This is a genomic window from Algibacter pacificus (assembly GCF_008033385.1).
Classification (GTDB): Bacteria; Bacteroidota; Bacteroidia; order Flavobacteriales; family Flavobacteriaceae; genus Algibacter; species Algibacter pacificus.
On record NZ_VOGY01000014.1, the window covers coordinates 57,488 to 105,852 of the forward strand.

31 protein-coding genes and 1 tRNA gene (1 of these 32 cut by a window edge) are annotated in these 48,365 nt (G+C 32.9%); 21 read left to right on the forward strand and 11 right to left on the reverse strand.

Translation table 11 applies throughout. The annotated features are described in order from the left end of the window. The 4 genes from rpoB to FQU21_RS15790 form a co-directional block, all read left to right on the forward strand. Nucleotides 1-3,677: the 3' portion of a DNA-directed RNA polymerase subunit beta gene (gene rpoB / locus FQU21_RS15775; protein WP_147678974.1), read on the forward strand. The gene continues 136 nt to the left of window position 1, outside the view; only the last 3,677 of its 3,813 coding nucleotides appear in the window; its start codon lies beyond the left edge, outside the window; its stop codon occupies nt 3,675-3,677. 83 nt (nt 3,678-3,760) lie between these two features. Next, on the forward strand, nt 3,761-8,062 hold the full coding sequence (gene rpoC, locus FQU21_RS15780) for a DNA-directed RNA polymerase subunit beta' (RefSeq protein WP_147678975.1): 4,302 nt from the start codon (nt 3,761-3,763) through the stop codon (nt 8,060-8,062). A 133-nt stretch (nt 8,063-8,195) separates the two neighbouring features. After that, nucleotides 8,196-8,513, forward strand: a complete 318-nt coding sequence (locus FQU21_RS15785; RefSeq protein WP_147678976.1) for a DUF3467 domain-containing protein — start codon at nt 8,196-8,198, stop codon at nt 8,511-8,513. A gap of 214 nt (nt 8,514-8,727) precedes the next feature. Further along, entirely contained in the window at nt 8,728-9,174 is a 447-nt protein-coding gene (locus tag FQU21_RS15790; protein ID WP_147678977.1) for a protein-disulfide reductase DsbD domain-containing protein, read from the forward strand. Between the two features lie 157 nt (nt 9,175-9,331). Here the strand turns inward: FQU21_RS15790 and metK are convergent, their stop codons facing one another. Beyond that, nucleotides 9,332-10,585 (reverse strand): methionine adenosyltransferase, encoded by a 1,254-nt coding sequence (gene metK / locus FQU21_RS15795; protein ID WP_147678978.1) that lies wholly within the window; start codon nt 10,583-10,585, stop codon nt 9,332-9,334. Between the two features lie 674 nt (nt 10,586-11,259). On the opposite strand from metK, the gene ilvD reads away from it, so the two are divergent. The 8 genes from ilvD to FQU21_RS15835 all read left to right on the forward strand — a co-directional run bounded on the left by ilvD (nt 11,260) and on the right by FQU21_RS15835 (nt 23,071). Next, nucleotides 11,260-12,945, forward strand: coding sequence for a dihydroxy-acid dehydratase (gene ilvD / locus FQU21_RS15800; protein WP_147678979.1), 1,686 nt, complete (start codon nt 11,260-11,262; stop codon nt 12,943-12,945). Nucleotides 12,946-12,981: 36 nt separating this feature from the next. Continuing rightward, on the forward strand, nt 12,982-14,718 hold the full coding sequence (gene ilvB / locus FQU21_RS15805; RefSeq protein WP_147678980.1) for a biosynthetic-type acetolactate synthase large subunit: 1,737 nt from the start codon (nt 12,982-12,984) through the stop codon (nt 14,716-14,718). A gap of 20 nt (nt 14,719-14,738) precedes the next feature. Continuing rightward, complete coding sequence (gene ilvN, locus FQU21_RS15810) at nt 14,739-15,281, forward strand: acetolactate synthase small subunit (protein WP_147678981.1); 543 nt, start codon at nt 14,739-14,741, stop codon at nt 15,279-15,281. Nucleotides 15,282-15,293: 12 nt separating this feature from the next. Then, nucleotides 15,294-16,769 carry a ketol-acid reductoisomerase gene (gene ilvC / locus FQU21_RS15815; protein ID WP_147678982.1) on the forward strand — a complete coding sequence of 492 codons (1,476 nt, stop codon included), beginning with the start codon at nt 15,294-15,296 and terminating at the stop codon, nt 16,767-16,769. A gap of 113 nt (nt 16,770-16,882) precedes the next feature. After that, nucleotides 16,883-18,142 (forward strand): threonine ammonia-lyase, encoded by a 1,260-nt coding sequence (ilvA, locus tag FQU21_RS15820; RefSeq protein WP_147678983.1) that lies wholly within the window; start codon nt 16,883-16,885, stop codon nt 18,140-18,142. 274 nt (nt 18,143-18,416) lie between these two features. After that, nucleotides 18,417-20,009 (forward strand): NADP-dependent glyceraldehyde-3-phosphate dehydrogenase, encoded by a 1,593-nt coding sequence (locus tag FQU21_RS15825; RefSeq protein WP_147678984.1) that lies wholly within the window; start codon nt 18,417-18,419, stop codon nt 20,007-20,009. Nucleotides 20,010-20,167: 158 nt separating this feature from the next. Further along, the gene (locus FQU21_RS15830) at nt 20,168-20,572 is read left to right on the forward strand and encodes a c-type cytochrome (protein ID WP_147678985.1); all 405 of its coding nucleotides are present in this window, start codon (nt 20,168-20,170) and stop codon (nt 20,570-20,572) included. A gap of 264 nt (nt 20,573-20,836) precedes the next feature. Continuing rightward, the gene (locus FQU21_RS15835) at nt 20,837-23,071 is read left to right on the forward strand and encodes a DUF7133 domain-containing protein (RefSeq protein ID WP_147678986.1); all 2,235 of its coding nucleotides are present in this window, start codon (nt 20,837-20,839) and stop codon (nt 23,069-23,071) included. A 99-nt stretch (nt 23,072-23,170) separates the two neighbouring features. On the opposite strand, the gene FQU21_RS15840 is transcribed toward FQU21_RS15835, so the two are convergent. The 5 genes from FQU21_RS15840 to FQU21_RS15860 all read right to left on the reverse strand — a co-directional run bounded on the left by FQU21_RS15840 (nt 23,171) and on the right by FQU21_RS15860 (nt 27,602). Then, nucleotides 23,171-24,583 (reverse strand): MBL fold metallo-hydrolase, encoded by a 1,413-nt coding sequence (locus tag FQU21_RS15840; protein WP_147678987.1) that lies wholly within the window; start codon nt 24,581-24,583, stop codon nt 23,171-23,173. Nucleotides 24,584-24,697: 114 nt separating this feature from the next. Next, on the reverse strand, nt 24,698-25,492 hold the full coding sequence (locus FQU21_RS15845; protein WP_147678988.1) for a sulfite exporter TauE/SafE family protein: 795 nt from the start codon (nt 25,490-25,492) through the stop codon (nt 24,698-24,700). Further along, complete coding sequence (locus FQU21_RS15850; protein ID WP_147678989.1) at nt 25,493-25,906, reverse strand: DUF6691 family protein; 414 nt, start codon at nt 25,904-25,906, stop codon at nt 25,493-25,495. It abuts the gene before it with no gap. Between the two features lie 2 nt (nt 25,907-25,908). Next, on the reverse strand, nt 25,909-26,466 hold the full coding sequence (locus tag FQU21_RS15855) for a YeeE/YedE family protein (protein ID WP_147678990.1): 558 nt from the start codon (nt 26,464-26,466) through the stop codon (nt 25,909-25,911). A gap of 506 nt (nt 26,467-26,972) precedes the next feature. After that, nucleotides 26,973-27,602, reverse strand: coding sequence for a Crp/Fnr family transcriptional regulator (locus FQU21_RS15860; RefSeq protein WP_147678991.1), 630 nt, complete (start codon nt 27,600-27,602; stop codon nt 26,973-26,975). Between the two features lie 80 nt (nt 27,603-27,682). Here FQU21_RS15860 and FQU21_RS15865 point away from each other — a divergent pair. From FQU21_RS15865 to FQU21_RS15900, 8 genes are all read left to right on the forward strand, one after another. After that, a tRNA-Arg gene (locus tag FQU21_RS15865) sits at nt 27,683-27,756 on the forward strand. A gap of 371 nt (nt 27,757-28,127) precedes the next feature. Then, entirely contained in the window at nt 28,128-28,724 is a 597-nt protein-coding gene (locus FQU21_RS15870; RefSeq protein WP_147678992.1) for an RNA polymerase sigma-70 factor, read from the forward strand. A gap of 129 nt (nt 28,725-28,853) precedes the next feature. Beyond that, the gene (locus tag FQU21_RS15875; protein WP_147678993.1) at nt 28,854-30,005 is read left to right on the forward strand and encodes a FecR family protein; all 1,152 of its coding nucleotides are present in this window, start codon (nt 28,854-28,856) and stop codon (nt 30,003-30,005) included. Between the two features lie 157 nt (nt 30,006-30,162). After that, nucleotides 30,163-33,384: a SusC/RagA family TonB-linked outer membrane protein gene (locus FQU21_RS15880; protein ID WP_246124853.1), complete on the forward strand. Its 3,222-nt coding sequence runs from the start codon at nt 30,163-30,165 to the stop codon at nt 33,382-33,384. Between the two features lie 10 nt (nt 33,385-33,394). After that, nucleotides 33,395-34,789, forward strand: a complete 1,395-nt coding sequence (locus FQU21_RS15885; RefSeq protein WP_246124854.1) for a RagB/SusD family nutrient uptake outer membrane protein — start codon at nt 33,395-33,397, stop codon at nt 34,787-34,789. Nucleotides 34,790-34,946: 157 nt separating this feature from the next. Then, the gene (locus FQU21_RS15890) at nt 34,947-36,224 is read left to right on the forward strand and encodes an amidohydrolase family protein (protein ID WP_147678995.1); all 1,278 of its coding nucleotides are present in this window, start codon (nt 34,947-34,949) and stop codon (nt 36,222-36,224) included. Then, nucleotides 36,221-37,312, forward strand: coding sequence for a TlpA family protein disulfide reductase (locus FQU21_RS15895; RefSeq protein WP_147678996.1), 1,092 nt, complete (start codon nt 36,221-36,223; stop codon nt 37,310-37,312). The genes FQU21_RS15890 and FQU21_RS15895 overlap by 4 nt, the downstream gene beginning before the upstream one ends. A gap of 30 nt (nt 37,313-37,342) precedes the next feature. Beyond that, nucleotides 37,343-38,506, forward strand: coding sequence for a TlpA disulfide reductase family protein (locus tag FQU21_RS15900; RefSeq protein WP_187269405.1), 1,164 nt, complete (start codon nt 37,343-37,345; stop codon nt 38,504-38,506). Between the two features lie 361 nt (nt 38,507-38,867). Here FQU21_RS15900 and FQU21_RS15905 read toward each other — a convergent pair whose 3' ends face one another. The 5 genes from FQU21_RS15905 to FQU21_RS15925 all read right to left on the reverse strand — a co-directional run bounded on the left by FQU21_RS15905 (nt 38,868) and on the right by FQU21_RS15925 (nt 47,551). Continuing rightward, nucleotides 38,868-40,034: a TlpA disulfide reductase family protein gene (locus FQU21_RS15905; protein ID WP_147678998.1), complete on the reverse strand. Its 1,167-nt coding sequence runs from the start codon at nt 40,032-40,034 to the stop codon at nt 38,868-38,870. A 108-nt stretch (nt 40,035-40,142) separates the two neighbouring features. Next, nucleotides 40,143-41,492: a TlpA family protein disulfide reductase gene (locus FQU21_RS15910; RefSeq protein ID WP_147678999.1), complete on the reverse strand. Its 1,350-nt coding sequence runs from the start codon at nt 41,490-41,492 to the stop codon at nt 40,143-40,145. 57 nt (nt 41,493-41,549) lie between these two features. After that, entirely contained in the window at nt 41,550-42,920 is a 1,371-nt protein-coding gene (locus FQU21_RS15915; RefSeq protein ID WP_147679000.1) for a RagB/SusD family nutrient uptake outer membrane protein, read from the reverse strand. 11 nt (nt 42,921-42,931) lie between these two features. Continuing rightward, nucleotides 42,932-46,231, reverse strand: coding sequence for a SusC/RagA family TonB-linked outer membrane protein (locus tag FQU21_RS15920; protein WP_187269406.1), 3,300 nt, complete (start codon nt 46,229-46,231; stop codon nt 42,932-42,934). A 168-nt stretch (nt 46,232-46,399) separates the two neighbouring features. Beyond that, nucleotides 46,400-47,551: a FecR family protein gene (locus FQU21_RS15925; RefSeq protein WP_147679002.1), complete on the reverse strand. Its 1,152-nt coding sequence runs from the start codon at nt 47,549-47,551 to the stop codon at nt 46,400-46,402. Nucleotides 47,552-47,656: 105 nt separating this feature from the next. Here FQU21_RS15925 and FQU21_RS15930 point away from each other — a divergent pair, with 105 nt between their 5' ends. Continuing rightward, nucleotides 47,657-48,193 (forward strand): RNA polymerase sigma factor, encoded by a 537-nt coding sequence (locus FQU21_RS15930; RefSeq protein ID WP_246124855.1) that lies wholly within the window; start codon nt 47,657-47,659, stop codon nt 48,191-48,193. Nucleotides 48,194-48,365 lie beyond the last annotated feature (172 nt).

Consider the following 48,365-nt stretch of genomic DNA (forward strand, 5'->3'; position numbering starts at 1 on the left):
ACGAAGGTTTATATAATACCTTCATGGAAAATTTTCCAATTACCGATTCTCGTAATCAATTCGTATTAGAATTTTTAGATTACTTCGTCGATCCACCAAGATATGCTATTGAAGAGTGTATTGAGCGTGGTTTAACATATAGCGTTCCGCTTAAAGCTAGGCTAAAGTTATATTGTACCGATCCTGAACATGAAGATTTTGAAACTATTGTTCAAGATGTATATTTAGGAACCATTCCTTACATGACACCTTCTGGTACTTTTTGTATCAATGGTGCTGAGCGTGTTGTTGTTTCTCAATTACACCGTTCACCAGGGGTTTTCTTCGGACAATCTTTCCATGCTAATGGAACAAAATTATATTCAGCAAGAGTTATTCCTTTCAAAGGATCTTGGATTGAGTTTGCTACGGACATCAATCAAGTGATGTATGCATACATTGATAGAAAGAAAAAATTACCAGTTACAACGCTTTTCCGTGCTATCGGTTTTGAGCGTGATAAAGATATTTTAGAGATTTTCGATTTAGCTGAAGAAGTTAAAGTATCGAAGACTGGCTTAAAAAAGTACTTAGGAAGAAAATTAGCAGCCCGTGTATTAAATACATGGCATGAGGATTTTGTGGATGAAGATACGGGTGAAGTGGTATCTATCGAGCGGAATGAAATTGTGCTGGACCGTGATACTATTTTAGATAAAGATAACATAGAAGAAATTCTTGAAGTTGATGTTAAAACGGTTCTTTTACATAAAGAATCTAATGAACAAGGCGATTACGCTATTATTCATAACACCCTTCAAAAAGATCCAACAAACTCTGAAAAAGAGGCTGTTGAACATATATATAGACAATTACGTAATGCTGAGCCGCCAGATGAGGAAACGGCTCGTGGAATAATTGATAAATTATTCTTCTCAGATCAACGTTACTCTTTAGGAGAAGTTGGGCGTTACAGAATGAACAAAAAATTACAGTTGGATATCGGTATGGATAAGCAAGTGCTTACCAAAGAAGATATCATAACTATTATAAAATACTTAATCGAGCTTATTAACTCTAAAGCAGAGATTGATGATATTGATCACTTATCTAACCGTCGTGTTCGTACAGTTGGTGAGCAATTATCTTCTCAGTTTGGTGTTGGTTTAGCACGTATGGCACGTACTATTCGTGAGCGTATGAACGTTCGTGATAACGAGGTGTTTACTCCAATCGATTTAATTAATGCAAAGACTTTATCGTCTGTAATTAATTCTTTCTTTGGAACTAACCAGTTATCTCAGTTTATGGATCAAACCAATCCATTAGGAGAGATAACGCATAAGCGTCGTTTATCGGCTCTTGGACCAGGAGGTCTTTCGAGAGAAAGAGCAGGGTTCGAGGTTCGTGATGTGCACTATACACACTACGGTCGATTATGTCCAATTGAAACTCCGGAGGGACCCAATATTGGTTTGATTTCTTCACTTTCAGTATTTGCTAAAGTGAATTCCATGGGGTTCATCGAAACGCCATATAGAAAAGTAACTGATGGTGTTGTTGATATTCAAAACCCACCTACATATTTAAGTGCAGAAGAAGAGGAAGATAAGTTAATTGCTCAAGCAACGGTTAATGTAGATGAAAGTGGAAAAATTTTACATGATAAAGTTATTGCACGTATGGAAGGTGATTTCCCTGTAATCGAACCTTCAAAGTTAGATTATACCGATGTAGCGCCAAACCAAATTTCATCTATATCGGCATCATTAATTCCTTTTTTAGAACATGATGATGCGAATAGAGCCTTAATGGGATCGAACATGATGCGTCAAGCAGTACCTTTATTAAGAGTAGATGCGCCAATTGTTGGAACAGGGTTAGAACGTCAAGTAGCATCAGATTCTCGGGTTTTAATTAATGCAGAAGGTACGGGAGAAGTACTTTATGTGGATGCTAACGAGATTAAAATTAGATACGATCGTACTGAGGACGAAGCTAAAGTAAGTTTTGATAGCGATGTAAAAACATATAAATTAGTAAAATTCCGTAAAACTAACCAAGGGACATCTATCAACCTAAAACCAATTGTGGTAAAAGGAGATATGGTTACCAAAGGGCAAGTATTATGTGAAGGTTACGCTACTCAAAAAGGTGAATTAGCGCTTGGTAGAAATATGAAAGTAGCTTTTATGCCTTGGAAAGGATATAATTTTGAGGATGCGATTGTAATTTCTGAAAAAGTAGTTCGAGAGGATATCTTTACATCAATCCATATCGATGAGTATTCTTTAGATGTTAGAGATACAAAATTAGGTAACGAAGAGTTAACCAATGATATTCCTAATGTTTCTGAAGAAGCTACTAAAGATTTGGATGAAAACGGTATGATTCGTATTGGAGCCGAGGTTAAACCTGGCGATATTCTTATTGGTAAAATTACACCAAAAGGAGAGTCAGACCCTACGCCAGAAGAAAAATTATTACGTGCTATCTTTGGTGATAAAGCTGGTGATGTTAAAGATGCCTCTTTAAAAGCATCTCCTTCATTACATGGTGTGGTTATCGAAAAGAAATTGTTTGCAAGAGCAGTAAAAGATAAGCGTAAAAGAGCTCAAGATAAAGATGATATTTTAGCTTTAGAAGCGCAATTTGACAGAAAGTTTGACGATTTAAAAGATGTTTTAATCGAAAAACTTTTTAATATCGTAAACGGAAAAACAGCACAAGGTATTTATAATGATTTAGGTGAAGAAGTTTTACCAAAAGGTAAAAAGTTTACTCTTAAAATGTTAAACGCTGTTGATGATTATGCCCATTTAGTATCAGGAAAATGGACTACAGATGAGCATACAAATAGATTAGTAGCCGATTTAATTCATAACTATAAAATTAAAGAGAACGATTTACAAGGTGCTTTGCGTCGTGAGAAATTTACCATTTCTGTGGGTGATGAATTACCAGCAGGAATTATTAAACTAGCTAAAGTTTATATTGCTAAAAAACGTAAACTTAAGGTTGGAGATAAAATGGCAGGACGTCACGGTAATAAGGGTATTGTAGCGCGTATTGTTCGCCAAGAAGATATGCCTTTCCTTGAAGATGGAACGCCTGTAGATATTGTGCTAAATCCACTTGGTGTACCATCTCGTATGAATATTGGTCAAATTTATGAAACAGTTCTTGGGTGGGCTGGTCAAAAATTAGGCCGTACGTTTGCAACACCAATCTTTGATGGTGCGAGTATAGAACAAATTAACGAATTTACAGATGAAGCTGGGATTCCTAGATATGGACATACTTATTTATACGATGGTGGAACAGGACAGCGTTTCGATCAGCCGGCAACCGTTGGTGTGATTTATATGTTGAAACTTGGTCACATGGTTGATGATAAAATGCACGCGCGTTCTATTGGACCTTACTCATTAATTACGCAACAGCCTCTTGGTGGTAAAGCACAATTTGGTGGTCAACGTTTTGGTGAGATGGAAGTATGGGCACTTGAAGCTTATGGCGCATCAAGTACGTTACGAGAAATTTTAACTGTAAAATCTGATGATGTAATTGGTAGAGCTAAAACTTACGAAGCTATTGTTAAAGGTGAACCAATGCCAGATCCAGGGTTGCCAGAATCATTCAATGTATTGATGCATGAATTGAAAGGGTTAGCGTTGGATATTAGATTAGAGGATTAATAAAAATAGTATGCGGTCCCAGTATCCAGTGAGTTGTAAATTACGAAACTGAATACTGAGGCTGAGACTGAATACTAAAAGAAATGGCAAGAAAACAAGATAAGAATACAGTAAAGAGATTTAATAAAATCTCAATTGGTCTAGCATCACCAGAGTCTATTTTAGCAGCCTCTAGAGGTGAAGTTTTAAAACCAGAAACTATCAATTATCGAACACACAAACCGGAACGTGATGGTTTGTTCTGCGAGCGTATTTTTGGTCCTGTAAAGGATTATGAGTGTGCTTGTGGCAAATATAAAAGAATACGTTATAAAGGCATTGTTTGTGATCGTTGTGGCGTAGAAGTAACAGAAAAGAAAGTACGTCGTGATCGCGTAGGGCACATTAATTTAGTGGTTCCTGTTGCTCACATTTGGTACTTCCGTTCTTTACCAAACAAAATTGGTTATTTATTAGGTTTACCATCTAAGAAATTAGATATGATTATTTACTACGAGCGTTATGTAGTAATTCAACCTGGTATTGCCAAAAATGAAGAAGGAGAACCATTACAAAAAATGGATTTCCTTACCGAAGAGGAATACTTAAATGTATTAGAGTCGCTTCCTCAAGATAATCAATATTTAGATGATGAGGACCCTAATAAGTTTTTAGCTAAAATGGGTGCAGAGTGCTTAATAGAGTTATTAGCACGTATTGATTTGAAAGAATTGTCTTATGAATTAAGGCATAAAGCAAATACTGAAACCTCTAAACAGCGCAAAACAGAAGCGTTAAAACGTTTACAAGTTGTTGGGGCTTTACGTGATTCTAACGAAAATAGAGAAAATCGTCCAGAATGGATGATTTTAAAAGTTATACCAATTATTCCGCCGGAATTAAGACCTTTAGTGCCTTTAGATGGTGGACGTTTTGCTACTTCAGATTTAAATGATTTATACCGTCGTGTTATTATCCGTAACAACCGTCTTAAACGATTAGTTGAGATAAAAGCACCAGAAGTTATTTTACGTAATGAAAAACGTATGTTGCAAGAATCTGTAGATTCATTGTTAGATAACACACGTAAATCTTCTGCTGTAAAAACAGATTCTAATCGTCCATTGAAATCATTATCCGATTCATTAAAAGGTAAACAAGGACGTTTCCGTCAAAATTTACTTGGTAAACGTGTGGATTATTCAGCACGTTCGGTAATTGTTGTAGGACCAGAATTGAGATTACACGAATGTGGAATCCCTAAAAATATGGCTGCAGAGCTTTACAAGCCTTTCGTAATTAGAAAACTAATTGAAAGAGGTATTGTAAAAACTGTAAAATCTGCAAAGAAAATTATAGATAAAAAAGAACCAGTAGTTTGGGATATTTTGGAAAACGTTCTTAAAGGACATCCAATATTACTAAACCGTGCGCCTACCTTACACCGTTTGGGTATTCAAGCGTTTCAACCGCAGTTAATTGAAGGTAAAGCGATTCAATTACACCCCTTAGTTTGTACGGCATTTAACGCCGATTTCGATGGGGATCAAATGGCGGTACACTTACCTCTTGGGCCAGAAGCTATTTTGGAATGTCAACTGTTAATGTTGGCTTCTCATAATATCTTAAATCCAGCAAATGGTTCTCCGGTAACGGTACCTTCTCAGGATATGGTACTTGGTCTGTATTATATGACTAAGCTTAGAACTTCTACGCCTGAAGTGCCAATTCAAGGTGAAGGTTTAACGTTTTATTCTCCAGAGGAAGTGGAAATCGCTTTTAATGAAGGTAGAATTGATTTAAATGCGGGTATTAAAGTAAGAACTTATGATATTAATGAAGAAGGAAAATCTGCATTAAGAATTATTGATACTACAGTAGGGCGTGTATTATTTAATCAACATGTTCCTGAAGCGGCAGGATATATCAATAAAGTATTAACCAAAAAATCTTTACGAGATATTATTGGTGATGTTTTAAAAGCGACATCAGTTCCGGAAACGGCTGATTTCTTAGATGCTATTAGAACTTTAGGATTTAAGTTTGCATTTCAAGGTGGATTATCATTTAGTTTAGGTGATATTATTATTCCACCAGAAAAACAAGGAATGATTGATAAAGCCAATGGTTTAGTTGATGGTATTACGGGTAACTATAATATGGGACTTATTACCAACAACGAACGTTATAATCAGGTTATTGATATTTGGACTTCAACAAATGCGGAATTGACAGAGTTGTCAATGAAACGTATTCGCGAAGATCAACAAGGATTTAACTCGGTGTTTATGATGCTTGATTCTGGAGCTCGTGGATCTAAAGAACAAATTCGTCAGCTTACAGGTATGCGTGGATTAATGGCAAAACCTAAAAAATCTAACGCTGGTGGTGGTGAAATTATTGAAAATCCAATTCTTTCTAACTTTAAAGAAGGACTTTCAATTTTAGAATACTTTATATCTACGCACGGTGCACGTAAAGGTCTTGCGGATACAGCCCTTAAAACAGCAGATGCTGGATACTTAACTCGTCGTTTAGTTGATGTTTCTCAAGATGTTATTGTTAACTCTGAGGATTGTGGTACGTTACGTGGTGTAGAAGTAGAACCATTGAAGAAAAATGATGAAGTTGTTGAAACTTTAGAAGAAAGAATTGTTGGTCGTGTATCATTAAATGATGTGTTTGATCCTATAACCGATGTGTTATTGGTTTCTGCAGGTCAATTAATTGATGATGAGATAGCTAAAAATATAGAGGCCTCGCCAATAGAATCTGTAGAAGTGCGTTCAGCATTAACTTGCGAAGCTTTACATGGTATTTGTGCTAAATGTTACGGTCGTAATTTAGCAACTGGTAAAATGGTACAGCGTGGTGAAGCAGTTGGTGTTGTGGCTGCGCAATCTATTGGAGAACCAGGAACACAATTAACACTTCGTACATTCCACGTAGGTGGTATTGCAGGTAACATTTCAGAAGACAATAAATTAATTGTTAAGTTTGATGGTATTGCTGAAATTGAAGATTTAAAAACAGTTAAAGGTCAAGATGCCGAAGGAAATGATGTCGATATCGTTATTTCTCGTACATCTGAACTTAAACTTGTAGATAAGAAAACAGGTATTGTATTAAGTACAAATAACATTCCTTACGGATCTACTATTCTAATTAAGAATGGGGATAAACTATCTAAAGGAGATGAAGTTTGTTCTTGGGATCCTTATAACGGTGTTATTATTTCAGAATTTGCTGGTAAAGTGAAGTATGAAAACATCGAACAAGGGGTTACATACCAAGTAGAAATTGATGAACAAACAGGTTTCCAAGAGAAAGTAATTTCAGAATCTAGAAACAAAAAACTTATTCCAACACTTCATATTGAAGATGGAAAAGGTGAAATTATGCGTTCATACAACTTACCAGTTGGAGCTCACTTGATGATCGACGATGGTGAGAAAATTATTGTTGGTAAGATTTTAGTGAAAATCCCTCGTAAATCTGCTAAGGCTGGTGATATTACTGGTGGTCTTCCTCGTGTAACAGAATTGTTCGAAGCACGTAACCCATCGAATCCAGCAGTAGTGAGTGCTATTGATGGTGTGGTTTCTTTCGGAAAAATTAAACGTGGTAACCGTGAGATTATTATAGAATCTAAAACAGGTGATGTTAGAAAATACTTAGTAAAATTATCTAGTCAAATTCTTGTTCAAGAAAATGATTATGTAAAAGCAGGTATGGCTTTATCTGATGGTTCTATAACACCAAATGATATTTTAAATATCAAAGGCCCATCAGCAGTGCAACAATACTTAGTAAATGAAGTACAAGAAGTATATCGATTACAAGGTGTGAAAATTAACGATAAGCACTTTGAGGTTGTCGTACGTCAAATGATGCGTAAAGTTAGAATTATCGATTCTGGTGATACTATTTTCTTAGAAGATCAACTAGCGCATAAAGCTGATTTTATATTAGAAAATGATGCTATTTTTGGAATGAAAGTTATTGAAGATGCAGGTGATTCTGTAAACTTAAGAGCTGGACAAATTGTTTCGCCTCGTGAGTTAAGAGATGAAAACTCTATCTTACGTCGTGAAGATAAAGCATTAGTTTCTGCAAGAGATGCACAGCCAGCAACGGCTACTCCAATACTACAAGGTATTACCAGAGCATCGCTTCAAACGAAATCGTTTATCTCGGCAGCATCTTTCCAAGAAACTACTAAAGTACTTAACGAAGCGGCAGTAGCTGGTAAAGTTGATTCTTTAGAAGGCTTGAAAGAAAATGTTATTGTTGGACATAGAATTCCAGCAGGAACCGGTATGAGAAGTTATGCCAATATCAATGTAGGCTCTAAAGAAGAGTTCGATGAAATGATGCAAGTAAAACAAGAATTAAATTATAATTAATAATTTTTGTTATTCCCGCGAAGGCGGGAATCTATAAAATAAAAGCCTTCACGCATTAAGTTGTTTGAAGGCTTTTTTTATTAATAAAATTAATAACGCTTCTTTTTAAAAAGAAGTATAAAACAAGATTTCCATGGCAAACGAAAAAGAAAGTCCAAAAGAGGGGCAAATAAATATAGAGTTAGATGAAAAAGTAGCGGAAGGTACTTATTCAAATTTGGCTATTATCAATCATTCTATTTCTGAATTTGTAGTAGATTTTGTAAACATTATGCCTGGTGTTCCAAAAAGTAAAGTAAAATCACGAATTATATTAACACCGCAACATGCAAAGCGTTTATTAAAAGCATTAAGCGAAAATGTTAATCGTTTTGAAAAGGCTCACGGTGAAATTAAAGATTACGAGCAACCTCCAATACCATTAAATTTTGGTCCAACAGGTCAGGCTTAAAATATTAAAACCCCATTGGTATAAGTCTAATGGGGTTTTTGTATCATTAATTTGTTGTTTTAATTTATAAACAGCGTGTATTTTAATGAGGATGTATTATTGGGTGTTTTTAAAATGTTCACAGGTTAAAATCATTATAACATCATCTTGGCTTAATTATTGATTTCGCTTTGTGGTACATATTTTTTAAAATACATATTCAAATTTATAATTTATGAAAAAAATAATTTTAATGGTCTCGATATTTGTGGTAAGCTTAAGTCAGGCACAAATAGTAAATCCTGTAAAGTGGGAAACTTCAGTTTTAAAAATATCAGACACGGAAGCCGATTTAATTGCCACGGCAACTATTGATTCTACTTGGCATTTATACTCTCAAATAATTCCAGAAGACGGACCAGTTCCAACAAGTTTTACCTTTGAAAATAATGGTAAGTTTTTAAAAAAAGGTAATACAATTGAAGAAGAAGGTCATATAGTAAGTGATCCTGTTTTTGAAATGAAAATTAAATATTTTGAAAATAAAACTAGCTTTAAACAACGAATTAAATTAAAAAGTCAAGAAGTTTTTACTGTTAATGCTACGGTAGAATTTATGGCTTGTAATGATATTCAGTGTACACCGCCCTCTGAAGTTGAGTTGTCTTTTAACGTAAATTAAGGCCAATAGCCAATAATTAATAATAACGTTTAGCTTTTGTTTATTAAACGTTTTACAATAAAATTAAGTTCTTTTAGAACTTTATAATGGGTAATAAAAAAGCGAATCCAAAATCGGATTCGCTTTTTTATATTTTATAAAAGTTACAGTTAGATTTCTATAATCCAAAAGCCTTTTTAACTTGATCTACGTAATCTAGTTTTTCCCAAGTGAACAACTCTACATCTAAGGTTGTAGTTTCTCCATTGGGTTGAGAGAATGTTTTGGTTACAGTTTTATTTTTACGTCCCATATGGCCGTAAGCAGCGGTTTCACTATACATCGGAGCACGTAGTTTTAAACGCTCTTCAATAGCAAACGGACGCATATCAAAAATCTCCATTACTTTTTCAGCAATTTCTCCATCGGTCATATTAAAAGCACAAGTACCATAGGTGTCAATAAAAATTCCCATAGGTTCAACAACACCAATAGCATAACTTACTTGTACTAAAACTTCACTAGCAACACCGGCAGCTACTAAATTTTTTGCAATATGTCGTGTAGCATACGCCGCACTTCTATCTACTTTACTTGGATCTTTTCCTGAGAAAGCTCCTCCACCGTGGGCACCTTTACCGCCATAAGTATCAACAATAATTTTTCTGCCCGTTAAACCTGTGTCTCCATGAGGGCCACCAATTACAAATTTTCCTGTAGGGTTAATATGGTATTTTATATCGGCGTTAAATAAATTTTGAATGCTTTCTGGTAAGTCTGCAATAACTCGTGGAATAAGAATGTCAACAAGATCTTTTCTTATTTTAGCAAGCATAGCATTGTCCTCATCAAATGCATCGTGTTGTGTTGATATTACAATAGCATCAATACGTTGTGGAACATTATCATCACTATATTCAATAGTTACCTGACTTTTAGAATCGGGTCTTAAATACGTGATGTCTTTATTTTCACGACGTAATTTAGCAAGTTCTTTTAAAATACGGTGTGATAAATCTAAAGCCAAAGGCATAAAGTTTTCGGTTTCGTTAGTGGCATAACCAAACATCATACCTTGATCTCCGGCGCCTTGTTCTTCTTTACTGCCGCGATCTACACCTTGACTTATATCGTCCGATTGTTCGTGAATGGCAGAAAGTACACCACACGAATTTCCATCGAACATATATTCTCCTTTTGTATATCCAATTTTATTGATAGTATCTCTAGCAATTTTTTGAACATCTAAATAGGTTGTCGATTTTACCTCACCGGCAAGTACCACCTGTCCTGTTGTTACTAAGGTTTCGCAAGCTACTTTCGATTCGGTATCAAAAGCTAAAAAATTGTCGATTAATGCATCACTAATTTGATCTGCCACCTTATCTGGGTGTCCTTCAGAAACACTTTCTGAAGTGAATAAATAAGCCATAATAATATTATTTTATTGCAAGATTTGACGAAAACGTCGCAGGAAGTTTACACTGCCTTTAGCATTTTTGTTTTTTGCTGAACTTCTTGCAGAATTTGTTTAAGGTTTCTATATCAAGTAAGCAAAAAAGAGGTTGCAATCAGTCAAATCTTTCCTCTGTTATTTGTGGTTACAAAAATAGAAAAATAAAAGGAATAGCGAATTCATTTAGATATTTTTAACCTAAAATTTGCTTAATAAGTTTTATTTATTAATATTTGATGACTCAAACAGGATAACTAATATAAAAAACAGTTTATAGTTTACATGAAAACTCCATTTTTAATTTACGTTTTTATTATTGTCATTGTATTAATACAATGAGGCTAGGGGAACGTTTTTTAAAATCTAAAATATACTAAAAAGCCTTCCTTATAAAGAAGGCTTTTTTTTTGCATATTTTTCACTTTTTGGACATAGTATAAAAAAATAATTAAAATGCTGATTTGTAGTTGTTTAAACTGTGTTTTTGGTATGTGAATTTAACCTATAAAACGATTTATAAATAAATATAAATAGCTAATAATTTAATTTCGAACATTATTTTAGATAATGCAGAGTTTATAATAAAATTCATAAAAAGTTATATTATTAAAATAAAAATATAGTAAAAGATAAAATTATCCGTAGCAAAAATGAAGGAACTTAATAAATACAGTAGCAGATTAACTCAAGATGAATCTCAACCTGCATCTCAGGCCATGTTGTATGCAGTAGGATTAACCGATGAAGACATGAATAAAGCCCAAGTGGGTATTGCAAGTACAGGATACGATGGTAATCCGTGTAACATGCATTTGAATAACTTGGCGGCGGAAGTGAAAATTGAGTGTAAAATTGCCAATTTAGTTGGTTTAGGTTTTAATACTATTGGAGTTAGTGATGGTATTTCCATGGGAACTTCAGGAATGAACTATTCTTTAGCATCTCGCGATATTATTGCAGATTCTATTGAAACCGTAATGAATGCACAAAGTTATGATGCACTTATCTCTGTGGTGGGTTGCGATAAAAATATGCCAGGAGCCGTAATAGCTATGTTACGTTTAAACCGTCCATCAATTATGATGTATGGTGGAACAATTGCTTCAGGAAAATATAAAGGAAGAAAATTAAATATTGTTTCAGCTTTTGAAGCTTTAGGGCAAAAAGTGGCAGGCGAAATTGATGAAGATGAATATAGAGAAATTATAAAAAGTGCTATTCCAGGGGCAGGAGCCTGTGGTGGTATGTATACCGCAAACACTATGGCTTCGGCCATTGAATGTATGGGATTTGCTTTGCCTTATAATTCTTCAATCCCTGCAGAGAATCCTAATAAATTATCTGAAAGTGAAAGAACGGCAAGAGCAATCAAAAATCTTTTAGAATTAGATTTAAAACCTTTAGATATTATTTCTAAAAAATCTATTGAGAATGCTATCGCACTTGTAAATGCTTTAGGAGGATCTACAAATGCCGTATTGCACTTTTTAGCTATTGCACATGCTGCCGATATAGATTTTACATTAGAAGATTTTCAACGTGTTAGTGATAGAACCCCTTTAATAGCCGATTTAAAACCAAGCGGTAAATATTTAATGGAAGATGTCCATGGAGTAGGAGGAACACCTGCTGTAATGAAATATTTACTGGATAATGGTTATTTACACGGCGATTGTATGACGGTAACAGGGAAAACTTTAGCTGAAAATTTAGCAGAGGTAGAGCCTATTTCTTTTGAAGATGATCAAGATGTTATATATCCAAAAGATAAAGCATTAAAATCTTCAGGAAACTTACAAATCCTTTACGGAAACTTAGCACAAGAAGGAGCCGTAGCAAAAATTTCAGGAAACGAAGGTCTATTGTTTGAAGGTAAAGCGGTTGTTTACGATGGTGAGCAAGCGGCAAATACCGGAATTTCAAATGGAGAAGTAGAAAGAGGCGATGTGGTCGTCATTAGATATGTTGGGCCTAAAGGTGGTCCAGGAATGCCAGAAATGTTAAAACCAACCTCATTGATTATGGGTGCAGGTTTAGGGAAATCTGTAGCATTAATTACAGATGGTCGTTTTTCTGGTGGTACACACGGTTTTGTTGTGGGACATATTACACCAGAAGCACAAGAAGGAGGAGCTATTGGTTTATTAAAAACTGGCGATAAAATTAAAATTAGTGCTGAAGATAATTCTATTAATGTATTACTTTCTGATGAAGAATTAGCAGAAAGAAAAGCACAATGGGTACAGCCAGAATTAAAACATAAAAAAGGAATTTTATATAAATATGCAAAATCTGTTGCATCGGCCTCTAAAGGTTGTGTTACGGATGCGTTTTAACAAACGATTGCTAGAGCAATACGAAAATATATAGAGATGAAAGACACTCAAACCATAGAAAAACAACAAGGTAAAACGCAGGAAACTATGCGTGTTACAGGTAGCGAGGCTATTATTCATTGCTTATTAGCCGAAGGAGTAGATACACTTTACGGTTATCCAGGTGGTGCAATTATGCCTGTTTACGATGAATTGTACAAATTTCAGCACAAAATTCATCACGTCCTTACACGTCATGAACAAGGCGCAGCACATGCGGCACAAGGTTATGCGCGCATTTCAGGAAAAGTAGGAGTCGCTATGGCAACTTCTGGGCCTGGAGCAACAAATTTAATAACTGGTATTGCCGATGCGCAAATAGATTCTACACCTTTAGTTTGTATTACTGGTCAGGTGTTTTCGCATTTATTAGGAAGTGATGCATTTCAAGAAACGGATATTGTTGGAATCTCTACACCGGTTACAAAATGGAATTGCCAAGTTACAAAGGCTTCTCAAATTCCGGAAGCTTTAGCAAAAGCTTTTTATATTGCTAAAAGCGGTCGTCCGGGGCCTGTTTTAGTCGATGTTACTAAAGATGCTCAGTTAGAAGAATTCGATTTTGAATACGAAAAATGTACAAAAGTACGCAGTTATAATCCTGTGCCAGAAACCGATACAACGGGTGTTAAAGCAGCTGCAGAATTAATTAATGCAGCCAAAAAACCTATGATTGTTTGGGGGCAGGGTGTTATTTTAGGAAAAGCAGAAGAAGAATTAAAGGCCGTAATAGAAAAGGCAGGTATTCCTTCAGCATGGACTATTCTTGGAGCTTCTGCCATACCAACATCGCATCCATTAAATATTGGTATGGTGGGGATGCACGGTAATTATGCGCCTAATAAATTAACCAATGAGTGCGATGTATTAATTGCTATTGGTATGCGTTTTGACGACCGTGTTACAGGAAATTTAAAAACCTATGCTAAGCAGGCTAAAGTAATTCATTTTGAAATTGATCCAGCAGAGATTGATAAAAATGTAAAAACTGATGTGGCTGTTTTAGGAAATTCTAAAGATAGTTTAGCGCAGTTACTTCCTTTATTAAATGAAGCAACTCACGAGTCTTGGTTACAAGAATTTAAAGATTTGTATGCTATAGAATTTGAAAAAGTTATCAAAGAAGATCTTACGCCAAGCAAAGAAGGGTTAACCATGGGCGAGGTTATTAAACAAATTAATATAGAAACTAAGGGGAATGCCGCTATAGTTTCTGATGTAGGACAACACCAAATGATTGCTTGTCGTTATGCCGATTTCAACATTACTAAAAGTAATATTACTTCCGGTGGATTAGGAACTATGGGTTTTGCGCTTCCGGCAGCTATTGGAGCTAAAATGGCAGCACCAGATCGTGAAGTTGTTGCTATTATTGGAGATGGTGGTTTTCAAATGAATATTCAAGAATTGGGAACTATTTTTCAACAAGAAATAGCCGTTAAAATTGTAGTCCTAAATAATGAATTCTTAGGAATGGTACGCCAATGGCAACAGTTGTTTTTCGATAAACGTTATGCGTCTACCGAAATGACAAATCCTAACTTTATAGCTATTGCAGAAGGCTACTATATTAAAGCAAGGAAAGTGGTAAAAAGAGAAGAATTGGAAGATGCGGTTAAGGAAATGATTGCCTCTAAAGAATCCTATTTCTTAGAAGTTTGTGTGGAAAAAGAAGGAAACGTTTTTCCAATGATTCCAACAGGCGCTTCAGTTTCTGATGTAAGATTGAGTTAATAAATTTAGATTATAATAAAATGAATCAAGATATACAGTCATTCACGATTTCAATTTATACCGAAAATAATATCGGGTTATTAAATCGTATCTCAGCTATTTTTCAGCGTAGACATATAAATATTGAAAGTTTAACAACATCGCAATCAGAAATCGATGGTGTAAATCGTTTTGTAATTGTTGTTAATATTTGTGAAGAACAAGCCCTTAAAATTGTGAAACAAATAGAAAAGCAAGTAGAAACTATACGTGCCTTTTATCATACCGAAGATCAAACTATTTTTACAGAATCGAGTATGTTTAAAATAAAATCGGACTTATTATTTAACGAACCTCAAATTCAGAATTTAATAAAAGAAAGTAATGCCAGAATTGTAACGGTAAATCCAGAGTTTTTCGTTTTAGAAAAATCTGGACGTCGTGTAGAAATAGAAGCATTGCGTAAAGAGTTAAGCGTTTATGGTATTATGCAGTTTGTTCGTTCTGGGCGAATTGCAGTAACCAAAGAGGAAATGAGAATAACAGAAATGCTTCAAGCACAAGCATTTAATAATAAATACTAATTAAATTAAAAAATGGGAAATTATTTTAACACCTTATCATTAAGAGATAAATTAAATCAATTATCTAAATGTAGATTTATGGACTCTTCAGAATTTGAAGATGGTGTAAATGTTTTAAAAGGTAAAAAAATTGTTATAGTTGGTTGTGGCGCTCAAGGTTTAAACCAAGGATTGAATATGAGAGATTCTGGTTTAGATATTTCTTATGCACTTCGTGATGCTGCCATTGCAGAAAAACGCCAATCTTTTATAAATGCAAGCGAGAACGGTTTTACTGTGGGTACTTACCAAGAGTTAATTCCTACTGCCGATTTAGTATTAAACTTAACGCCGGATAAACAACACACAAGTGTAGTGGGAGCAGTAATGCCTTTAATGAAAAAAGGAGCAACATTGTCTTATTCTCATGGTTTTAATATTGTTGAAGAAGGAACTCAAATTCGTGAAGATTTAACCGTAATTATGGTTGCTCCAAAATGTCCAGGAACCGAGGTAAGAGAAGAATATAAAAGAGGATTTGGTGTGCCAACTTTAATAGCGGTTCACGAAGAAAATGATCCAGAAGGAAAAGGTTGGGCACAGGCAAAAGCTTATGCAGCAGCAACTGGAGGTGATAGAGCAGGAGTATTAGCATCATCTTTTATTGCCGAAGTAAAATCCGATTTAATGGGAGAACAAACTATTTTATGTGGTTTACTTCAAACAGGATCTATCCTTTGTTTCGATAAAATGGTAGAAAAAGGAATCGATGCAGGTTATGCTTCTAAATTAATTCAATACGGATGGGAAACTATCACAGAAGGTCTTAAATATGGTGGTATTACTAATATGATGGATCGTTTATCTAACCCAGCAAAAATTAAAGCTTTTGAACTTTCAGAAGAATTAAAAGAGATTATGCGTCCGTTATTCCAAAAGCATATGGATGATATTATTGAAGGTCGTTTTTCTGCTGGTATGATGGCGGATTGGGCTAACGATGATAAAGATTTATTAGGATGGAGAGCTGCAACAGCTGAAACAGCATTTGAAAAAACGCCTGCTGGTGACGTTGAAATTTCGGAACAAGAATTTTACGATAACGGCGTGTTAATGGTGGCTATGGTAAGAGCAGGTGTAGAATTAGCTTTTGAAGCGATGACAGATTCTGGTATTATTGATGCATCGGCTTATTACGAGTCTTTACACGAAACGCCACTTATTGCAAACACGATTGCAAGACGTAAATTATATGAAATGAATGCTGTAATCTCTGATACTGCTGAGTACGGATGTTATTTATTCGATCATGCTTGTAAGCCTTTGTTAGGAGATTTCATGAAAACTATCGATACAGATGTTATTGGTAAACCTTATGCTGTTGACAATGGTAAAGGTGTTGATAATGCTAAATTAATTGAAGTTAATGCAGCATTAAGAAATCACCCAGTTGAAAAAGTGGGAAGATTTTTAAGAGCATCTATGACGGCTATGAAGCCAATAGTTTAAACTTTTAAACAAATATTCAAGACCTGACTGAGTTTTATAAACTGGGCAGGTCTTTTTTATAAAACAACCTGTAAAATCTCGTAAATCTTACAGGTAACTAAAATTATAAATTAATGGAGGAGAACACCTATTTTCCTAGTATTGATAATATAAAGCAGGCTGCTGAGACCATTAAAAAAGTTTCAGCAGTTACGCCTTTAGGGCAGAGTCTTCGTCTTTCTGAATATTTTAAAGCCAATATTCTTCTAAAGCGTGAAGATTTGCAGCAAGTTCGCTCGTATAAAATTCGTGGTGCTTACAATAAAATAAGTTCTTTAACGCCCAACGAAGCAAAAAAAGGTGTGGTTTGTGCTAGTGCAGGAAACCATGCACAAGGGGTGGCTTTGTCTTGCAAATTGTTGCAAATTGAAGGTACTATTTATATGCCAACCCCAACACCTAAACAAAAAATAGAACAGGTTAAAATGTTTGGTGGCGATTTTATAACCATAAAACTAGAAGGTGATACCTTTGATGATGCTAACAATGCCGCTATGGCAGAATGTTCAGCTTTAGGTAAAAGTTTTATTCATCCGTTTAATGATGAAAAAGTAATTGAAGGTCAAGGAACGGTTGGTTTAGAAATTTTAGAACAATCCACAGAGCCAATCGACTATGTTTTTATTGCGGTTGGTGGCGGCGGATTAGCATCGGGACTATCTTCTGTTTTTAAAGCGCTTTCTCCAAATACTAAAATTATTGGAGTCGAGCCAGAAGGAGCGCCATCAATGAAAACTTCAATTAAAAATAATAAAAATACAACCATTCAGAATATAGAGAAATTTGTGGATGGCGCTGCAGTGCAACGTGTTGGCGATTTAACTTTCGAAATTTGTAAAGTTAATTTGCACAATATGATTATCGTTCACGAAGGGAAAGTGTGCCAAACTATTTTAGAGCTTTATAATAAAGATGCCATTGTTGTAGAACCTGCGGGGGCATTAAGTATTTCGGCTTTAGATTCCTATGCCGAAGAAATAAAAGGTAAAAATGTAGTCTGTGTGGTTTCTGGAAGTAATAATGATATAACTCGAACTGCAGAAATTAAAGAGCGTGCGCTGCTATATGCTAATTTAAAGCATTATTTTATTGTGAAGTTTCCGCAAAGGGCCGGAGCATTAAAAGAATTTGTGGTTGATATATTGGGACCAAACGATGATATTACCCATTTTCAATACGCTAAAAAAACCAATCGTGAAAATGGTGCTGCTGTCGTTGGTATTTTATTAAAATCGGCAGACGATTTAGAACCTTTAATAGAAAAAATGAAAGCCAGAAACTTTTTTGGGGACTACCTAAATGATAAGCCCGATTTATTTCAGTTTTTAGTATAGTTAGAATTTTTATAGCATAACATTTCAAAGCTTTTTTAATCCGGTTTTTATAATTTTGGATTTAAAAGGCTTTTTTTTTGAATAAGTTTTACATCCATTTCAGGATCTATTTAAACTTATGATGGCACGAAAACGTTTTAGTGTTAAGTATCCTATTCTGATGTATTTAATACGTTAAGAATACAATATTTTTTAAGATAGCTCTTCTGTTTTACTCGCAATTTCAGAAGAATATTAATATCTTTACCTTACTACTTAATACAATATTGTTACTATGAAAACAACATTTCAAGACATTCCAGAAGCGTATAAAATTGATTCGTTATTGCACCAATCTACCTATTTGGTTAATGGAGAACTAAAACATTGGGAAGGTGAAACCGCAGAGGTATATTCTACTATTTCATCTACAAAAGATTATAAACCAACCGTATTAGGAACTATTCCGCAGTTAGGCGAAGCAGAAGCTTTAGAGGCTTTAGATGCTGCAACTTCGGCTTATAATAAAGGGCAAGGTTTATGGCCAACTATGAAAGTGATCGACAGAATTGCTTGTATGGAAAAGTTTGTTGAAGAAATGAAAACCAAACGCGAAGAAGTTGTAAAACTTTTAATGTGGGAAATTGGCAAAAACTTACCAGATTCTGAAAAAGAATTTGATAGAACTGTAGATTATATTTACGATACCATTGAAGCTTATAAGCAAATAGATAGAGACTCAGCAAAATTTGAGAAAAACTCAGGCGTTTATGCACATATCCGTCGTGGGCCACTGGGTGTCGTATTATGTTTAGGACCGTATAATTACCCGTTAAACGAAACGTTTACGTTATTGATTCCTGCATTAATAATGGGGAACCCTGTAGTTTTTAAACCAGCAAAAATAGGGGTGTTATTAATTTCACCATTATTAGAAGCTTTTCACAATAGTTTTCCAAAAGGTGTTGTTAATATTGTTTATGGTCGTGGTCGTGTTTTGGCAACGCCTATTATGCAATCGGGTAAAGTTGATGTTTTAGCGTTAATTGGTAATAGCCAATCGGCAAATGCACTACAAGCACAACACCCAAAAGGAAATAGATTACGCATGGTTTTAGGTTTAGAAGCTAAAAATCCTGCTATTATTTTACCAGATGCCGATTTAGATTTAGCTGTAGACGAATGTATTGCTGGGACACTTTCTTTTAACGGACAACGTTGTACGGCGTTAAAAGTAATTTATGTGCATGAATCTGTTGTGGAGGAATTTAATAGGTTATTTGCTTTTAAAGTGGATCAGCTTAAATTTGGTAACCCTTGGGAAGCAGGCGCAAAACTTACACCATTGCCAGAAAAAGAAAAACCAGCTTATATTCAAGAACTAATAAACGATGCGAAAGCAAAAGGAGCTAATATCTTAAATAAAAAAGGCGGAGAAACTACAGAGAATTTTATTTTTCCAGCGGTACTTTACCCCGTAACAAAAGATATGCGGGTATTTAAAGAGGAGCAATTTGGGCCTGTTGTGCCAGTGGTTTCTTTTTCTGATATTGAAGAACCTCTTAACGATATGGCAGAATCTAATTACGGACAGCAAGTAAGTCTGTTTGGAAAAAATGTGCATACCCTTTCTCCATTAATTGATACCTTAGTTAATTTAGTATGTCGAGTAAATTTAAACAGTTCTTGCCAACGTGGACCAGATGTATATCCATTTACTGGGCGTAAAGATTCCGCTTACGGAACGCTTTCTGTGCACGATGCTTTACGTTCATTTTCTATTAGAACCTTTGTGGCATCTAAAGACAATGCTTATAATAATGCCATTTTAGAGGAATTATTAGAGAAGAAAACATCTAATTTTATAAGTACCGATTATATTTTGTAACCGTATAACAATTATAAAAATTAGTTTAGATTAAGGGGAGCCATGAGGAGCCATAGACAAAAAAATATTAAAAAATTCTACACTTCGGTAAGCCTTTATATCATTATATTTGATAAATTAATAACATCTGTAAATAATAAATTAATAATAGCATTACCATGAAAATAGCAAAATATGTATTAGTTGCTGCATGTTCGGCAGTTGTACTAGTAGGATGTGGAGGAAAAGAAGAAAAAAAGAAAAAAGGGTTTACTTACGAGGAAACCAAAACGAAGCCCAAAGAAGTTAAAGTTGAAGAAACGGCTATTATAGACGATGCAGAAGTACAACAACTATTAACTAAAAACACATGTGTTGCTTGCCATACAAAAGACAAAAAAATTATAGGACCATCTTTTATAGACATTGCAAAGCGCAACTATTCCAACCAGAGAATTGTAGAACTTATTTACAAACCAGAACCTAGTAACTGGCCAGATTATGCGGTGCCAATGGCACCATTACCTAATGTGCCAAGAGGCGAGGCTCTTAAACTTGCGGCTTGGATTAATTCGTTACAATAATAGTATTTTTTTATCTCAAAGTACTTTTTGTAGTTTTTTACTAATGAAAAAGTATTGTATTGTTTTTAATATTCGAGATAGATATGATATTTTTGAGATAAATAGTTTTTTTTATTTAAAGCTATAGAGGGTGAACTACCCCAAAACGAGAATTTCAAAAAATCACGATTTTATGTTCTTAGTTTTGCTCTAAAAATTTACCACCTCAATAAAAAGGTTTAAACGAGTACTTTTTATTGAGAAATAAACTAACTTAACTAAAGCATGAATATTAAAAAGATAAGCGCCTTATTACTTGTTTTATTATCTTTTTTGAATTGTAAAAAAAAGGAATATGTCGACAAAATTTACGAAAAACCAGAAATAGTTAGAGAAGCAGATGCTAAGTTTCTTTCACCTGAAGAAAGCTTAAAGCGTTTCTATTTGCCAGACGGCTATAAGGTGGAACTTGTTGCTAGTGAGCCAATGATTGATGAGCCAGTGGCTATAGCTTGGGATGGAAACGGACGTATGTTTGTTGCAGAAATGAACACCTATATGCAGGATGTTGATGGTAGTGGAACCAACCGGTCTATAAGTAAAATAAAATTACTTGAAGATTTGGATGGCGATGGTATAATGGATAAAAGCACCATTTTTATTGATAGCTTATTGCTGCCAAGAATGATTTTACCTCTGGAAAACGAATTAATTGTAAACGAAACATATTCTTACGATTTATGGAGCTATAAGGATACTAACGGCGATGGTGTTGCCGATAAAAAAGAACGTGTGTATCATAACCCAAATCGTCGTGGAGGGAATTTAGAGCACCAACAAAGTGGACTTATTTGGAATTTAGATAACTGGGTGTATACCACGTATAATCCTGTTCGATTTAAATTTAAAAGCGATGGTAAAGTAGAAGTAGACTCTTTAGATAATATTCCAAGTAGAGGTCAATGGGGGCTTACTCAAGATGATTTAGGAAATATGTATTACTCTTCTGCTGGAAGTGAAAACCCGGCTTATGGGTTTCAACAGCCACCAGTATATGGAGAATTTAATGCTAGCGGAAGACTTTCCAAAGGTTTTGTAGAACCGTGGCCTATTGTAGGAACTCCTGATGTGCAAGGAGGACCAAAACGATTGCGTGAAGATGGTACACTTAACCATTTTACAGGTGTTGCAGGACAAGAAATTTATAGAGGACATAAATTACCTTCTGGTTTATATGGCGATTTGTTTATTCCAGAACCTGTAGGAAGATTAATTCGTAGAGCAAAAATAAAGAATGAAAACGGCAAAAAGGTGCTGTATAATGCTTACGATAAAGCAGAATTTATGGCTTCTACAGATTTAAACTTTAGACCATTACAAGCCAAAACAGGTCCAGATGGAGCGCTTTATATTGTAGATATGTATCGCGGCATTATTCAAGAAAGTAACTGGACTAAAAAAGGAAGTCATTTAAGACCTGTAATAATTAGAAAGAACTTAGATAAAAATATAGGAAAAGGACGAATTTATAGAATTGTTCATGAAGATATCGAACTTGATAAAAAGCCTAATTTATTAGGTAAAAAAGCGTCAGAATTAATTCCGTATTTAGGTCACAGAAATGGCTGGTATAGAAATACTGCTCAAAAATTAATTGTTTTAAAAGATGATAAATCTGTTATTCCAGAATTACAAGCTATTGCAAGAGATAACACATCGTTCTTGGATGGATTATTAAATAGTGATAAAGATTTAGGCTTAGAACGCTTAACTGCGCTTTGGACTTTAGAAGGTTTAGGGGATATTGATAAAACCTTAATAACAGAAAAATTAACCGATGAAGACTCTAGAGTTCGAGTAACAGCCATTAGGTTAAGTGAAAACTTTATGACAACTGGCGACACTACCATTCTAGCCGATCTAGAAAAATTAATTTCAGATTCTAATATTGATGTAGTGAATCAGTTAGCTTTAAGTTTACGTTATAGTAAAGATGAAAAAGCTACAGAGATATTAAATGCTATTAATTCAAAATATGGCGATCATGAAATTGTGTCGCATTCGGTAGCCGAAAGTTTAAAGAAGGATGATTCGCAATTAGAAATGTTGAAAAAACGCGTGTCTAATAGAGGTGTAGGTGAAAAGAATAGTATTTATGCCGGTTACGATTCTTATAAACAATTGTGTATTACCTGTCATGGAGCCGATTTAAAAGGAATTCCTACGGAAGATGGAAGTTTAATTGCACCATCGTTAATTGGAAGTGCACGGGTTACAGGAGATAAAGGAAGATTAAGTAAAATATTATTAAACGGACTTATTGGCCCTATTGAAGGGACAGAATATGGTATTATGATGGCGTTAAAATCTAATAGCGATCAATATATTGCAGATGTTTTAAGTTATGTGAGAGCTATGAATGATGCTAGTTCTGTAAGTAGAAAAGATGTAAATAGAGCAAGAAAAGAAGTAGGAGACCGTGAAGATTACTGGACTTTAGAAGAGTTAGAAAAAGAATAGTAAAATAGCCTATTTAAAGCTATAAAAAAAGGATGTCGTAATTTACGACATCCTTTTTTATTGCTACTAATTACTATTTGGGGTTTGGTGTTTAATATTTTATAACGTGCTTGGACAAACATAATCCGTAGTAGGTAACGTACTGTTTTTAATAGCTCCAAAACCACCAGCAATATCAATTAAATGATTAAAACCACGGGCTTTTAAAATAGAAGTTGCTATTAAAGAACGGTAACCACCGGCACAATAGATGTAATAGGTCTGGTTTTTATCAATACTGCTCATATTATTGTTAATATAATCTAAGGCAAAATGTTTTACATGGTCTCCTTTTAAATGTTCAGACTTGTATTCACCATCTTTTCTAACATCTAAAATCTGAATATCTTCGGAATTGTAGCGCTTAGAAAATTCGTCTACAGAAATAGAGTTAATCGTTTCAATTTCTTTTCCTGCTGCTATCCAGCTATCCATTCCACCTTCTAAATAGCCTAAAGTATTATCATAGCCCACACGAGATAATCGTGTTACGGCTTCTTCGGCTTTACCTTCAGGAACAACAAGAAGGATAGGTTGTTTTAAATCGGTGATTAAAGCGCCAACCCATGGGGCAAAACTACCTTGCAGACCAATAGATATGGAGTTTGGTATATGGCTGTTGGTAAAATCTTGTTCATTTCTCACATCTAAAACTAAAGCATCTTCATTATTTGCAATAGTTTCAAAAGCTTCAGGAGATAATGGGATATCTCCTTTTTTCAAAATAGTTTCAAAATTATCATAACCCGATTTATTCATCATGGCATTTTTTGCAAAATACTGTGGCGGAGGCGCAATACCATCAAGAACTTCCTTTATAAATTCATCACGGGTCATATCGGCACGTAATGCATAATTTGTTTTTTTCTCATCACCTAAAACACCAACCGTTTCTTTACTTAGGTTTTTTCCACAAGCGGAACCGGCACCATGGGCTGGATATACAATAATATCATCGGGAAGTGTCATAATTTTATTGCGAAGCGAATCGAATAGCATACCCGCTAAATCTTCTTTAGTTAAATCGGATTTTATGGCTAAATCTGGTCGGCCAACATCACCTAAAAATAGAGTGTCTCCCGAAAAAACAGCATGATCTTTACCGTTTTCATCAATTAATAAAAAGGTAGAAGATTCTAAAGTATGTCCTGGCGTATGTAATACTTTTATGGTTAGATCTCCAATTTTAAAGGTTTCGTTATCTTTTGCTATGTGAGCTTTGTAGTCTGTTTCAGCATTTGGACCAAAAACGATAGTGGCTCCTGTTTTTTTAGCGAGGTCAACATGCCCAGAAACAAAATCGGCATGAAAATGGGTTTCAAAAATGTATTTTATTTTAGCGTTTTCGTTGTTTGCTTTATCAACATATTGTTGGGTTTCACGTAAAGGATCTATAATGGCAACTTCGCCTTTAGATTCAATGTAATAAGCGCCTTGTGCTAAACAACCCGTATATATTTGTTCTATTTTCATATTATAATTTCTTTTATTTTGTTTTGAAGATCTCAATAAATTATATGAAATCTGTATATATTTTGTTCAAAATTAGTAAAGTTTCATACTTGCTACGTTACAAATATTACATAACTATTTAAGTTCCTTATACATAATATAAATTGCCATTAAGAGAATAAAGTACCCAAAGCTTTTTTTGAGTTTTTTTCCACTAATGAATTTAGAAAAATAGGTACCTAAAAGAATGCCTACAATAGATATAGCTGTAAAGGTTAATAGAAACGTCCATTCTATATCGAGAGTTTGCACATCGCCTATAAAGCCAATTAATGAGTTTATGGTAACAATAATTAGTGACGTTCCAACTGCTTTTTTCATGGGGATATTTGCCCAAAGTACCAATGCAGGAACATAAAGAAAACCACCTCCAGCACCTATTAATCCGGTAATTGCACCAATAACTAAACCTTGAATAAAGGTTTTGTAGTACGATTGTTTGGCTGAAGTGATATCGGCTTCTTTTTTTTTGTTTTTAATCATGGAAACCGAAGCTACTAGCATGATTATTGCAAAAAACACCATAATCCCCATGTCTTTTGTTAGTTCGAAATTGCTAATAGTAAAAAGGGTTTCAGGTATATTTTGAACTAGATAGCGGCGAGATAAATACACAGCTATAAAGGAAGGGAATGAAAACGCTAATCCTGTTTTTACATCAACTAATCCTTTTTGGAATTTTTGAATAGTTCCAACTAAGGAAGTTGTGCCAACGACAAATAAAGAATATGCGGTGGCAATAATGGGATTGTAAGCTAATAAATAAACTAATAGAGGAACGGTTAATATAGAGCCACCACCACCAATTAAGCCTAAAACAAGACCAACGATAAGAGCGCCAATGTAACCAATAATTGCTGTAGTTTCCATTTAATGGGGTAGTTTAGATTTTAGAAGGCCGTAAAGAAATGTTCCTATTAAGGCAGCAGCAATAACGATGAGCATACTTGAAACGCCTGTACCTAAAAGAATATACATAGGGCCGGGACAAGCACCAATAAGCGCCCAACCTAAACCAAAAATGGTTCCACCAATAATGTAGCGCGTAAAGCCTTTGTCTTTTTTAGGCACATATATATCGGCGCCTTTAATACTTTTTATAAAGCCTTTTTTAGAAATTTGTAAAAACAGAATGCCCGTTCCAATAGCGGTACCTATAATACCATACATTTGGAAAGATTGAAAACGGAACATTTCGTAAATGCGGTACCATGAAACGGCTTCGGATTTTACAAGGACAATACCAAAAAAGATACCTACGAGTAAGAATTTTATAAATTTCATAGTTAAAATATTAATGGTAAAATAAGGTTCGTCATTATTAATCCTCCAATAAAAAAGCCTATTACGGCAATTAATGAAGGTTTCTGTAAACTGCTAAGTCCGGTAATGGCATGCCCAGAGGTGCATCCGCCAGCGTAGCGGGTTCCAAAACCTACAAGTAGACCGCCAATAATTAGAATGATTAGTGTTTTGGGCGACTTTAAGGCCTCCAAGCTAAATAACTCGTTTGGTAAAAGTGATGCGCCTGCATTTTGAAAGCCCATGTTGTTGAGTTCGGTAATAGTTTTTGGATTTAAATCCATGAGGCTATCGTTGGATAGATAGTGCGTTGCAATGAATCCGCCAATAATGGCACCAAGGACTACGGTTAGGTTCCAGAGTTGGTCTTTCCATTTGAATTTAAAAAAATCTGAAAATTTACCTGCACCACCAATCGCGCAAAGCGTGCTGAGGTTTGAGGACATTCCGAAATTTTTTCCGAAATAGAGTAGTAGTGCCATAACTAAGGCTATTAATGGGCCTGATATATACCAAGGCCAAGGGTTTAAGAGGGTTTCCATATTCTGTATTTAGCACAAAGGTATGGTGTTAATGGCATTTGATTTGTAATAAATGTTACTTTGAATTGGGTGTGGAGTTAAGTTGTTTTTAAGCAAGAGGTTAGAGGTAAACAAAGCGCCAATAATTAAGAAGGAATAAATAAAAATGAATAGCGAAAATAGAAAATAGAGCCAAGAGAAAATAGTTATAAGCCAAAAGGAAAAAGTTTCTAGAAATATGTAGTAGGAAATTAGAGAAAGAAATGTGGGTTTTTTTGCTGTGTTTATTCTAGAAGATGTAGCTTTCTTTATTCTTTATTCTTTATTCTTTATTCTTTATTCTTTATTCTTTATTCTTTATTCTTTATTCTTTATTGGAAACCGTGTTTTTTAGATAGAGACGTTTGTTGGCAGATGTGCTTGCGCTAGGGATAGTAGTGGAAAGCCCACAGCAGGACCAATGATAATTGGGCATGCGAGGACTTGCAGCGGATAGCCCGACCCTTTTCGGGGAGCGCCCAAAAAAATTAAAGAATTTCTATTTTGTTGCGACTTAGTTTTATTTTGTTTTCGTTTTCTAGTTGTTTTAGGAGTCTAGAAATAACAACGCGCGAGGTGTGTAGATCTTCGGCAATGTCTAGATGTTTTACAATAATGGTTTGTGTGCCGTTTAGGTGTGCTTTATTTGTTAGGTAGTTGTGTAAACGTTGATCCATTTTTAGGAAGGCGATATTATCGATGGTTTCGAGCATTTCATTAAAGCGTGTTTGGTAGCTTTCAAGGATAAAATTACGCCAGCTCTGGTTGGTGTGAAACCAGGTTTGTATGTTTTCTACAGGAATGAGCACTAGGCTTGAGTTGGTTTCGGCTACGGCGCGTATTTTGCTTTTTGTTGTGCCCATGCAGCAGGTGAGCGACATGGTACAGGTTTCACCGGTTTCGAGAAAGTAAATGAGCAGCTCGTTGCCATAGGTATCTTCGCGTAGGATTTTAATATTTCCTGTTAGTAGTAGTGGGATGTATTTGAGGGTTTGATTAATGTCTATTATAATATCGTCTTTTTCAAAGGTTTTAAAATGTCCTATTTTCAAGATTTCGTCTATGATATCTTGGTCTAGGATGGGACTAAATTTTTCTTTTAATAGTGTTTTTGCCATAATCAAAAATAAACATAAAAATTTACAAAAAAAATTTGGTTGTTATTTAATAAAAGATGTATATTTGCACCCACAAAAAAGGCCTCGTGGCGCAACTGAATAGCGCACTTGATTACGGCTCAAGAGGTTACTGGTTTGAATCCAGTCGAGGTCACGAAATAATTACCCTAATAGATTGTTTGTCAATTTGTTAGGGTTTTTTATTGGTTGTTTTATTGATGTTTGTCACGAAAATGTGTTGTTTTATTGTAAAGGATTATATCTAACTGTTTTCTTTATGCGGAAAAAATTAATTTAGGTTGTGTTTTTAATCTAATTGAAAAGATTGATATTTATTTGGTGTTTTAAGAAAATTAAAACAAAAATATAGGGGTTTGACTTTTATTTCCTTAATTTTTATATGATTTTAACTAAATATTTAATTTTTATTATAAATTTGGCATACTATTTTATTTCTCTTTAAAAGAATACAAAACAAATATTTTTTAATTATTTATTTTAGCTTATACTATTTAATGATTAAAATTGGCCAATACACAACAAGTGACCGATAAAGAGCTTATTAACCGATTTAATGCGGGAGACGAGAAAGCGTTTAAAATGCTGTACGACCAATATTGGGAATCTTTATTAGTATCAGCCTTTAATATTGTAAATAAAAAAGATGTTGCGGAAGATATTCTTCAGGACATATTTGTTAATCTTTGGGCAAAACGTGGACGTATAGAAATTAAAACATCTTTAAAAGGATATTTATATTCTTGTATTTTGTATAAAACTTATGATTATTTTAGAAAGAACAAAGGTGTTTATACAGAAGATTTTACTTTAGATTTTAATAAAAGGGTGGAAACCGGTACCCCTGAGTCTAAAATGATTTATAAGGAATTAATGGCGCATCTTAATACAGCCATTGAAAACCTTCCAAAAAGAAATAAAGAGGTCTTTAAACTAAAACGAGAAAGACACTTAAGTAATAAAGAAATTGCGCAGCAACTTAATATTTCTACCAAAACTGTTGAAGCGCATATGACAAAATCTTTAAAAATTTTAAAAGCTTCAATAAGTAATATTGCAACATTAGAGCTAATAGCATTCTTGTTTATTGATATAGGTTCTTAGACGTTTACGGTTCTAGGCTTAAAATTTTGTAGAAAAATATGCTTAAATTAAAAAAAAATGATTTTCCCGTTAGGGTTATGTCTTTTTTTATCGACTTAATTATATCACAGTATATTTTGCATAAGTAAAATGAGCCAGAAAGATAAAAATTACCTACTGTTATTAATTGATAAATTGTTTAAGGGAAACATCTCGGACACAGAAGTGAAAAACCTAAGCAATTTTTTTGTTAGCCATCAAAAACCTCATGAATGGCCTTTTGATATTGATGACAAAAGAAAGTATAAAGAGAGTCTTTATTCTAAAATAGAACTAGAGATTACCAAAAGGAGGTTAAATAACGCTAAAGTTGTGCCTTTATACAAGCGTAACATATTTAAATATGCCTCAGCTATTGTGGTATTCATTACGGTGGGGTACTTCTATTTAACAAAAGATACTCAAGTTGAAAATATTACCCCTATTACAGCAAATAATCTAATTGAAATTGGTTCAGATAAAGCCATTTTAACCCTAGAAGATGGCTCTAATGTTATTTTAGAAAAAGGACAAGCTTATGTTTCAGAAAATGTTTCTGGTAATGGAAAAGAAATTGTTTATAATACTAAATTAAAAAGTACAAAAAATATTAATTATAATTATTTAACTATACCTAGAGGCGGACAATACTTTGTTAAACTATCCGACGGTACACAAGTATGGTTAAACTCAGATTCTAAGCTTAAATATCCCGTTCAATTTGTTGATGGAGAAACCAGAGTTGTAGAGTTATTGTATGGCGAAGCTTATTTTGATGTTTCTCCTAGTGACCAGCATAGAAACTCTAAGTTTAAAGTTTTTACTGGAGACCATGAAATTGAAGTTTTAGGAACAGAATTTAATATTAATGCCTATAAAGATGAAAGTGAAATTTACACCACATTAGTAGAAGGAAAAGTAAGTGTAAATTCTGGAATATTACATAAGCAATTAATACCTGGTGAACAATCAAAATACAATAAAAAGGATAACATTATAAACATATCAAAAATAGATGTTTATAATGAAGTTTCTTGGAAAAGAGGTGCTTTTAGTTTTAAAGGAAAACCTCTTAAAGATATTATGAATGTACTTTCTAGATGGTATAACTTTGAAGTTTATTTTGAAAATAAATCTTTAGAGAAAAAAACATTTGGGGGTGTGTTTTCGAAAGATCAACGTATCGAAGATATTTTGATGCTGTTTGAAAACACTAATAAAATTAGCTTTGAAATATCAGGCAAAACAATTATCGTAAAATAAAAAAGAGAGCAGAGTTTAGACATCCTACCGACCAAGCTCTGTCTCTCAACATGATCGATTAATTATTAACAATAACTAACCAAAAACACTCAAATTTATGAAAAATTATTTTATTAGAGTCCCTATAGTTTTAAAGAAAAGGCTCTTTTTTAGACTTATGAGATTATTTATTTTTTTATGTTGTACACTAACCTTTGGTTTTAATTCTAATACGGGATTTTCTCAAAATATAAAAATATATATTGAGGAAGATCAAGAAATATCTGCAATAGATATTTTTGAGTTGATTAAAAAAGAAACGGATTATAAATTTATTTATAGTACGGAAACTTTTAATCATATTCCTAAAATTAAATTAAAAAAAGGCGTTACTACACCGCACGAGTTATTATCAAAAAGTTTATTTTTTAGTAATTACCAATATGAATTAACAGAAGACAAAACTATTCTTCTGAAAGAAAAATTGGCTGTTAAACAAGAACGAATAATTTCGGGAGTAGTAACCGATGAAAACGGAATGCCTTTGCTAGGTGTAAATATATTGGTTAACAGGAATAAAGTAAACTTCCAAGGTACAGCCACTAATTTTGATGGAAAATATGAAATTGCTGTTAAAAAAGGCGATCTTATAACCTTTAGCTATTTAGGTTTTGTTCATCAAGATATAATTATAAAAGACCAAACCATACTTAATATTGTGTTAAAAGAAGATGCCAACCAATTAGGCGAGGTTGTAATTTTGGGATATGGAGAAATTTCTAAAGAACAACTAACCGGCGCGGTTACTAAAATAGATACTAAAGCACTACAAACTACCCAAAATGTATCTTTTGCAGACGCTTTAATTGGTATTATACCAGGTATGCTAGTACAAGAAAGTTTCTCAAACCCAGATACACCGCCATCTATTCTATTGCGAGGTGTTGGGTCTATAAATGCTGATACAGAGCCTTTAATTGTGGTAGATGGTGTACAAATGCCTGGAGGACTCAATGCTTCGGCTATTAACGGCAACGATATTAAAAATATAAGTGTTTTAAAAGATGCTGCAGCAACTTCTATATACGGATCAAGAGGATCTAATGGTGTTATTTTAGTTTCAACTAAAAGAGGTGAAAAAAATAGAATATTACAAGTTAGTCTAAATACAAGATTAGGGTTTAAAAATCCAGATAAATCATTTACCAATGATCTTATGAATGCTTCTCAAAAGCTCGATTATGAAGCAGCTTTAGGGTTTTATGATGACGAACCAGAATTATTGGAAGAACGAAGAAATTCGGGTAATAATATTAATTGGGCAAATTTGTTAATTGATAACGAAATTAGCAAAAATCATGATATTACCATATCTGGTGGCGGTATTAAATCTAGTTATTACTCATCTATTTCTTATAGTAAGGTCGATAATACATATGGTAGTGAATACGAGCGCTATACAGTTAACATGAAAGCCGATTTTGATTTGCATAGAAAACTAAAATTGGCGTTATCTAGTAATTTTGGAAATGTTAATAACCAAGACAGGCGTAGTGTGGGAAATCCTTTTTCCAACGCCTTTTTATTAAACCCTTTTGAGCAGGTATTTGATGAATTTGGAAACCCAAATAGAACCATATCCGTATTGAGTGCTTTTGGAGGGCAACCTTTAAATCCGCTTTTTGTTAGAGAGAATACTAATATTGAATCGGTAAGAAAAAATATTGGAGGTAGTGCAAACGTAACTTTTAAACCCCTTAGTTGGTTAACTTTAAACGGTATTTTAGGGGCTAACTATAATGCATATAATAACACTAATTATGAAAATGTTATTATCGATGGAGGCGAATTAAGTTCTGGTAATGGAAACAATAGTAATTATACGGCAACCTTTACTGCCACCGGAAATAAAACTTTTAATAAGCATGGTTTTAACTTATTGTTAGGTAATGAATACAATGAAAATGAATCTTATAGCTTTTCAGGAAGAGCAACGGGATTCGAGTCAGATGCTGTTCAAATTTTAAGTGCCTCTACCAACCCTCCAACCATTAATGAGGGCAAGTCACATGCGGGCTCCATTTCTTACTTTTCGAGATTGAATTATTCTTTTAATAGTGTTTATAACCTTTCACTATCCTACAGAAGAGATGGGTCGTCAAAATTTGGTGATAATAATAAATATGCCAACTTTTGGTCTATTGGAACATCTTGGAACCTTGGTAAAGACCTTTTTGAAGAAAGTAAACTAATTAACAGTTTAAAATTACGGTTTAGTACAGGGACTTCAGGAAATGATTTTATTGGAAACTTTACCTCTAAGTCACTTTATCAATATAGATATAGTTATAATGATATTAGGATGCCAAGCTTATCAAGAGGAAATAACCCAAATTTAACTTGGGAAAAAAATAACAATACCAATTTTGGATTGGATTTTGGACTGATTAACAATAGAATTTCAGGATCTTTTGATTATTATATTAGAATTACAAAAGATTTATTAAACGACGTTCCTATTCCATTAACCTCTGGTTTTGATAATTTAACATCTAACATTGGTGATTTTGAAAACAAAGGTTTTGAAATCGCGTTGCATACAATTAATGTGCAAAATAAAGATTTTAGCTGGGCATCAGAGTTTACTTTTTCAAACAATAAAGGCACTGTAATTTCATTAACTGAAGATAGAGAACTTATTTTACGCGGTAATATTGCTTATAAGGAAGGCAGTCCTATTAATGCACTGTATATTGTAGACTGGGCAGGAGTAAACCCTGATACTGGTTTTAATCAATATAGAGATGCTGATGGAAATCTTATTGATTATGATACGAATATTAGTACTGGAAATCGTAATGAAATTACAGGTCTTAAAGCAGTAACAAATAAAAGCTCTATCCCAAAATATCATGGAGGTATTACCAATACATTTGCTTATAAAAATTTTGATGCATCATTTTTAGTCTCATTTTCAGGAGGAAATTATGTCCTTAATAGTGGTGTACATGATTTGTATAATAATGTGGCTTTAAACCAGCACGTTAATGTATTAAACGCATGGAAAAACCCAGGAGATCAAACCAATGTAGCTGTTAGAGCACTAAACCCTTTTAGACCTAAGTTTGCAATAAATTCAGACTTTGAAGCATCCACACAATTCTTACAAGACGCTAGTTATGTAAAACTTAAAAACTTTGTAATTGGTTATACCCTAAACAATAATATTTCGAAAAAAATAGGCATAGAGCGTTTAAGAGTTTTTGCCCAAGGACAAAACTTATTCACTTTTACAGATGTTGACTATATAGATCCAGAGTTTGCTACTGGAAATGGAGGTATTGGCCTGAGTTCATCTATTAATAGAGGATTTTCTTTTGGTATTAATGCTAACTTTTAATTTAAAACTTATGAAAACATTCACAAAATTTATATATATATGTATCATTGTTTTTGGACTTTCAAGCTGTTCAGATAACATTTTAGATAAAGAACCTTTAGATGAAGTATCACCAGAAACATTACTTCAAACAGAAGGTGGTTTTAGAAGTGCTTTAGATGGCGTTTATGCTATTATGAAACAAGATTTTTTAGGCTATAATTTTTGTATTTATTCTATACCTGAAGCGGTAAGTGATGATATAATTTTAGGGTCTCCTTTTGGTTTTACCTTTGACAATACTCATAACGATTTTTATACACTTACCTATAATGCTGATTCGTTTCAATCTGAAGGGTTCTGGAAAATTTCTTATGAGGCTATAAATAATGCCAATATACTAATAAATGCAGCTAGAACAAGTAACCTTCCTAACAAAGATGTCTTTTTGGCCGAAGCTCTTGGATTAAGAGCTTTGTTGCACTATAATTTGTATCGTTTCTTTGCTCCAGCCTTTAATACAAACAGCAGTGCGCTTGCGGTGCCCTATAGATTTGAAACCGATGAACTTTTAGACATAAATCCCAGAAATACAAACCAAGAGGTTATTGATTTTGTAATAACAGATTTGTTAGAAGCTGTAAGTTTAGCAACTAACGATGTAAACTCATATAGATTGTCTAAAACTGGAATAGAAGCTTTGTTGGCTAGAGTTTACCATGAAACAAACGATTTTGAAAGTGCCATTTTTTATGCAGAAAAAGCATTAACCGATAGTAGATATACGCTTGATACCGAAGAAATGGCATTTGAAAACCAATGGAGACAAGACGATTCTAATGAAATAATTTTTAGAATTCGATTTGGAAGTTCAGACGATGGTAGCAATGCGGCGCTACTATCTGTACCAGTTTATTTTAGTTTTCCATATTATGTGTCTGATGATTTAATAAATCTTTACGACCAAGCAAATGATATTAGGTTTAATGCCTATTTTGAACTTGAACCATTTGGTTCTGGCGCCTTCTATCCTAAAAAGCATATAAGTGAAAGAACGGCTACGTCATCCAACCCAGGAGTAACAGATATTAAACTGGTACGTGTTCCTGAATTGTACTTAATTCTTGCTGAAGCTTATGACCATACAGGTAATCCTGAAATGGCTCTGAAAAATTTAAATATTTTAAGAAATGCCAGAGGTATTGGAGACTATTCAGGAAGTGATTTATCTAATGAAATTTTAGATGAACGCAGACGTGAACTTGCATTTGAAGGCTTTAGGTTTACAGATTTAAAAAGGAAAGGACAAGGTTTTACAAGAGCAGATGGAAGTTCTTTGGCGCCAAAAGATGACCGCTTTGCGTTACCAATTCCTCAATTAGAAATTGACAGGTCTGGTTTAACTCAAAATGACCCATATAAATAATCCCCTTTTTTTATTAAACAATAACTGTTTTAAAACTGTACTACTTGATTATAACCGAATTTGTAGGTAGGCCTATTTCAGTAACCCTAAATTAAATTGATGAAGGTTGTGTTATATATGCACAGCCTTCATTTAAACAGAATGAATAATAGATTAGATGAAAAAAACAATAAAAATATATTTATTTATCCTTTTAATTATTGGAATAAATAACTGCTACTGTCAATATCAAGGATATACAACCGATAGTGATTCGTTATTAGTTTTAAAAAATGGTTCAATAATAAGCTTAACTTCACAAGAGGGTTCTGTAAAAACAGGAACAATTGTAATTAAAGCAGATAAAATTGAAGAAATCTTTTTTACAGAAAACACAAAAGAATATGCTAACGCCAAAGTTATAGATTTAAAGGGTAAATATATATTACCTGGCTTAATAGATGCACATGTACATTTAGCAACAGTACCTAAAAAAAACCGAATAGAAAACCAAAAGGAGGTAGAAGCGGTACTACTAAAAATGATTAACTCTGGAATTACCACGGTAAGAGATATGGCTGGAAATGCTATTATACTTTCAGATTATGCACGAGCAAGTCGCTTAGATCAAATTCCTGCTCCTTCAATTTTTTATGCTTCACAGTTTGCAGGTCCAAAATATTTTAATATGACAAGAAGACATTCAAACAATCCCGAAGATAAAAGTGATAAGCCTTGGGCGCAAACCATAACCGATTCAACAAATATAGCCTTAGCAGTGGCAAGAGCAAAAGGATCTGGTGCTACTGGAATTAAAATTTATTCAGATTTAAGTGCTCATTTAGTTAAAAACATTGTAGAGGAAGCAAATAATCAAGGGCTACAAGCTTGGAGTCATTCTGCTGTGTTCCCCGCATCGCCTATGCAAATAGCAAATGCAAAAGTAAACACGATGTCTCATGCTTGGGATATTATGTACGGTTTAAATGAGGATGGTGAAATTACCCGAGAAAGTTTATCAAATAAAATTGATTTTAACAGGTTGGATAGAATATTACTGTTAATGAAAAAGAACAAAGTTATTTTAGATCCAACAAACTATATAGCAGAAAATAACAATATGAATGGAGTAGAAATTCCAAAGCGCGCTCATGAATTAGGAGTGAAGGTAGCTGTGGGAACTGATTGGCCTTATTTGTATGAACCAGAAATCCCCTTTTTTAAAGAATTAAAACTTCTTGTGGATAAATGTGGTTTTACCAATGCAGAAGCATTATATAGTGCTACAAAAATAGGAGCTGAAAGTATAGGGTTAGCAGATAGAGGTACTATAGAAAAAGGTAAAAAAGCTGATATTATTATAGTAAACAAAAACCCTTTAGACCATATAGAAAACTTAAAAGATATACACACTACTATTAAGTCTGGAATTATTTATAAAAAAGAAAAAACATGAAAAATATCATTATTTTATTATCTATTACATGTATCTTATTTACTAGTTGTAGCCAAAATACACCTCCAACTATTATTGGTGAAATAGTAGATAACAAGAAAATAGAACAAATTGAACTTTTTGATTTAGAGAGTGAGAATAAAACAATTCTAGATTCTATTAACATAATAAATAAAACGTTTAACCATAATCTTTCTTTTAAAAATGTTAAAGTTTTAGAAGTTCAAACAAATGATTATAAGTTACCTAGACTTGTTTTCTTTTATGAGCCTGAATTGAACTATAAATTCATTATTAATGGTAATAATATGTCAATTGTAGCTCCAAATAACTCTCTACAAGCTGAATATAATAAGTTATTAAAAAGGCTAACCCCTTTAAACCAAAAGTTAACTGAGGTATCAAAAGATACGACTCTAAGTAAAGAAGACCTTAATAGGTTATCATCAAAATATTTTGAAAACCTTTTGGACATTCAAAAAGATTATATAAAAAAACATCCAAAATCTTATATTTCTTTATACTTACTTAAACATATAGTTCGCTACTTTGATGTACTAAGTTATCATGAACTTAATGCCTTTTATAAAATAGTTAATAATGAGGAAAATAAAGATAAAACAATGCTAAGCTTCATAGAAAATAAATTAAAAAGCAAAGCTGAAAACCGTATTATAGGTCAGAAAGTTCCTGAGTTTTCTTTAAAAAACCCTAACAATAAGGTGTTTACCCTTAATGATTTTAAAGGCCACTATGCGCTTATCGATTTTTGGGCAAGTTGGTGTGCACCATGTAGAGTGACTAATAAAAAAATTATCCCTCTGTATAATAAATACAAAGAAAAAGGTTTTAAAATAGTTTCTATTTCCTTCGATGATGATAAAGAAAAATGGGTAAAAGCTATTAAAGATGATCAAATTCCTTGGATACAACTTTCAGATTTAAAAGGATTTTATAAATCTGAAATAAAGGAACTTTATAATGTTGAAAGATTACCCAGTACTTATGTTATAGATCCTGAAGGTAAAGTAGTTGATCAATATTTAACCCATACCGAATTAGAAGAACTTCTAGAAACAATTTATTAAAACTAATAGCTCGTACTAAATTTTAAAATGATGAAAAATTCATTCACTATAATACCCCTATTAATATTTACATTAATTACAGTAAGTTCTTGTAATAACACTGAAGAAAAAGATAAGCAAATTATTAAAGGAACAATATCCGGTTTAGAAAATAACCCTGTTGTTTTAATGGATGACAAATTTTTTCCTTTAGATACTGTGCAAGCAACCAATAACAGTTTTGTTTTTGAACATAAACTTGATATAAATAACCCTAAAATGCAAGGTGTATATTTACCACAATTAGCTAATAAACCTGGTGATTTGAAAGGTAAACGAAATAAAGCGTATTTTTTTATTGACAGTAAAAATATTAATATTAAAGGAGAGATTTTAGATGACAACTTATTAAATGTAAAAGTTATCGGATCTCCAATTACAAAAGCGTATAAAAATCTAGAAGCCAATTTTCCTGCTAGTATTGAAATGGAAAAGTATGCAGAACGATATAGTCAAGCATTTAAACTTTACAATGATATAGAACAAAGTGAAGAAAATTTAAAAAACTTAAAGTATTATAGTCATATAATAGATTCGTTAAACGTGGTAAAAGGACAAAATATAGTAGATGCTATAAATACTAATTCAGAAAGTATAGCGCTTTCTTATATTGCTTACAATAGATTTAAAAGAAAATCGCCTGAGTTTCTTAAAAATTTGGTAAATAAGTTCGCTCCAAGCATTAAAGATTCTCATTATATTTCTCTTTTAAATAAACAAATAGAATTAAAAGAAAATTCCTCTATTGGTGCAATGGCTCCAGATTTTGAATTGGCAAATCATGTGAACAAAAACATAAAACTTTCAGACTTTAAAGGCGCTTATGTACTTATTGATTTTTGGGCAAGTTGGTGTGGACCATGTAAAAGGGAAATTCCTTATTTAAAACAAGCTCATGAAAAATTTAAAGACAAAGGTTTAAAAATAGTATCTGTATCTCTTGATAGTACAAAAGAAGCATGGTTAAAGTCGTTAGAAGAAGAAAATTTACCATATATAAAACTATGGGATGAAAAATTAAAAACAAAAGATCTATACCAATATCTAGGTATTCCTTGGACGGTTCTAGTTAATCCAGAAGGCAGAATAGTAAAATTAAATAAAGGGTTAAGAGGGGAAGATTTAGAGAAAACCTTAAAAAAGCTAATACAATAATAACTATAACTATTAGCTAAAAATAGAGAAATGGAACATATTTATTTTATGATTTTTTTAGTTGTTTAAATTGTATATGTGTTCAAGATATTAAGGAGACCAATAAAAGCTTAAATGCAGAAATAACAATAACAACGATCCTTAATAATCTTGGTTAAATTATAATAGTATAGAGTTAACAAAAATGAAGCATAGTTATCAAATAAAACGTGGGTTTTAGATAAGTACAAAATACAGCTTACTTTTTTATAGACATCAAATACATTAATAAATAAAAAAATCTCAGATCAAATTCTGACCTGAGATTTTAAAACTTACACAGTTTATTAGGCATTACCTTATTTTTCTAAAACACAAAAATTTAGTACAGGCCTATTAGAAAGTTTTCTAATTCATGTTCTGAGATATTTTTCATTATAATTTTACCAGATTTGTCTAATAAAAAGTTGCTTGGAAAGGCTTGAATACCAAATTCATTGCAAACGGCGTTGTCTATATCTAATAATTGCGTCCATGAGGTGTTTAATTTATCTAAAACACGTAACCATTTATCTCTATGGCGTTCACCATCATGAGAAACGCCAACAATTTCAAAAACGTCTTTATTAGCCTGATGTAATTCTTTAAGTTTAGGAAATTGCGCAATACATGGCGGGCAGCCACTATACCAAAAATCGACTAGTACGTATTTGCCTTTAAAATCTTCTAAAGAAACCTTGTTTCCATTTCTGTCTGGCAATATAAAGTTTGGTAGATTTCTACCTACAGTTACTTTTTTTGTTAATTCTTTATAATTATAAAGTTCTTTCCCTAACCATTTAGATTTCATAGTGTTGCCCAATAAACCATATACATATTCTAAATCTTCAACTTTAGGATTGTAGATGTAAAGTGATCTTGCAAATGCTAACGACAAATAAGAATCTGGATGTTTCATAATATAATCTAGTTTCTTAATTTCATTTATTTTTCCAATCTCAGCATATAAATTTTGTTGTTTTGTTTCTTGTTCTTGAGTCTTATCATTAAGTATGGTTAATGGTTCTGCCAATGTATATAAAGAGTCTGATGCTTGATTTAAATCTGCCCGCGATTTTCTGAAGTTTGTATATTCGTCATGAGTTACAGATCCTTTTACGTCCTTTAGAAACGGAAAGTTTGAACTCAATTTCACGCTAACTTCGCCTGGTTCTAGAAAAAATGCACCATTTGCTTTTGATTTTTTACCATAGAAGCGTACCCAACTAGGGTGTAAAATCTCTCCTTTAAAAACAACCTGTCCTTTATTAGCTTGTTGTTCTAAAGTTTTCTTTTTTCCATCCATATCTAAATATGTAACTGATAAAAGCTCGTCATCAGTACCTTCAATATGAACTAATACTTTAAAATCATGTGATTTGTTTGGTGCCTTTTCTTTGGAAACTAATTGGTTTTTTTCTTTACAATTAAGCAAAACCAATGAAAATATTATGAGAATTAAGTTTATAACCTTAAGGTGTATTAGGGCTTTTTTTATTTCTTTTTTCATGTTTTAATTTTTATTTCTCATTATGTATTTGATAATTTGAGCTTGCGCTGAAATTTTTGAAGTAACATAATTTTTTAGTCCTTTTTATAGGTTCTCGATTATCTGAATTTATTCCTTAATGGTGCTGTAATTTTCTTTAGGCATGGGGTGTTTAGGAAAGGGTAAGCCAGCCTCTTCTAAAAGTTTATCAATTTTTTCAGCCTCAAGATACGGTGCGTGATAAGGGCGCAACATGTTGTAACGTACCATTCCCTTAGGATCTATTATTGCAACATGTGGAATTCCAGTAACTCCAAAATCGGGATTAAATTCTGGTTGTGTTGTAAAAGCCACTTTCCAAGTCATATCTAAAAACTTCATAAATGATAACATTCCTTTGTATTCTATTTCTGGTTGGTCTTTAGCGGGGATTCTTTTTTTATTTTCTTTATCTAAATGATAGCCTTGAAGACTAGTAACTCCAATAATTTCTACAGGGTATCCTTCATAACGTTCTTGGAGTTTTCTAATATTTGGAAAACTAGCAATACACGGTGCGCACCATGTTGCCCAAAAGTCAATTAGAACCACCTTTCCTTTAAAATCAGCTAATGATTTTTCTTTTCCTTTGCTAATCCAGCTAATATCTAGTGCTGGTGCAGGATTGTTAATTAATTGTTTTTTTGCGTATGCTCCGGTTAAATATGCTCTACGTTTATTAAGATATGAAGGCCTACTAATGTTTAAAGTGTTAAAAGCTCTATCTATAGCCGCTACAGATTTAGTTCTAATAACTTCTAACTTTTCTTTAGATAAGCCAACCTCATCATTTGAAGCAACTTTGAACGGTGCAAAAATAGAATTCACGGCGGGTACAGACATAGGAAGGTCGAGTAGTGGTATAATATCGTCCATTAATTTAGAATCACCTATTGCTTTTAAATTTAAAAACTGTAGTCTGCCAAAAGCAGTTGATGCCGAGTTTTCATTTAAAAGTAATAATTCTCCAATAGCAGGGTGATGTACCAATTCTTTATAAGCTGTTATCCATTTTAAATTTTGATCATAATCTTTAGTGTTGCCATTTTCAGCAATTGGAAAATTTACAACCTTTATAGCTGCAGCTTTTGCACCTTCAAGGTTATTTGATGCTGACAGCTTGTCTAGAGCAGGGTATATAGCTTTACGTAATTCATTGTTTTTATATAGCAGTCCTTTAGGTTGAAAAAAAGCATTTATTTGAGTTAAGCTAAGTTTGTCAAAGTCGAAGTTTTTAGATACTTCGTTTATTATTTTAGCAGATTGAACATTTTTAATACTATCAGGATTTTTTGATGTAGTTATAACTAATAAATCTGATTGTAATTGAGTAAGTTGTTCATTGGTTGGGGCAGGTTTTGTTTTTTCTAGACAACTTGTTAAAGTAAAAAATATTACTAGTAAAAACACAAAACCTTTGTATGGGTGTTTATTCTTCATAATTAAATTTTTGAGATTATAGTTAGACAGGCAGTACCTGTCTAACTTTTAAATTGATTAGAATTTATATCCTGGGTTCTGATCTACTACATTATTACTAGTAGTTACAGAATCATAAGGAATTGGCAGGATGTATTGGTCTTTACTAGTTATTGTTGGCTTTATGGTAGAGATATCAAAACCATCTACTATAGCATATCTAATGGTGTCAAACCAAGGTTCTCCTTCTTCTACAGCGAGTTCTAACAGTTTTTCTTGTCTTATTGCATTTATCAGTTCTTCTCTAGTAGAAGCATTTGTGTTATCCATACCTGCTCTATTACGTATTTTGTTTATGGCATCTTTAATATCTTTAAGATCTCCGTTCGATCTTGCTAATGCCTCGGCATATATAAGATAAACTTCTGCCAGCCTTAAATGGATATTAGTACCTCCATCAAAAAAGCCTCTAAATTTACCATTTATAAAACCTCTTGTAGGGTGTTCATAATTAACATAAGAAATTCTGGTATCATTCACACTATTAGCAAAATTCTTGTAATAATCAGATATGCTAATATAAATCCACCATAATACACTTGAGGCACTATATTCATTATCATCATGATATGTAGCAAAAAGCATTTCAGAAGAATTAAACTCATTTTCAAAAACTTCAGCAAAAGTATCTTCTAATTTAAACGGGCTGTTGTCAATTACATCTTTTGATAATATTGCTGCCTCTGTATATTTACCCATGTAAAGCATTATTCTCGCTTTAAGAGCCAGAGCTGCATATTTGTTGGCATAGTATCCAGGGCTAGTAACAGCTAAATCTGGTATGGCAGTATCTAAATCGTTTAAAATAAAATCATATGTTTCTTGTACGGTACTTCTAGGGATTGCAATTGCATCGTTTGCTGGCTCTGTTCTTAATACAATGCCGTACTTAGAATTTAAATCCCAAAATTGCCCATAGCTTCTAAGAAGATAAAAATGAGAAAGTGCTCTTAAGAATTTAGCTTCTGCAATAATTTTAGACTTGCTACCAGTTTCAAATAGCGCATCATCAAGAGATGGTAATATATTAATGAGGTAATTTGCTCTATTTGAGATGGTGTACATTCCTGAATATACGTTTTTAGAATCTCTATCTTGTGGATCTACATTATTCACATAATAGCTAGAAGATGTGCCTCCAATAATACCTCCTGGTTCTGCTTCGATACCTAGTTGAAGTACAACACTTTTTATGTATAATGTTCCAGAAGCATCATTTAAAAAGCTGTATGCGCCCGCTAATGTTAGTTCAGCTCCTATTTGATCTCTAATGGCTGTTTCTTCTGTTAATACATCTTGAGCTTCAATATCTGTTACATCAACTAGTTCGCAAGAGTGGATACAAAAAGTTATTATGAATACTATGATAATGTTATGATAATTTTTCATGTTAATTTTTTTTAAAGTTTTACGTTAATTCCAAAAACAAGACCTCTAGATAAAGGGTATTCATCAGCATCAGTGTAATTAAAAAAACTTTGCCTACCATCATCTCTACTGGTTTCAGGATCTAATCCTGGGTATTTTGTGAATGTCAATAAATTACTTAATGACATATATATGTTAATGTTATTAACTTTAATTTTTTTGGTAATATTAGTTGGAAATGTGTAGCCTAATCTGATATTTTTTAAACGGACGAATGATGCATCATGTACAAAGGCGTCAGAAGTTCTATCATTATCATTAGGGTCATTTAATACTAATCTTGGTTGTGTTCCATCAGTGTTTGTTGGAGACCAAGCATCTTGGACATTATCTTTAATAACATTCTCAATGCCTTTTAAAACACCTGCGGCTTCCCAAACTTTTGAGTTTCCATAAGAGTACTGCCAGAGTGTTGATAGACTGAAATTTTTATATTGAAAAGTAGTGGTGAGCCCTCCAAAAAAATCGGGCTGTATGGAACCTAATACTTCTGTATCTTCGCTAGTTATAACACCATCATCGTTAATATCTCTAAATTTGTAATCTCCAGGTGCAGTTGTTGAAGATTGATATCTGCCAGTTGGAGAAGCGTTGTTAAGTGTAGTTATTTCATCTTGATTTTGAAAAATACCTTCAACTCTATACCCTCTAATTGTTCCTAGAGGTTGACCTTCTTCAACTAAGGAAGTCCCTCCTGTAGGAAAGGGAAACCCCCCTTCTAAATCTACAATTTTATTTTGAATGGATGTAAAATTAAACGTTGTATTAAAAATAAAATCTTCTGTTCTAATGATATCGCCACCTATTTGCAGTTCAATGCCCTTATTGTCCATTTTACCAATATTAGCACTTTGGCTGTTATAGCCTAATTCTAATTGAACGGGCCTGTTCATCAATAAGTCATCTATTCTTTTAGTGAAATAACCTACTGTTCCATTTAGGCGAGAATTGAAAAAACTAAAATCAACTGCTACATCTAATTGTTTGGTTTTTTGCCATCTAATATTAGGGTTGGGTAAACCAAGGGGCGCAATACCATTTAAACCATTATAACTGTATCCTGCCCCAAAAAAGGTGTCATATAAAAAGTCGCTTACATTTGCTAAACCTGTTAAACCATAACTAGTTCTTAACTTTAAATTATTTATCCAATATGCATTTTTTATAAAAGTTTCATTACTAATATTCCATGCTAAAGCTCCAGAAGGGAATTTTCCCCATCTATTATTAGGTCCAAATTTAGATGATTCATCTGCTCTAAATGTAAAGGTAGCATAATAGCGACTATCAAAATTATAATTGAGACGTGTAAAATATGATACCAGACCACTTGACGCATTTCCTCCACCTGCACTAGTAATTTCGTTTGCAGAACCTATATTGTTTATTTGTTCGTAGTTAGCAAAGCCTCTAACACCAATACTAGAGTAGTGATCCTCCGTTTTGTAAAAAGATGCGCCTACAAGTGCATTAATAGCATGTTTTTCATTAAAAAGCTTTTTAAAAGTTAATGTGTTGTCAAAAGTGGTGTTGAATGTGCGGCCATTTCGTTCAGATCTAGTTGCCTCATCATTGCTTGATGCTGTTGGGGGATTAAAGTAATTACTTTCTGTTAAATACAAACTTGCATTAAGTTGTGTTTTAAAAGTTAATTCTGGTATAAGATTTACTTCTGCAAATATATTCCCCAATAGGCTATTAGAGTGTTTTTTACTATCTGTCCCTAAAGTTGCAATTGGATTGGGGTCTTCTTTATAGTTGTTGAAATCGCCATTATTTAGGTAGATGTTATAATCTGGACGATATTTAATAGCATCTTGGATAGCAAATAATCCAGTGCTACCATAATTAAGAGAATTAGTAAAATTCAAATTAGTTCCCACTTTTAAATGTTTACTAAACTCGGTTTCAATGTTTGTTCGAATATTGTAACGCTTGAATCCAGTTTTATTAATAATTCCTTCCTGATCTGATAAATTCAGATTAAAAGAATAAATACTTTTTTCACTTCCACCAGATATGCCTAAACCTAAATTTTTTGTTATGGCTGTGCGTGTTATTTCTTCTTGCCAATTAGTGCTTCCATTTTGAAAAAAATCGGGGTCGTTTAAAATACTTGTTTTTAAGGAGCTGTTTCCAGAAAAATTTTGAGCTGCGATTGTTAAATTAGATTTGTATTCTTCAGCATTTAGTGCATTATATAATTCTAATGGTTTGTCTATTGTTATTGAGGAATTTATAGAAATAGTAGGTTTGAGATTTTTATGTCCTTTTTTAGTAGTAACTATAACTACGCCGTTTGCAGCTCTTGATCCATAAATAGCAGCAGCAGATGCATCTTTTAAAATATCAATACTTTGAATGTCATCTGGGTCAATAGTTGCTAATGGATTTCCTCTTCCGGATATACCAGCATCAAATGAATATCCACTGATATAATTGGGATGGGTATCTATAGGTACGCCATCTATTACATACAAGGGTTGATTATATCCTAAAATTGAAGAGACACCACGAATATTGATAACAATACCTTCTCCTGGGCGACCTGTTGTTTGTTTAACAAAAACGCCTGGGGCTTTGGCGGCGATAGCTTGCTCAAAAGTAGTTGGTGTTATGTTAGTGATTTCTGAACTAGATATTGAAGATACAGATCCTGTTACATCTTTTTTGTTTACCGATCCATAACCAACTACCACAACTTCCTCTAGTGATTCATCATCTGATTTTAAGGTGATGTTAATGGGAGCATCATTCGACGTTATTTCTACTTCTTGAGTTTTTTTGCCTAAATATTGAAAAACTAAAATATCACCAATATTGGCTGCAATTGTATAGTTTCCATCAATATCTGTGGTTGTTCCTTTTTTTGTTTTTTTTATAAAAATAGTAACTCCAGGTAAAGGCAGTCTGTTTTCTTCAGTAACGTTACCTTTGATAGTTTGTTGAACTCTATATTTACTAGGTTTGTTAGTAATAACAATGGTGTTTTTACCAGTTAATTCAAAGTTGAATTTATCTTTTGATAAGGATTTTAGTAAAAGATCGTTAGCTCTAATATTGCCTTTGTTCAGTGTTACTTTAGGAAAATCCTTAAACATATCTACTTGATATATAAATGTATAATCTGTTTGCGTCATAATCAGGTCAAAAACCTGATCTACGGTAATAGTTTGTTTCCTTTCAATTTTAATTTTGGCATTTTGGGACAATACGTTATCTGTTGTAAAGCCAAAAACCGTCGTGCACAATAAAAAAATGAAGGTTTTCATAACGATTGTTAATAAGTGTCTTCTTAGTAAAAAAAGAGCATTGGTTAATTTAAATTCCATAAATTTGCTTGTTTTTGGTTAGTTAATCATTTTTTTGATTTAATTAATTAATAATCTATAAGGGGATGAAGTTTTTTCTTTGAACGGTCTAAAACTTTGTTCCCTTTACTATTTTAATATAAGCGTGTTTTGTTTTATTTCATAGGAGTTTATATAGTTTGTGTTTTTAATTAATAAAAGGATATCTGTAAGATTTTGCTTTTTGCTTATCACTCCTTTAAACTTAACGGTTTCTAAGGTTTTATCTTCAAAAATGATATTAATGTCATACCATCTAGAAAGAACTTTCATAATGTCCTTTAGAGTTTTGTCTTTAAAGCTAAATAGACCTCGTTTCCATGCTATCTCAGAATAAGTATCAACTCGTGAGGAAATAATTAAACTATTACTTTTCTTATCAAGTACAGCCTGTTCGTTTGGTTTAAGAATGGTTTTTGTATTAAAACTATGTAATGCAATACTTCCTTCAACAAGTGTGGTGTAGGTTTTATCCTCATCTAAATAGGCCTTTATATTAAATTCAGTACCCAAAACCTCAATATCTTGAGTGTTGGAAATAACTTTAAATTTAGCGTTATTATGGTTGGTACTTGGTGATACTTTAAAATAAGCTTCACCGTAGATTAATTCTACTATGCGAGTCTCATTTTTAGAAAAATGGACAGGGTATTTTAATTGCGATTCAGAATTTAACCAAACTTGAGTTCCATCAGATAATGTTACATGATATTGACCGCCTCTTGGAATTGTTAAATAATTGTATGTAATTTTAGTTGCCTTTTTTGGAGGAGATTTATAAATTAAATCTTCTCCATTGCTTTCTAAATTATTGGAAGTAAAATGTTTATCTTTATCTAAAACAACAGTGCTTCCATCTCCTAGAGTTAAAACAGCTTTGTCAGTACCTATTTTGATATCATTATTTACAATAACAGGGTCAATTTTATTGTTTTTTGGAACATTTTTAATGTAAACTACTAAACTTATTGAAATTAAAATAGCTATTGATGCAGCAGCATAAAATAGTTTAACCCTTAAACGAGGCTCTTTTTTCTGGGTTTTTACCATAAATTCCTTTAGAGAAAATCTATGATCAAATTTCTTTTTAGAATTAATTAAATGATTTATCTCTATAAATTCATTAAAATATTTTAAATTATTAATATCTTCAAGCCATTTTACTAATTCATTAGATTCGCTCTCCGTTATAGAATTATTAATCAGTTTTACTATTAATTTATTAACTTGATTTTTATTCATTATTTAGTTTAATTTAATTTAAGATGTAAAAAAAGGTAAAAACCCTATAATAATTTAATATTTTTTTCACATTTGTAGAATATATATTGAAAAACGTTGAAATAATTGAATAAAATTGAAAATTTAAATATAGTAATTAAAGCACTAAAGGAAGGTAATCGAAGAGTTTTTGAAAACGTATACTCTGAGTTTTATGAAAAACTATGTGTGTTTTTAATGGGGTATACAGATGATATAGAGGTTATAGAAGATGTTGTTCAGGATGTTTTTTTGAAAATATGGTTAAATAGAAAAAACATTTCTATTACTACATCGTTAAGTAGTTACCTATATAAAATGGCATATACTACTTTAATGGAAAATTACAGGCAACTTAAAAGAAATGATAAAATGCTCTCTATGTACTATTATACAGCTATGATGGAGGCTATAGAAACTAATCAAGATTTAAAAAATATTAAACTAAAAAAATTAGAAAAATGCATTAACAAATTACCTGATAGATGTAAATCTGTTTTTTATGAAAATAAAATAAATGGATATAAATATAAAGTAGTTGCCGATAAAATGAATATTTCAATAAAAACAGTAGAAGCTCATATTTCTAGGGCTTTAGGGTTTTTAAAGAAGTGTTTAGTTTAAAAAAACAGATTAGTGTTAAAATAGGTTTTGTGCCAGATGTCATTCATCGCTTTCTGGTAAAACGTTACCATATCTTAAATTATAAAAAGCCCGTCAGCGCAAGTTGTCGGGTTTTTATATTTTAAAAATTTTAGCGTCCCCCATTAAAGCGCTTTTATGGCGCATTAATGGG

What these genes read in the sequence shown, in the direction of transcription:
- FQU21_RS15875 (WP_147678993.1), top strand. Translation starts at nt 28,854, where the DNA reads ATGAGCCAGAAAGATAAAAATTACCTACTGTTATTAATTGATAAATTG.
- FQU21_RS15855 (WP_147678990.1), bottom strand. Translation starts at nt 26,466, where the DNA reads ATGGAAACCCTCTTAAACCCTTGGCCTTGGTATATATCAGGCCCATTA.
- FQU21_RS15890 (WP_147678995.1), top strand. Translation starts at nt 34,947, where the DNA reads ATGAAAAAAACAATAAAAATATATTTATTTATCCTTTTAATTATTGGA.
- FQU21_RS15860 (WP_147678991.1), bottom strand. Translation starts at nt 27,602, where the DNA reads ATGGCAAAAACACTATTAAAAGAAAAATTTAGTCCCATCCTAGACCAA.
- FQU21_RS15915 (WP_147679000.1), bottom strand. Translation starts at nt 42,920, where the DNA reads ATGAAAAATTATCATAACATTATCATAGTATTCATAATAACTTTTTGT.
- ilvD (WP_147678979.1), top strand. Translation starts at nt 11,260, where the DNA reads ATGAAGGAACTTAATAAATACAGTAGCAGATTAACTCAAGATGAATCT.
- FQU21_RS15885 (WP_246124854.1), top strand. Translation starts at nt 33,395, where the DNA reads ATGAAAACATTCACAAAATTTATATATATATGTATCATTGTTTTTGGA.
- FQU21_RS15920 (WP_187269406.1), bottom strand. Translation starts at nt 46,231, where the DNA reads ATGAAAACCTTCATTTTTTTATTGTGCACGACGGTTTTTGGCTTTACA.
- ilvC (WP_147678982.1), top strand. Translation starts at nt 15,294, where the DNA reads ATGGGAAATTATTTTAACACCTTATCATTAAGAGATAAATTAAATCAA.
- FQU21_RS15900 (WP_187269405.1), top strand. Translation starts at nt 37,343, where the DNA reads ATGAAAAATTCATTCACTATAATACCCCTATTAATATTTACATTAATT.
- FQU21_RS15910 (WP_147678999.1), bottom strand. Translation starts at nt 41,492, where the DNA reads ATGAAGAATAAACACCCATACAAAGGTTTTGTGTTTTTACTAGTAATA.
- FQU21_RS15830 (WP_147678985.1), top strand. Translation starts at nt 20,168, where the DNA reads ATGAAAATAGCAAAATATGTATTAGTTGCTGCATGTTCGGCAGTTGTA.
- FQU21_RS15835 (WP_147678986.1), top strand. Translation starts at nt 20,837, where the DNA reads ATGAATATTAAAAAGATAAGCGCCTTATTACTTGTTTTATTATCTTTT.
- metK (WP_147678978.1), bottom strand. Translation starts at nt 10,585, where the DNA reads ATGGCTTATTTATTCACTTCAGAAAGTGTTTCTGAAGGACACCCAGAT.
- FQU21_RS15825 (WP_147678984.1), top strand. Translation starts at nt 18,417, where the DNA reads ATGAAAACAACATTTCAAGACATTCCAGAAGCGTATAAAATTGATTCG.
- FQU21_RS15790 (WP_147678977.1), top strand. Translation starts at nt 8,728, where the DNA reads ATGAAAAAAATAATTTTAATGGTCTCGATATTTGTGGTAAGCTTAAGT.
- FQU21_RS15905 (WP_147678998.1), bottom strand. Translation starts at nt 40,034, where the DNA reads ATGAAAAAAGAAATAAAAAAAGCCCTAATACACCTTAAGGTTATAAAC.
- FQU21_RS15785 (WP_147678976.1), top strand. Translation starts at nt 8,196, where the DNA reads ATGGCAAACGAAAAAGAAAGTCCAAAAGAGGGGCAAATAAATATAGAG.
- ilvA (WP_147678983.1), top strand. Translation starts at nt 16,883, where the DNA reads ATGGAGGAGAACACCTATTTTCCTAGTATTGATAATATAAAGCAGGCT.
- FQU21_RS15840 (WP_147678987.1), bottom strand. Translation starts at nt 24,583, where the DNA reads ATGAAAATAGAACAAATATATACGGGTTGTTTAGCACAAGGCGCTTAT.
- ilvB (WP_147678980.1), top strand. Translation starts at nt 12,982, where the DNA reads ATGAAAGACACTCAAACCATAGAAAAACAACAAGGTAAAACGCAGGAA.
- rpoC (WP_147678975.1), top strand. Translation starts at nt 3,761, where the DNA reads ATGGCAAGAAAACAAGATAAGAATACAGTAAAGAGATTTAATAAAATC.
- FQU21_RS15850 (WP_147678989.1), bottom strand. Translation starts at nt 25,906, where the DNA reads ATGAAATTTATAAAATTCTTACTCGTAGGTATCTTTTTTGGTATTGTC.
- FQU21_RS15925 (WP_147679002.1), bottom strand. Translation starts at nt 47,551, where the DNA reads ATGAATAAAAATCAAGTTAATAAATTAATAGTAAAACTGATTAATAAT.
- FQU21_RS15845 (WP_147678988.1), bottom strand. Translation starts at nt 25,492, where the DNA reads ATGGAAACTACAGCAATTATTGGTTACATTGGCGCTCTTATCGTTGGT.
- FQU21_RS15895 (WP_147678996.1), top strand. Translation starts at nt 36,221, where the DNA reads ATGAAAAATATCATTATTTTATTATCTATTACATGTATCTTATTTACT.
- ilvN (WP_147678981.1), top strand. Translation starts at nt 14,739, where the DNA reads ATGAATCAAGATATACAGTCATTCACGATTTCAATTTATACCGAAAAT.
- FQU21_RS15880 (WP_246124853.1), top strand. Translation starts at nt 30,163, where the DNA reads ATGAGATTATTTATTTTTTTATGTTGTACACTAACCTTTGGTTTTAAT.